Source organism: Paraglaciecola sp. MB-3u-78, assembly GCF_002835935.1.
In the GTDB taxonomy this organism is placed as follows: domain Bacteria; phylum Pseudomonadota; class Gammaproteobacteria; order Enterobacterales; family Alteromonadaceae; genus Paraglaciecola.
Window position 1 is genome coordinate 1 of the sequence record NZ_PJCF01000010.1, and the last position, 57,671, is coordinate 57,671.

General features: G+C 41.4%; 39 protein-coding genes and 2 pseudogenes (1 of these 41 running past the window's edge). 29 read left to right on the forward strand and 12 right to left on the reverse strand.

Annotation, left to right across the window (positions count from 1 at the left end):
• Positions 1 to 302: 302 nt before the first annotated feature.
• Positions 303 to 1,181, forward strand: a complete 879-nt coding sequence (gene htpX, locus CXF95_RS21670) for a protease HtpX (RefSeq protein ID WP_101200650.1) — start codon at positions 303 to 305, stop codon at positions 1,179 to 1,181.
• A 170-nt stretch (positions 1,182 to 1,351) separates the two neighbouring features.
• Here htpX and CXF95_RS21680 read toward each other — a convergent pair whose 3' ends face one another.
• Entirely contained in the window at positions 1,352 to 4,639 is a 3,288-nt protein-coding gene (locus CXF95_RS21680) for an ExeM/NucH family extracellular endonuclease (protein ID WP_101200651.1), read from the reverse strand.
• Between the two features lie 511 nt (positions 4,640 to 5,150).
• On the opposite strand from CXF95_RS21680, the gene CXF95_RS21685 reads away from it, so the two are divergent.
• The 8 genes from CXF95_RS21685 to CXF95_RS21725 all read left to right on the forward strand — a co-directional run bounded on the left by CXF95_RS21685 (position 5,151) and on the right by CXF95_RS21725 (position 18,240).
• Positions 5,151 to 5,429, forward strand: a complete 279-nt coding sequence (locus tag CXF95_RS21685; RefSeq protein WP_101200652.1) for a hypothetical protein — start codon at positions 5,151 to 5,153, stop codon at positions 5,427 to 5,429.
• The gene (locus CXF95_RS21690; RefSeq protein ID WP_101200653.1) at positions 5,430 to 7,253 is read left to right on the forward strand and encodes a class I SAM-dependent methyltransferase; all 1,824 of its coding nucleotides are present in this window, start codon (positions 5,430 to 5,432) and stop codon (positions 7,251 to 7,253) included.
• Positions 7,254 to 7,811: 558 nt separating this feature from the next.
• A complete protein-coding gene (locus CXF95_RS21700; RefSeq protein ID WP_157828202.1) occupies positions 7,812 to 8,564 on the forward strand; it encodes a hypothetical protein in 753 nt (250 codons plus the stop codon).
• Positions 8,561 to 9,961 (forward strand): hypothetical protein, encoded by a 1,401-nt coding sequence (locus CXF95_RS21705; protein ID WP_101200656.1) that lies wholly within the window; start codon positions 8,561 to 8,563, stop codon positions 9,959 to 9,961. The genes CXF95_RS21700 and CXF95_RS21705 overlap by 4 nt, the downstream gene beginning before the upstream one ends.
• Positions 9,954 to 11,669 (forward strand): nuclease-related domain-containing DEAD/DEAH box helicase, encoded by a 1,716-nt coding sequence (locus CXF95_RS21710; RefSeq protein ID WP_101200657.1) that lies wholly within the window; start codon positions 9,954 to 9,956, stop codon positions 11,667 to 11,669. Before CXF95_RS21705 ends, CXF95_RS21710 begins: the two co-directional genes overlap by 8 nt.
• An 11-nt stretch (positions 11,670 to 11,680) precedes the next feature.
• A complete protein-coding gene (locus tag CXF95_RS21715; protein ID WP_101200658.1) occupies positions 11,681 to 15,400 on the forward strand; it encodes a helicase-related protein in 3,720 nt (1,239 codons plus the stop codon).
• Positions 15,397 to 17,256: a DUF1998 domain-containing protein gene (drmB, locus tag CXF95_RS21720; RefSeq protein ID WP_101200659.1), complete on the forward strand. Its 1,860-nt coding sequence runs from the start codon at positions 15,397 to 15,399 to the stop codon at positions 17,254 to 17,256. The genes CXF95_RS21715 and drmB overlap by 4 nt, the downstream gene beginning before the upstream one ends.
• A 6-nt stretch (positions 17,257 to 17,262) precedes the next feature.
• Positions 17,263 to 18,240 carry an ATP-binding protein gene (locus tag CXF95_RS21725; protein ID WP_232787974.1) on the forward strand — a complete coding sequence of 326 codons (978 nt, stop codon included), beginning with the start codon at positions 17,263 to 17,265 and terminating at the stop codon, positions 18,238 to 18,240.
• On the opposite strand, the gene CXF95_RS21730 is transcribed toward CXF95_RS21725, so the two are convergent.
• A complete protein-coding gene (locus tag CXF95_RS21730; RefSeq protein WP_101200660.1) occupies positions 18,237 to 19,841 on the reverse strand; it encodes a DNA cytosine methyltransferase in 1,605 nt (534 codons plus the stop codon). The two genes, CXF95_RS21725 and CXF95_RS21730, sit on opposite strands and share 4 nt — an antisense overlap.
• Before the next feature lie 264 nt (positions 19,842 to 20,105).
• On the opposite strand from CXF95_RS21730, the gene CXF95_RS21735 reads away from it, so the two are divergent.
• The 3 genes from CXF95_RS21735 to CXF95_RS21745 all read left to right on the forward strand — a co-directional run bounded on the left by CXF95_RS21735 (position 20,106) and on the right by CXF95_RS21745 (position 22,213).
• A complete protein-coding gene (locus CXF95_RS21735) occupies positions 20,106 to 20,462 on the forward strand; it encodes a hypothetical protein (protein ID WP_198556666.1) in 357 nt (118 codons plus the stop codon).
• Complete coding sequence (locus CXF95_RS21740; protein ID WP_157828204.1) at positions 20,446 to 21,888, forward strand: replication endonuclease; 1,443 nt, start codon at positions 20,446 to 20,448, stop codon at positions 21,886 to 21,888. Before CXF95_RS21735 ends, CXF95_RS21740 begins: the two co-directional genes overlap by 17 nt.
• A 64-nt stretch (positions 21,889 to 21,952) precedes the next feature.
• Positions 21,953 to 22,213 (forward strand): hypothetical protein, encoded by a 261-nt coding sequence (locus CXF95_RS21745; RefSeq protein WP_101200662.1) that lies wholly within the window; start codon positions 21,953 to 21,955, stop codon positions 22,211 to 22,213.
• 14 nt (positions 22,214 to 22,227) lie between these two features.
• Here the strand turns inward: CXF95_RS21745 and CXF95_RS21750 are convergent, their stop codons facing one another.
• The 3 genes from CXF95_RS21750 to CXF95_RS21760 all read right to left on the reverse strand — a co-directional run bounded on the left by CXF95_RS21750 (position 22,228) and on the right by CXF95_RS21760 (position 25,132).
• The gene (locus CXF95_RS21750; RefSeq protein WP_101200663.1) at positions 22,228 to 22,710 is read right to left on the reverse strand and encodes a phospholipase D-like domain-containing protein; all 483 of its coding nucleotides are present in this window, start codon (positions 22,708 to 22,710) and stop codon (positions 22,228 to 22,230) included.
• A gap of 821 nt (positions 22,711 to 23,531) precedes the next feature.
• Positions 23,532 to 24,809, reverse strand: a complete 1,278-nt coding sequence (locus CXF95_RS21755) for a type II toxin-antitoxin system HipA family toxin (RefSeq protein ID WP_369809340.1) — start codon at positions 24,807 to 24,809, stop codon at positions 23,532 to 23,534.
• Positions 24,809 to 25,132 (reverse strand): helix-turn-helix transcriptional regulator, encoded by a 324-nt coding sequence (locus CXF95_RS21760; protein WP_101200665.1) that lies wholly within the window; start codon positions 25,130 to 25,132, stop codon positions 24,809 to 24,811. Before CXF95_RS21760 ends, CXF95_RS21755 begins: the two co-directional genes overlap by 1 nt.
• 550 nt (positions 25,133 to 25,682) lie before the next feature.
• Here CXF95_RS21760 and CXF95_RS21765 point away from each other — a divergent pair.
• Positions 25,683 to 25,970, forward strand: coding sequence for a hypothetical protein (locus tag CXF95_RS21765; RefSeq protein ID WP_101200666.1), 288 nt, complete (start codon positions 25,683 to 25,685; stop codon positions 25,968 to 25,970).
• A gap of 9 nt (positions 25,971 to 25,979) precedes the next feature.
• The gene (locus CXF95_RS21770) at positions 25,980 to 26,285 is read left to right on the forward strand and encodes a HigA family addiction module antitoxin (RefSeq protein ID WP_101200667.1); all 306 of its coding nucleotides are present in this window, start codon (positions 25,980 to 25,982) and stop codon (positions 26,283 to 26,285) included.
• A 428-nt stretch (positions 26,286 to 26,713) separates the two neighbouring features.
• On the opposite strand, the gene CXF95_RS21775 is transcribed toward CXF95_RS21770, so the two are convergent.
• Positions 26,714 to 26,968 carry a hypothetical protein gene (locus CXF95_RS21775; RefSeq protein WP_101200668.1) on the reverse strand — a complete coding sequence of 85 codons (255 nt, stop codon included), beginning with the start codon at positions 26,966 to 26,968 and terminating at the stop codon, positions 26,714 to 26,716.
• A 162-nt stretch (positions 26,969 to 27,130) separates the two neighbouring features.
• On the opposite strand from CXF95_RS21775, the gene CXF95_RS21780 reads away from it, so the two are divergent.
• Both CXF95_RS21780 and CXF95_RS21790 read left to right on the forward strand, forming a co-directional pair.
• Positions 27,131 to 28,432 carry a site-specific integrase gene (locus tag CXF95_RS21780; protein ID WP_101200669.1) on the forward strand — a complete coding sequence of 434 codons (1,302 nt, stop codon included), beginning with the start codon at positions 27,131 to 27,133 and terminating at the stop codon, positions 28,430 to 28,432.
• Positions 28,433 to 29,522: 1,090 nt separating this feature from the next.
• On the forward strand, positions 29,523 to 29,822 hold the full coding sequence (locus CXF95_RS21790) for a hypothetical protein (protein ID WP_157828205.1): 300 nt from the start codon (positions 29,523 to 29,525) through the stop codon (positions 29,820 to 29,822).
• Here CXF95_RS21790 and CXF95_RS21795 read toward each other — a convergent pair.
• Entirely contained in the window at positions 29,819 to 31,069 is a 1,251-nt protein-coding gene (locus CXF95_RS21795) for an ice-binding family protein (RefSeq protein WP_157828206.1), read from the reverse strand. The genes CXF95_RS21790 and CXF95_RS21795 overlap by 4 nt on opposite strands.
• Positions 31,070 to 32,520: 1,451 nt before the next feature.
• On the opposite strand from CXF95_RS21795, the pseudogene CXF95_RS21800 reads away from it, so the two are divergent.
• The 3 genes and pseudogenes from CXF95_RS21800 to pyrC all read left to right on the forward strand — a co-directional run.
• Positions 32,521 to 32,964: pseudogene (locus tag CXF95_RS21800) on the forward strand (IS21 family transposase); the annotation flags it as partial.
• Between the two features lie 651 nt (positions 32,965 to 33,615).
• A complete protein-coding gene (locus CXF95_RS21805) occupies positions 33,616 to 35,244 on the forward strand; it encodes a 3-(methylthio)propionyl-CoA ligase (protein ID WP_101200673.1) in 1,629 nt (542 codons plus the stop codon).
• A gap of 186 nt (positions 35,245 to 35,430) precedes the next feature.
• Positions 35,431 to 36,234, forward strand: a pseudogene (pyrC, locus tag CXF95_RS21810) (dihydroorotase); the annotation flags it as partial.
• A gap of 248 nt (positions 36,235 to 36,482) precedes the next feature.
• On the opposite strand, the gene CXF95_RS21815 reads toward pyrC, so the two are convergent.
• Positions 36,483 to 36,635: a DUF4113 domain-containing protein gene (locus CXF95_RS21815; RefSeq protein WP_369809339.1), complete on the reverse strand. Its 153-nt coding sequence runs from the start codon at positions 36,633 to 36,635 to the stop codon at positions 36,483 to 36,485.
• A 199-nt stretch (positions 36,636 to 36,834) separates the two neighbouring features.
• Positions 36,835 to 37,449, reverse strand: a complete 615-nt coding sequence (locus tag CXF95_RS21820; protein WP_101200675.1) for a hypothetical protein — start codon at positions 37,447 to 37,449, stop codon at positions 36,835 to 36,837.
• A gap of 362 nt (positions 37,450 to 37,811) precedes the next feature.
• Between CXF95_RS21820 and CXF95_RS21825 the strand changes: the two genes are divergently transcribed.
• A complete protein-coding gene (locus tag CXF95_RS21825) occupies positions 37,812 to 38,780 on the forward strand; it encodes a tyrosine-type recombinase/integrase (RefSeq protein WP_101200676.1) in 969 nt (322 codons plus the stop codon).
• Between the two features lie 330 nt (positions 38,781 to 39,110).
• Here CXF95_RS21825 and CXF95_RS21830 read toward each other — a convergent pair whose 3' ends face one another.
• Both CXF95_RS21830 and CXF95_RS21835 read right to left on the reverse strand, forming a co-directional pair.
• On the reverse strand, positions 39,111 to 39,338 hold the full coding sequence (locus CXF95_RS21830; RefSeq protein ID WP_101200677.1) for a hypothetical protein: 228 nt from the start codon (positions 39,336 to 39,338) through the stop codon (positions 39,111 to 39,113).
• A gap of 595 nt (positions 39,339 to 39,933) precedes the next feature.
• Positions 39,934 to 40,545 (reverse strand): hypothetical protein, encoded by a 612-nt coding sequence (locus tag CXF95_RS21835; protein ID WP_101200678.1) that lies wholly within the window; start codon positions 40,543 to 40,545, stop codon positions 39,934 to 39,936.
• A gap of 2,040 nt (positions 40,546 to 42,585) precedes the next feature.
• Between CXF95_RS21835 and CXF95_RS21845 the strand changes: the two genes are divergently transcribed.
• On the forward strand, positions 42,586 to 43,380 hold the full coding sequence (locus tag CXF95_RS21845) for an SDR family oxidoreductase (protein WP_101200680.1): 795 nt from the start codon (positions 42,586 to 42,588) through the stop codon (positions 43,378 to 43,380).
• Positions 43,381 to 43,470: 90 nt separating this feature from the next.
• Entirely contained in the window at positions 43,471 to 44,442 is a 972-nt protein-coding gene (locus CXF95_RS21850) for an NAD(P)-dependent oxidoreductase (RefSeq protein ID WP_198556667.1), read from the forward strand.
• Positions 44,443 to 44,451: 9 nt separating this feature from the next.
• Here the strand turns inward: CXF95_RS21850 and CXF95_RS21855 are convergent, their stop codons facing one another.
• Entirely contained in the window at positions 44,452 to 45,477 is a 1,026-nt protein-coding gene (locus CXF95_RS21855) for an AraC family transcriptional regulator (protein WP_198556668.1), read from the reverse strand.
• A gap of 171 nt (positions 45,478 to 45,648) precedes the next feature.
• On the opposite strand from CXF95_RS21855, the gene CXF95_RS21860 reads away from it, so the two are divergent.
• From CXF95_RS21860 to CXF95_RS21890, 7 genes are all read left to right on the forward strand, one after another.
• Complete coding sequence (locus CXF95_RS21860; protein WP_232787976.1) at positions 45,649 to 47,256, forward strand: FAD-binding oxidoreductase; 1,608 nt, start codon at positions 45,649 to 45,651, stop codon at positions 47,254 to 47,256.
• A 22-nt stretch (positions 47,257 to 47,278) separates the two neighbouring features.
• A complete protein-coding gene (locus CXF95_RS21865; protein ID WP_101200681.1) occupies positions 47,279 to 48,889 on the forward strand; it encodes a glycerol-3-phosphate dehydrogenase/oxidase in 1,611 nt (536 codons plus the stop codon).
• A complete protein-coding gene (locus CXF95_RS21870) occupies positions 48,886 to 50,454 on the forward strand; it encodes an FGGY-family carbohydrate kinase (protein ID WP_101200682.1) in 1,569 nt (522 codons plus the stop codon). The genes CXF95_RS21865 and CXF95_RS21870 overlap by 4 nt, the downstream gene beginning before the upstream one ends.
• Before the next feature lie 63 nt (positions 50,455 to 50,517).
• Positions 50,518 to 52,419, forward strand: coding sequence for a DUF3604 domain-containing protein (locus CXF95_RS21875; protein ID WP_198556669.1), 1,902 nt, complete (start codon positions 50,518 to 50,520; stop codon positions 52,417 to 52,419).
• Positions 52,420 to 52,510: 91 nt separating this feature from the next.
• Entirely contained in the window at positions 52,511 to 54,367 is a 1,857-nt protein-coding gene (locus CXF95_RS21880) for a DUF3604 domain-containing protein (RefSeq protein WP_101200683.1), read from the forward strand.
• Positions 54,368 to 54,439: 72 nt separating this feature from the next.
• Positions 54,440 to 56,800 carry a TonB-dependent receptor gene (locus CXF95_RS21885; protein WP_101200684.1) on the forward strand — a complete coding sequence of 787 codons (2,361 nt, stop codon included), beginning with the start codon at positions 54,440 to 54,442 and terminating at the stop codon, positions 56,798 to 56,800.
• Between the two features lie 312 nt (positions 56,801 to 57,112).
• Positions 57,113 to 57,671, forward strand: the 5' portion of a protein-coding gene (locus CXF95_RS21890) for a peptidyl-prolyl cis-trans isomerase (protein ID WP_198556670.1). The gene runs 272 nt beyond the window's last position; 559 of the gene's 831 nt are visible here — the first part of the coding sequence; the start codon lies at positions 57,113 to 57,115; its stop codon lies off the right edge, out of view.

The following is a 57,671-nucleotide window of genomic DNA, read 5'->3' on the forward strand; positions in this document are numbered from 1 at the left end:
TTGAATAAACAGCAGTGCATCATCATAAACAAAAGCAATGTTCAAAACTGGCTTGCACAACAGTGTGAGACGCTTGTTTTGAATTATGTGAAAACGGTTGAGTAATAGACGAAAAATAGCCGATTATCACTCCCTCAAGGATATAAAAGAGATGCCAATATGGAAACATGAGGCATCACGTATTTTCATTTTATGAAAAATGATGTTTTGTTCTACCTATACTCAAAAATCTTACATTTTTAGACTTGTTAAATCCTAAATCAACACCACAATATTGCGATATTAGCTTTTGAGTATGGATTGTGTTTAGGATAGCGATTTTTTTATTGACCAACTTGGCCATCATGTTCCTGCTTGGCCTGACCTTCAGCTTGCTTGGATTCGAAGGCTTACTGGCACAAAACGGAGTGGATTTAAATCTCAATGCACTGCTGGCCTATTCGGCCGTCATTGGCTTTTCCGGCTCAATCATTTCATTGTTACTTTCCAAATTTATGGCTAAGCGCAGCATGGGGGTGCATGTCATCAACCAGCCCAGTAATTCCAAAGAAAAATGGCTTATTAGCACTGTGCAGCGGCAAGCAAGACAAAGGGAAATAGGTATGCCTGAGGTAGGGATTTTTAATCATCCTTCGCCGAATGCTTTCGCCACGGGTTGGAACAAAAATAATGCCCTTGTGGCGGTAAGTACTGGCTTGCTTGAACAAATGACTCAGGATGAGGTTGAGGCCGTGCTGGCCCATGAAATCAGTCATGTTTCCAACGGCGACATGATCACTTTGACCCTCGTACAGGGGGTGGTCAACACCTTTGTGGTATTTATCTCTCGGGTGATTGGCCATGTGGTGGATCGCGTGGTGTTTAAGGTTGAACGAGGCCATGGCCCGGCTTTTTGGATAGTGTCACTCTTGGCGCAGTTTTTATTGGGCATATTGGCCATGAGTATCGTCATGTGGTTCTCCCGCTATCGGGAATTTCGTGCTGATGCCGGTGGCGCGCAATTGGCCGGAAAATACAAGATGATTGCCGCATTGAAGCGTCTGCAAAGTTTTCAGGGAACGGTTGATATGCCGGATGAAATGGCTGCCATGGCCATCAGTGCGGGCAAGGTCAGTGCCCTTTTTGCCAGTCACCCTCCTTTGGAGAAACGCATCCAGGCACTGAGTGATAAGGACTATTAAGGCAAAATGTCCTTAGCCGTGGATTAAAAAATGCACCCCCAATACTGGCGACGTAATCCACAGCAATGACTGGGGTCCATTTAAAATGGGTAAAGAAGGTATATTTACCTTTTGCCTGGCCCATTAGGGCCAAGCCCGCAGCCGAACTAATAGACCGCCAACTTCTAGTCTTACTTCAACTGGAAGTGGGCGGTATGGGTAGAGCCATCAATCAACTTAATGCTCAGCTGACGACAGCTGTTTTTCCAAGCTTTTTCCGTTTTCCATACATAGTCGTATTGCCCGGAACCCTCTTCATTAGACAGGCTGCTGCTGCCTGCTGTAGCAGTTTCCTCACTTTCACCCAATAATGAACCAGAGTCACAATCAATTTGCTGGGAGATAGGATAACCGTCAGCAAGGATATCTAGGCCGTAATTGCTGTTCAGACTGAATTTCACTGGAACACTGCGACCCGCCTTAATCCGATTGATTGCTGGCATATTATCAATCGGCCTAAAGAATCCAGTGAAGCCATAATTCAGTAGTTCAAGACCAACAATGACTGGATCGTGATCTGATGAGCGATAAGCATCCGGTGCATAAATGGCATCCTGAGCATCCTTTTTAAAACTCGTATCGTAGTCAATCAAGTCCGGTTCATCTGCATTGATATGCCACTCGGTAATACCCGTAACTTGTGAGAGAAGCGAAGGGTTTGCCAACGCATAATCCAGATAACCAATTTGTCCATCAAATACATAGGAATAGGCTGCTTCACCGTTAAAGCTGGCTGCTAGATCAGTGTAACCGCCATCGATTAGTACATCGATTGGCTCTTCTTTATCATAGGAGTTTAAGTCTCCAATGATGAGTACGTCGGAATCGTTGCTATCAGTAGGATCACTGGCGAGCCAGTCCACTAATGCAGCGGCAGCAGATGCCCTAGTCAGATTGCAATTGCCTGCACCATCACCGGTATTCGGATCTCCAACAGAGTCGCAATTGCTGCCCTTCGACTTCAGGTGATTGACCGCAACCGTCAAGATAGATCCTGTAGAGGTAGCGACAAAAGTTTGTGCCAGGGCGGGGCGGTTTTTTGTGTCGTCGAAACGAGGGTCGACGCTTGCGTCCAATATGGCACTACTGCCATGTGGAGCGACCTTCGTTTGATTGAAGATGAAGCCGACGGCAATCTGGTCAGTACCAATTTTTGCTATGCCAGGATCTACAAATGAATAGGTACCGGGCAAAGTGGCATCATTTAGACCAGTGACTAGGTCTTGTATGGCACTTAGGCTGCCATACCCATCGTTTTCGATTTCCATCACACCAAAAACGTCTGCATCAATGTTTACCATAGCGGCAACAATCTTATCCCGTTGACGAGTGAACTCGTCAAGGTTATCTGCCCCACGCGAAGTGGGGAAACCACTCCCAAAGCCATCACCATTGAAGTAGTTGAGCACGTTAAAAGAGGCTACCTTGAAGTTGCCGCCAGTCAATTCAGGTTCGGCCGCACGCAGGTTCACGGCAACGTGATCAGCGCCTTGGGTCGGATGAACCCGATAGAGCCTGAACGAATAGTCCAATACACCTGTGACATTCGCAACTGTATCGCCACCACGGAACAGGTTCGTCAGGTTGAAGTCACCACCATTTGGATGAATGGCTGGGTCCGAGTTCTGACTCGATCGCCCATCGTCTAGGGTTATCTTATCCAACAGGAAGTTTGCAGCAGCGGCAATGGCATCAGGGCCGGGCTCAAATTCCGCGGTCGGGGTGAGGTGTCTTTCGGAAGTGAGTACAATCTCGTTGAAACGGTCAAAATTGAAATACTCAGCAATGACCAGCGCCTGAGGGAAAGTCACCGCCATACCCTCGTAAGCCTCAAAATCTTCTACGTTCGAAACAGGCAAAGACAACACAGTGGTAGTTGGTAAAGCAACACCGGTGCCACACACTGAGAAGCCGGTGATATTATTTAACTGAGTCAATTCAAAGAATTCAGTCACTGAACCTCGAATACGCACTAAATCACCTATTGCAGGTGTATTCGCCGTATCAAAAATACGCAGCCCTTCTGAGGTGGACGGGTCAGCATCGGTATCAGCATCTTCTTCCTGCACAAAATAGCCTCCGATATAGCCGCTCCCCTGAAAAACTGCGGTAACAACAGCTTCGACTTCGCGAATACTGTCGACATATGGGCTGACTAACCCACTTCCCTGTATGTCATGGATTGGTGTAGCAACATCTGCGCATACACCGACAGGGTCGGCAATGATAGTTTGGGAAATATTGACTGCCCCTGGCGTGTTCTCAGCCTCGCCAATTACAAGTGTTCCTGAGTACCCCAGGATCCCAAATAGGTGAAAATCATTACGTACCCAATCGGTAATGGCATCCGTGTCTGTGCCGTTGGGAATTCGTGAAGCTCCGCCTGGGGCAAAACTGGAGATACCATCGTAGTTAGGGCCAAGTACTACGCTAGAGTATGACAGATCACTTAGACCGCCATCGTAGACTGCCACATCGTCAACGATCCTTGTCCAAGGCGCAGCACCATCGATTATCCCGTCGTCATTGCTATCAATATCGTAACCGACACTTCCAGTGAAGCCTTCGACCAACAGCAGAGTGATCGACCCGTTCTCTATATTTAGTGTGCCGACATTAGTTGTCCAAAATCCTCCACCGTCAGTGTTACCAACGGCAAATATTCGATCAATACTTCCCGGACTGACGCTGTCTCCTTCTATCTCAAGGATTGTGAATGCTGAGTAATCGGTGCCAGGACTCCCGAACACTTCTATAAATTCAACATCTGGCCCCGTCGTGCTTGCTGAAAACTCATTTATAATGGGGTCAATTGGCCCTCCAGCACAGTTCACAGTGTGTGAGCCCAGACCATCAAAGTCATTCTGAACAAAGATGTCCCATTCAATAGCTGCATCAAATGCATCATTAGGATCCGTATCGCCTACACAAACTGATTCAGCACGGCGCAACGTATCATTTTGTCCACCTCCAGGCCATTGGCTACCGGGGTCGACACCAATCTGACCGAACGCATCCACTACTATTCCATTTTTTCTCAGTACCACAGCATCATTACCGTTAAAGTTGATAACGCTAGTACTGATGAGATCTGCCTGCGCCAAAATAGTAGCATCGGCTGAACCATGCGCGAGAACGAATACATCGCCATCCGTTATAGTTCCGGAAAGTAATACCGACTGACTGATTGTGGGACTGCCGTTACTATAAAGTTCCAGCTGGTAACCCCCGGCAGCTAAATTTACCGGTGAACCCGTACCGTTGTATATTTCAATCGCCTTGTTGAAACTACTTCCTTCTATGTATTCAGATATAACCAGTTCAGCCAGCGACGCACTCGCAAGTGGCGTAAAAAAAGTTAGGGCGTTAAGAGCCAAGAGATTTATTGGCGAATACTTGCGGGAAAAATATTGACTCATGCTACCTTCCTCTGGTTATTTGTCTGTGTTTTTTTTGCTTTGAGTTTTTGTGCAAATAATGAGCACTGTGAGTTCAAGATTAGCATAGGAAATACGTTTCACAAGTTGAAAAATAAATTCCGTGCGGACTTAAAAAGGAAGGTAAAATGTAGATTTTTAACTACTAAAAAGTTGTAAAAAACCAAGAGGAAATACGGAAGCTAAATGGGTGCTAGTTGACCTAACAGGGATATGTAGACCTTCTACTAAGTTGCTCCGAATGTCGCAACAACTGAGTTAGCAGGACTTCGAAGGGTTAGGCATCAATCATAAGTTAGTGCCTTAATGAATGTTTTTACTTTCAACACCTATCAAGTCAGGTGCAGTTATTTGGGTTTTCTTTATAGAACCCATAGTAGACTAAAGTAGTAATTACTTATTGCATTTACATAATTTTAGAGTAGTTTAAATCCCTGATAAGTAAAAACTTACTTTTTCAAGTGGTAGTTAAGGGAATAAAAGATGTTAGTCCATGGACTATAACCAACTTAAACAGCGCCATCGCGCTGAGTCTTGTCAGAACGACCTTGATGGTAAATTTCTTTTACTGTGGTTCGCTTTTAATGCAGCTTATGCCCAAGATATTGCATGTTTGAATGTAAATGAGGCTGCCACCTTCTCCCAATTTGTGACCAAAACCTGCGATTTAGACCAAGACAAAGGCCTGACTAAGCTAGTGTGGGTGGGCTGCCCCAGCGAGATGATTAACATGGGTTTCATGTTAATGGTTTTTGATATTAGGATGCTGTAATTGGCATCGCAGTTTTATAACGACAATGCTAATGAATTAGCACAGCAATACCTATCAAAAACATTTGAAGAGGTACATCAAAGCTGGTCTCAATTTTTGCCCGAAATTATAGATAACCCCAATGCCCGAATCTTAGATTTAGGTGCTGGCGCGGGTCGCGATGCTAAATATTTAGCGCAACTAGCCGAAAAAAAGCATGGTGCAAGCAATCAAATAAAGGTCTTTGCCGCAGAGCCCGCAAACCTACTGGCGCAATTAGGCGAATTACAAACCCGTCACCTTAACGTTAAATGGCTTGAAGATTCACTACCCGCATTGAGTAAAGTGACCAAGCAAGAAATCAGTTTTGATTTAATACTACTCAGCGCCGTATGGATGCATATTCCCCCCAGTGATCGCGCCCGTTCAATACGAAAATTGGCCAACCTACTTAAACCCGGCGGCAAACTGGTTATTTCATTACGCCATGGGCAAAATCAAGAAGAATTTACCCAGCGTAAAATGCACCTTGTTTGTGCTGACGAATTAAAACGGCTAGCCACTGATGTCGGGCTATTCACCAAACTAGAGACCCCGAAAGAAGCAGACAAATTAGGTCGAAATCACGTCTCTTGGCAAACACTTGTGTTACAGCTGCCAGATGATGGCACGGGTGCTTTCCCGTTTATTCGCCATGTAGCAATCAATGATGGTAAAGCGGCAACCCACAAACTTGCCTTGTTAAGAGTGTTGCTACGCATTGCAGATGGTCACCCTGGGGCTGTATTGCGACGAGAATCATTTGCTTTGGGTGGCAAAAATGGTGATCGCGTTATTTTACCCGTGGGATTAGTGGCGCTTTATTGGTGTCATCAATATAAAGATTTAATAGATACGCATCAGTTATACCAAACACCCAATAAAAGCCCCAACATGGGCTTTATGAAGCCTAATGGCTGGCATAAGTTAACGCATCGCACAGCTTCAGATTACCGTATTGGTAATTTATTCACAGGTGATGATGCGGTAGCACTACATAAAACCATTTCGGCAGCGGTTAGCAATATTAAAACCATGCCTTGCCGTTATATTACCTTCCCTAATAGAAACGCTAATAGCAATGCAACCGTATTTGACGTTGCAAGCAGGTCAGTCAAAGCCAAAGACAGTATTTTCCTCGACTTACAAACCCTTGAACAATGGGGTGAATTCTCACTGCCTGAATCGACTTGGTTGGCGTTTAATCGTTATGCCTGTTGGATTGAACCAGTACTTATCAGTGAATGGGTAAAAACCATGTCGAGCTATTCTGGCAATGCTGAGTTTTCAACTCCTGAAAAGCAATTTCACCTATACCAAGCATTAAATTGGCTAGAGCCAAAACGAACCACAACCGAAGTACGCCATCGGTTTGAACAGTTAAAGCAGCAATCTCCAGAATTAGCACAATGTGTGTGGACGGCCAAATCATTAGAGAAAAAATACGACATTGATCACAGCATGCCATTCGCTCGTTGGCCTAATAACGATCTATGGAATTTATTACCAAGCGATAGCCAAATTAACAATCAAAAAAGTGATCGATTGCCAACAGAGCACAAACTAAAAGCTTCGAAAGAGCGAATTCAACATTGGTGGCAAATGGCATGGTTAGATCAACATTTGCCTCCAGACCAAGCGCCTTCAACCTCTCTAATACGGGGCCAAAGCCAGCGCTTTTTCGCTGAAGCAAATATTGCATTACCGGGACTAAGTTCAGATAACACATCCATAGATGACTTGTTTGAAGCATTGGTCATGCAACGTGGGCGCTTGAAAGAAATGCAGCAGTTGCGGGAATGGTGAGTGTTTAGTTTGGCTGTTACTCCATTTAAAGAGTGAAAACTTAATGGATAAAATGAGAGTGCAGGTTAGGATTTACGTTAAGTCGACCCTGACACTAAATATTCTCAAAAATAATCGGTGAACATACATGCGAGGGTAGAGCAAAAGCATCGGCTGTGCCGCCAATGCATGAGCTGCGCTCACTGGGATTAAAAACGGGGATAAAATATTTACTTTGCTTTTTATGGTAAAAATAGTAGTCTCGAATGTGGAAAAAAATCATTAAAAATAATAATTTAAGTTCGATGGATTTTAATAGGTATGACGAGTGATTTGCAGTTATTACACCTTGCGTTTAATCGGGTAAAGGAATTGTCGCTTAAATATGGTGATTCAATTCCTTATCTGATTTTATTTTTTCAACGAACCTGCCCCCATAGTCTCCTGACAATATTTATATCGGTCTCATATGATTTATGGCAAAACTTTTCAAATAAAATTTAATCGTAATGGAGAAAGGTTAAGTTGCAGTATAATCAACAAATTCGCTTAGTAAGAAATCTCGCGCAGGAAACGTTTTTGCAGTCACGGTTTGATTGTGTCTTTGTTATTTGTAAATCCCCCCAGTTACTTTCGTTGCTCGCTTGTTTTTTTGCTAAAAGGATCATTAAAAAACCGTATGAACAGGGGACGTGTTTTTACACTCCAATAAATGACGATAAATATCGGAAGATATCTATCGTTGAACAAAAAGACTATGCGGGAAATATTGGTTACTCGTTCATAGAGAAAAAAGGCCGTGGTGATTTGTGTGAGAGCTGGAAACCTAGTGCATGGTTTGAACAACAGGCGATATTGGCGCTCGAACAAGGCAATAAATCGTGGATTGAAGGTAACAATGTTGCAAGAGCTAACTTAAAACGACACCCAAAAGTCTTGTTTCCAACCGTCGTGTCGACTAAAGCAGGCTTTGAGGTCTGTTTAGATGTAGTTGTTAAGGAAGGGCGTTCGTTAGGAAAAATGCTTAATATCCATAGTTTTGAAGGGAATGCAGAGACAATAAAGTTTGTAACTAAAAGAAATGTCGAGCCAGAAGAACAAAACCTAATTTGGGTGAATGCGATACCCCGTACAATAAAATACAAAAAACAGATCGTCTTTATTTCTCAAAACTATAGTAAATTAGACCAACTAAAAGTCGATATCGATGACCTATTTCTAGAGTCTGAAACTCCTAAAGTTTTAACCTTGGCCGATTTAACCGGCGATACCAAAGATCTAGTGGCTTCAACCAATGTTAATTTGCCTGTCTCTATTTGGAGAGCTTCATGAGCGAAATATCTGAATTCAGTAATTTTTCAAGCTGTAGTATCGAGATAGTAAACTATAACTTTCCCCCTTTGGACGAATTTCTCTTATTATTAAATGAATTGAAAATTAGTAGTTTCAATGACGAATTGAAAACTTCTGTTTACACAAAGTTTAAAGAGATAACAAATCGTTTATTAAGTGGTAGAGCACTTGATGATGATGTAGCAGAAAAAACATTAGGATACTTCAAAAAATGCAATCAAGCTGGATTGCCAATCGAGTTTTTTCAATCTAGCCCTAAACGACTACTCAAAATAGTTAAAGATTATTTTGAAATAAAAGTGATTCTTCAAGCAGCTATTGAAGCCGTCATAAAGAAAAGCCCTCACGATTTCATATTCGTTTTTTGTTCAGATGATAAAGATTGGGATGAGATTTCTTCTGCTCTGTCATCTGAAAACGCCGAAAAAGTACGTCGTATTAATAGGCATACAATTCGACATAAATATATAAATCACTCGTTGTTGATTTTTGGTCCAGCATATTGGTTTTCTGAGTTTCTTTCATTCCCTTGTGCAGAACAAATATTTATTGTCCAGCCAAACGGTTTTTCGACGCATAAAGTTATTAAAAGGGATATTTTTAGTGGCCCCAATAATGCAAACAACTTATGGACAGCTAATAAAACCAATATATCAATTACCAGCATGCAAATAGATGTTCATCCTCTGAAGGGTTATGAAAAAGATAGACCCAAAGAGATAGATGCAATTACTCAAACTACACTCTATTCGGATATTATAAGTGTACGTTCTTCAATTGACTCTTGCGAAGTTATAGATAAAGACGGATTTATTAAATACGTTCAGCTAAACAAAAATTATTTAACTATCTCCTTAGATGGACGCTTGGGGAGTTCAGTCTTTAGTGGTGAAGATACCTTCGAAGATATAGGTTACATAGTGTCAGATATAGACTATGAGGACATGACACACGAAGATGTTGATAATGAACTTAAAAGCCAAATGGAAAGATGGAAAACCCCCCTTCGTGAATATGGACTAAATCAAGGTTTAGTCGACCAATTAGGAACGTTAGGCTCAATTAAAGCCAATATTCAAAACGTTCGAAATTGGAGTAAGAAGAATTCAATAGCCCCATTGTATAGTCAAGACTTTATAGCTGTTCTCTCGTTCAGTGGCATCGGGAAAGAAGAGTTTTCATATTTTTTTAAACTCGCTAAAATTATTAGAAGCAAATCAATTTCGTTAGGGCACAAAAAATCTGACATCTCGAAAGAGATTGTAAAAAAAGAGATTTCGAGCCGTTTGAGTAATAATTTCTCACTTCCTTCGCTGCTTACTATTGGCAATATCAAAGTCCATATAATTGAGCCTCAAAGGAATATAAATGGCTAATTTGATTCCAAGAGTTATGTCGCCTAATAACCCAAGCGATGGGGAAATACATCTTTTTAAACGTTTTGAACAAGATGAAAACACTTTAGATTGGCATGTACTACACTCGCTAAATATAGCTCATCATAAAACGCAGGTTATGGGAGAAATTGATTTTTTAGTAATGATTCCGGATATATGTGTATTTGCTATCGAGGTTAAGGCTCATAGGTTCGTAAAGTTCGCTCACGGTATGTGGTATTTGGGTAAAGACAGCAAAGGAGACTCTAAAAGCCCGTTTAGGCAAGTAAACGATGCAACCTTTAGCTTAATTGAGTATTTAAAAACTAAAAACAACGACCTGTCACATTTGCCTATTTTCCCACTAGTGTTATTTACTCACACTGAGCTAAATTGTGAAAGTATTGAATGGCATCCTGCAGAAGTGTGCTGCGCGAAAGAGTATAGAAAGCAACCAATATCAACTTTACTACTGAAACGAGCTAAATTCTTCAAAAACAGGTTGAACAACAATACCTCAGTAAAATGGCAGTCAAATTTTGAAAGTAGACCTTCTGATAAAGATATTCACAATTTGATAGACGTTTTAAGGCCAGAGATTGAGCTTTTCGGAAATGAGATTGACACACGAGCTAGTGTAGCCATTGAAATTGAAGCTTTTACAAAAGAGCAGTTTGTTGCGTTAGATGCAATGGCTGATAACCCTCGTGTGCTCTTTAAGGGGCCTGCTGGCGTTGGCAAAACGGTCTTAGCCGCAGAGGTTGCAATGCGGGCGAAAAGCGAGGGGAAAAACGTTTTATTCCTATGTAAAAATACCATGTTAGCGAGATTTTTACGGGACAAGTACGCTACAGAGAGCTTGACCATACTGACAATAACTGAGTTGTTGGAAAGCATTGTAAGCGCGGAATTTAAGCAATCAAAAAATCGCCAGGTGGATAGTTATTGGAATTCAGAGTTACCTGAAGAGGCCTACGGGGTATTGTTAAATGACGAACAAACAGCTAAATCTTATGACTTTTTGGTCATAGATGAGGCTCAAGATATCTTGATAAATGAAAACTGGTTAGATTGCGTAGAGCTGCTAGTAGATAAAGGATTTTCATCGGGCAACTGGTATGTTTTTGGTGACTTCGACTTTCAAAATTTGTATTCATTATACTCGTCTACAAATATATTGGAGTCATTTCAACAAAGAACACATGGTTTCCCAACATTTAAACTTTCGATAAATTGTAGAAATATAAAAAAAGTATCTGATTTAAGCTTTTCTTTATGTTCACTAGAGTTACCGTACTCCAAGCATTTGCGGAATAATCAACCAATAGCGGAGTCGAAATACTACTTTTATAAGTCAGAATCAGAGTTAAAAAAGAAACTCTTAGAGCAAATCAAATACTTAGTAAACCAAGGTTTTTCGCCTAGCGATATTGTTATTCTTTCTAAAGTAGCGGAAAGCAAGTCAACATGTTTTAAGTATGCATCTGAATTTGGAGCAACTAGATTTGATTTTTGTGAAAATTCTTTGCAGTACACTTCAATTCACAAATTTAAAGGTTTAGAAGCACCAATAATAATTCTAGTGGACTTTGATGAGATTGAGTCTGAACAATCAAAAAAATTACTCTATGCCGGCGCAAGCCGCGCAACTGAGAGTGTAATTTATTTGTTTGGATCTTTAGTTAGAGAGTATTTAATAAAAAACTAATAGGGAATTTTATGAAGGGTTGGGATGTGCGTGACAATATAATTTTGAAAACTATAAGAGAGGAGCTAATAGGCCCCTGTGCATATGGAGACAAATTTAATTGGAAAAGCGGAACTATTAAAAAAAGCGAAGTTAACAGCCCCCTGACTTGCGACGACGACGGTGAGGAGATTCTTAAGGTCTATCCTCTCAAAAGATACGGTATGGGCGTTTTGTATCCTCTAGAGAGTATAACTGAAATACCCGACGAATCTGACACTTCCGTGGATAGCAAGCTTCTTGAGCAGGAGCAAGAAGGTATTGAGGCTCCACAGTTATCTAAACAAGTAAAAACTAGTAACACTGATGATAGTAATGATTTCGATATCTCACTCACGAACGCCAGGCTTCCTTCAAGCATGGGCGTTTCCTTTATTTTTGATGATTCTATTTGCTCTAATTTTGAAATCAAAATTACAGGGGCTTTCTATTTACCATTTAATACTCAAGATGACGAAGGCCATCGATATAACTGGTGGAAAAGAGAACCTATTTCACTTGAGATTTTCCTAGGTATTAAAAGTAGTATTCAAAGGATTAGTGAACCCCTAAAAAGTCATACAAATGATACTAGACTATCTAATTTTTACATTGAAGGAGTTATCAGAAAGTATGGACGAAAAGCTGTAGCAACAATTGTGCTTGTTAACAGAACAGACCTTAGTCTTGCTGGTGGGAACACATATCAAGGAAAAAATCTCTACAGTTTGTTTCAAACTCAGCTCTTTGTGAGAACCATTAATAACGAAAAAGAGGTTATAGAAGCTGTATTGCCATACCCTTCGCAACCTATCGACTCATTTACGGACTTAAGTAATGATGATCGTAGTAATGAGCTGGTTTATCAAAATGCTCAGTCATTTGGCAGAGGTCACGGTGTTGCGGTCGATTGGAATGCTAAACCTTACGTCAATCTTAATTCAGTTTCCCAAATTTTTACTGAAGTAATGCCAACCTTTGAGACTCCTAGCATTTCGGCAGAAGTAGAAAATAAAAAAGAAAAATTAGAAATCTCAATGGAGGCGCTGTCAAAAATTGAGCCAGGTAGCGAAGGTGAAATTCAACTATTGAAGCTTATAAAATGGTACAACGGCTGGATAGATGAGCTAATTGTACAGAAAGAAAACATTAAGCACTCTGAAGAAAAAATTCAAAAAGAGTTGATGATTCAAGCTAATAAACATATAGAACGATGCAAAAAAGCTAGCGACAGAATAACGGAAGGATTCAAACGAATCCAAAATGACCAGCGAGTTAAATTAGCCTTTCAGCTCACCAATCTTGCTATGTTAAATCAGCAGAAAAGAGCGCCCAAAACAATTCGTAAAGCCCATATAATTGATGACAAGATAATATTTAAAACACCTTTTAAGCCCAATATTTCGGCAAAAGGAGTGTGGAGACCTTTTCAAATAGGCTTTCTTCTTATGTGTTTAAGTGAAGCAGCCGAATCAGAACATATCGAAAGGGAGTTGGTCGATCTTATCTGGTTTCCGACTGGGGGTGGGAAGACGGAGGCATATTTAGGGCTAGCTGCTTTTACATTACTTTTCAATCGTATGGAATATAAAGACTACTCTTCTGGTGTGCAGGTGCTGATGAGGTACACACTTCGATTATTAACCGCTCAGCAACTTCAACGGGCTGCGACGCTAATTTGTTGCCTAGAGGTTATAAGACGAACTCATAATATCCAAGGAGGTACTTTCAGCATAGGTCTTTGGGTTGGGAGTAAAAACACACCAAACAAAAGAAAAGACGCTTTAAGTAAATTTAGTAGAATGAAAAAAGCAATAAGGGAAGGTGGAAAGATAGAAAACCCATTTTTGCTTGATAGGTGTCCGTATTGTGGGTCACAAATGGGGGTTGCTGGTAAAGATGGTAAATTCTTGTCTGGCTACAAAAAAGAAAGGACTAGCGAGACTATAGCTTTCAAATGTGAAGATGTTAGTTGCGATTTTTCGAGTGGCATACCGGTTGTATTAATTGATGAAGATATATATGAACAAAAGCCCTCAATCGTAATCGGCACAGTTGATAAGTTTGCTATGCTAGCGTGGGAGCCAAAGATCCGAAATCTATTTGGTATAGACTCAAATGGAAAGAGGGACCTACTGCCACCGCAATTAATCATTCAAGATGAACTTCACTTAATAACAGGTCCTTTAGGGACAATGGTTGGACACTATGAACCATTGATTGAAGAGCTTTGTTCTTATAAGTCCAATAATGGAAATACTGTAAAACCTAAGATTGTGTGCGCTACAGCGACAACTAATGGTTATGAAGATCAGGTCAGGGCTATTTATGGTCGTGAGCATACTGAAATTTTTCCACCGCCTGGTTTATCTGCTGATGATTCTTTTTTCTCGAAATATGAAAAGGATGAAAATGATAATCTCGCTCCTGGTCGAAAATATGTAGGAATATGCGCTCCAGGTTTAGGTTCTGTTCTAACAACACAAGTCCGCGCACATTCCGCGATGTTGTTTTCATCCAATAGAGTTGAATTTGACAAAAGAGACCCATGGGTCACCCTTTTGAGTTTTTACAACAGTATAAGGGAGTTAGGTGGCGCACTGACATTGTTTCAAGCAGATATCACATCGTACTTACTTGAGTTAAAAAGGCGCTATCCTAGGTTTTTACTTCCGAGGTATATCAATGGAGGAATGGAGCTAACAAGTCGCTTACAGGATGACGAAATACCAGCTGCAATTACACTTCTAGAGCGTGGCTTAAAGCATGAGATCTTTAATGCTAATTTTTATCAGTCGCTTTTAATAGAACTCGAAGAATTTCTCCTAATTGAACCTAATTCAAAAATTGTTTCTCAACCATTAATTGATGAGTTAACGACTAACAAAACACTAATGTTGGAAGCATATGTGCTGGTTGATAACTTTAACCGACTGTGCAAAAAAGAGAAATGGGATATACCGAAAACGATATCCTCATTAACTAAAATATTGCAAGGTCGAGATGTTACTCCTTTTTGCTTAGCTTCAAGTATTATTGAAGTGGGGGTTGATATAGATAGGTTATCTTTGATGTCTATTGTCGGTCAACCAAAGACTACCGCTCAGTACATTCAAGTATCCGGTAGAGTTGGGCGACGGCCTTCAGAGCGTCCAGGATTGGTTGCTACTATTTACAATAATGGTAAACCACGTGACAAATCTCACTATGAAGACTTTAGGTCTTATCATCAACGCCTTTATGCGCAAGTTGAGCCTTCTTCAGTAACACCCTATTCAAGACCAGCTATTGAAAGAGGTTTTGCTGCATTAATGGTTGCTCATGCTAGACAGTTTTTACCACTAACCACGAAGCCAAAAGATGTTCCTAAAAAGCACTTTGAGGACTGGCTAGATAGATTGATAGATATTCGTTTTTGTTCGATGCAGAAAGACGAACTTCAGGATATTAAATCTTATTTCCATAATCGTTTTATAAAAAGTTGGACTTTGCGAGGGCAGACATCAGAAACGTGGGGGCATTTGAAACCTGAAACAGAGCCACATGAAACAGACTATATATGCCCTTTGGGTTCTTCAGGGCGAAAAACGCACCAAGTTGAATGCCCTACCAGTATGAGGAACGTTGATGGTGAATCGGTCGTATGGATAAGTCCCAGAGCATATGAAATACCTGAGGACGATGATGTTTGGGAGGAGTTTTTAGGCTTATGAGAAATGACAGTAAAGTAAAAACTAGAAAGGGACAATTAATACATACTTTTGGTGTAGGTGCCATGCAGACTAATAAAGATGGAGTTGCGATGATTACTTGCGGCTTAGATCATTGGTTTGAGGCGGAAAGTATTCCACCGATGCTGGACAAAAGTAGTATTCAAAAATTTGAACGTGTTGATGAAAGGTTACAGAAGAAGCTCGGTGTAAAGTCGTTTCGCCTCCCTCCTGACTTCAAAATCGTAGAAGATGGTATAGTAAAGAGAGTACCGATACCGGCAAAAAAATTTCCTTTATGGCATGTTTGTAGTAATTTAAGTTGTCAAATGCTGCTGCGTGGCCTGAAAGAGGAAAACGATGACAAGCCTAAAAAGTGCGAATGTGGTGCACCTGCATATCAATCTAGGTTTGTGACGACATGTCCAGACGGGCATCTCGATGATTTTCCATGGTTTGCTTGGCTTAATAGCCAAACAGGGGGGGAGTGTATAGAAGGAAAATGCAAACTCAAATTGGCTGGGACGGGCAGTTCCTCTGTTGCAGATATCAAGGTCAAATGCACAGTTTGTAATACGCGTGGGGTTTCCCTAAGAGGAATATTTCAGAGCGAAAATGACCCAGAAACAGGTCATCTGGTCTCTACACTATCAAACGCTGGCATATCATGTAAGAGTAATTCACCATGGATTGCAGAAAAGAAAGAGAACAGCTGTAATAAGGCCATGGTAGCTGCTTTAAGGCAATCTACTAATGTCTATTTTTCAAAAACTGACTCTTCGATCTACTTGCCTCTTGATTCTCAGGCCTCCCTAGAAGATATTGCAGATTCCTTTGCAGAGTTAACCGATTTACAAAAAGCAAAAGTCAATGGCAACGATGATTTGAATTATAAAGTTGACTTATTGAGCATGATATTCAACGGTCAGTATACTGAAAACAAGATTAGACAATATCTGAAAAGTCTAGAGCAGAACGATGATGATAACGCGCAAAGTGAAGACGAATATCGATTTCAGGAAAGAAAGTTCTTTTTGAAAAATGTGTCTGAAAGAACATTGTCTGTAAAGCCTCAAGATTTAAATATCTACAATGATTGGATCAGCGATTACTTTAAGTATATTGCTCTGGTAGATAAATTAACGGTCACCCAAGCAATGTATGGGTTTGACCGCTTAACGCCAAGCACCAGCAAATCAGTTGATGATTATAAAAAGATGCTTTGGAAGGACGAAAGAAATATATCTGAATGGTTACCAGCTGCACAGAGTCATGGTGAAGGTATTTACATCGAGTTTGATGATAAAAAGATTGAAGAGTGGTCTAAAGAATATGGAGCCTCATCTTCGTTTGCTAATTTAGTTAGGAACAAAGAGCAAAATACATATCTAGACAACATTGAAACTCTGACGCCAGCCTTAATGCTAGTACATAGCTTTTCACATCTTCTTATGAACCGTTTGGTTTATGAGAGTGGTTATAGTTCTGCCGCTTTACGTGAACGTTTATACGTATCTGATAAAGACGATAAAAAAATGTATGGCGTGTTGATTTATACTGCATCTGGCGACACCGAAGGTTCTTTAGGAGGCCTGGTTAGAATAGGAAAATCAGGAAAGCTCGAACAAATCATTAAAAAAGCTGTTTTGGATGCACAATGGTGTAGCTCTGATCCAATCTGCTTCGAAAGTGGGGACAGTGGTGGGCAAGGTCCAAATGGGTTGAATTTAGCCGCATGCCATAACTGTTTGTTGCTGCCAGAGACATCATGTGAGCTATTCAATACCTTTTTAGATAGAGTTGCAGTTAATGGCGATATTTCTCCGTTGAGGGGTTTCTTTGACGGATTGAACAAGTAACGAATCATGCACAAAGTTGTAGCCCCGAAAAAAGTTGATCTGAACACAACGCAGATATTTATTGATGCGCTAGATCAATGCATCAAAAACCCTGTTGTGGCAGTTGATCTGAGGGGAATCGAATTTATTACTCCTACATCTATGCTTTTAATAGGCTCTAAGATTCGACGATGGCAGAAGTTCCGTCGCGAGCACGCCTTAAAAACTATGCTAGGCAGAGATGACAAAAACGATTCCCTAAAATATATGTCACACATGGGCTTTTTTGATTACATTAATGCGTCAAATTCTGAAGGAAAAAAAATGGGGGAGGCTCATGGGAGCAGCACATATATTCCTATTATCGAGATCAAAAAGCCTCTATTTGTAAATCTACAAGACTGGTATGAAGAAATAATTTCCTCAGTGCGAGGGCTAGCAAACGTTCTAGCTGGAACATTCCACGATACTGAAGAACATCGCTTTTTTATATATACCCTCAGAGAAATCGTAAGGAATGTTTTTGAGCATTCTAATGCTGAAAATTGCTTCATTTGCGGACAACGATGGGGAAATGGTCGGGTTGAAATCGGAATTTTGGATGAAGGGATTGGAATTCAAGAGAGTCTCAGCAAATCATTTCGCGTAAAAGACGATAACCAAGCTATCCAAATGGCTATTAAACCCGGAGTATCCTCCACTAGTCATATTTCTACAGACTTAAATCAATACGATAACTCAGGGTATGGGTTATATGTTCTCACTGAAGTTGTAGCATCTTTTGGTAAGTTTTCTATTGGCAGTAACACTCGAAGGATGACAATAACTAAAAACAACCAGAAAATAGACACATCTAGTTTTGCAGGAACATATATTGGGATTGAAATGGATGCTGCACCCAAACAGTTCTCAACCCTGTTAAAGGATATAATTGACGCTGGTGAATCAGAGGCGGGGGCTACTAAAGTCGCAAGTTCAGCTTCAAAAATGTCAAAACTTGGCTAACGAATCAAGATTTCAGCAACTATTTTAGCAATTTGTCGAGCAAGTAACGGCGGCACTGCATTCCCAACTTGGACATATTGTTGAGTCCTGTTTCCAACAAAGAAGTAATTGTCGGGGAAGGTTTGAATGCGGGCCGCTTCTCTTACTGTAAAGCTTCTGCACTGGCTTGGGTCGTAATGGATGTAGTAATGACCATCTTTGGATATATGGCTTGTTACTGTGGTCGCTGGGGTGTGAGCTAGCTGTACTCTGAAACGATCTGCAAATTTCCCGCTGTTAAAGTTTTCATGGTTAGGTTTTAGTAAGTCAGGATAATCTTTAGATTTTGGAAATGGATTATCCCATTTATTTTTTTTGGCTACTATTGCCCAAGTACTGCAATACATATATCTGTAGAGATCTTTTTCGATATGTCCGCGTGTTTCGTGATTGATCACATAGTTATCCAGCTTCGTATCTTTGTACCAATTCTCCAAAGTGGTATTATTTTCAATTGATAAGTTTTTAGTTTTCTTAATTCCAAAATTACTTCCTTGTTTTTGCTTAGGCACATTTATTTTATCAATGACTTTTTCTATGTTCTGGGCTATTGATTCAAAACCTGACTTCTTCAGTGTTTTTGAAAGCATGGCTTTTGAACCTTTTAGTGTATCTACCCAGCGTTCATCACTGTTTACTCCTTTGGATAATCCACTTCTTAGCTTTGGTAAATCATTAAGAACGTCTTGTGTTGACGTTTGAGTAGCAGACGGGGATAGAATCAAACTGTTGTCCCACTTATCGGCAATATCTTCACGTAAACCGAGCAAAATAACTCTGTGTCTTCGCTGAGGAATACAAAAATCCTCAGTTTTGATTATATAGTTTTTTGCGGCCGTAATTTCATCATGACCTGCTTTTACACCGTTTTCTGGAGATGGGCACACGAGGGATACAATTCGATAGTTGTGGCGAGTTCTTCCTTTTTGAACCTCAGTATTTGTAGCTTTACAGGGATTATGAAGATCTTTTCGCATGTTATCAAAAATAGACTCCCCATTAATTTTTGCAGATAGAAGGCCTTTGACGTTTTCCATTACAAATACCAGAGGTTGATACTTGGCAATTACCTTCAAGTACTCTAAATACAAAAAATTTCTTGAGTCATCTTCTGCTTTGTAATCTTTTATTCCAAGGTTTCTGGCACGGCCAACTAGTGAATATGCCTGACAGGGCGGTCCACCAATAAGCATGCACTCATCAGCGCCGATGGAGTCTGCGATAGCAATATCAATTTTATCGTTGTCTTCACCGAGGGTTAAACATCTGGCTTCATTTTGCGCGGCGCTAACTTGTTTTGCAAAACGTTTTATTTTGTAGAGTTGCTCTTCAGGGGTTTTACCTAACTCGCCTCGAAGAAATTGATAATACTCTTCGGGTGTATCTTCACCAAACTGTCGATAAAAAGCGCGAAGAGTTAAAGTTCGATGCGCACTTGCTTCTTTTTCAATAGAAATAGCTATTTTGAAAGGGTTAGAAGCATTTTCTTTATAAGCAGAAAATCCTTCCCCAAGACCACCGGGCCCAGCAAAGAGGTCAATTATTTTTATTGGTTTTGTCATTCATAATAGCAACAGTAATTTAGTGCCGTATCATACCAGGATAATAACCCTAATCCAGTATTTATAATCTTAAAACTGGGGGCAGGGTCAACTTAATTTTAAAACTGGGATAAGGGTCTGACGTATCTTCACGAATAACACATAAAAAACAATGTGTTAAAGAAATGAAAGTTAAAAACATTGTAAATGATTTTCTCATCAATTCCAGTCCCATGCACAAAATGAGACGGCTGGCTCTGGTCGAATGCATCAACAGCATTGTTAATGGCAATTCCCTTACGGTTACGAGTATGGGGCATGCTATTGAGAGCAAGACCTTTGAAAAGCATTCGATCAAACGAAGTGAAAGACTGTGTTCCAACGACCACCCCGACTATTACATGGTTTTCAAAGGGGCATCATATCGATGTTTGCATTGATATATGTAATCAATTTGGTGAGTTTTTTCCATCTGAGTCATGTGGACAAACTATTAAACAAGGTCAGATACGTGATTTATTCGCCAGAGGGCTATTAGCCAAAGAGCTAATCCAATCCTTTGGTATTAACTATTGGCGTTTCAGTGCGAGTGAGTCCGGTAAAAATCATCTAGAGGAGGCTAAAGATGACGGCTCAAAGTAATGCAGAAAAGATAGAGTATAAGCTGAATAAGTTTTCTCATGTTTATCAAAAGTTTCCATTTTTGAATCACGAGCGGTATGAATGTGCTGTTGATAGAGCAGATGTGAAATTTATCTTTGAGCAACTCAGTAAAGTCCCTGACGAGATGAAACAGTTAATCCTCGATAATGCATTTAAGTTAAAGGAAAGAAGAGAGCGTAATTTATATATTCTTCACCACACTGAAAAACTGGTTAGCTTCTTGCCCGAAAAACTTCGTCGTTCAATGGCGACAGATGATGAGGGGGTCCGAGTCATTGTACAAGACTGTGCTGATAGATGTCGTCGAATGGCTTTACACCATAACGTCAATGGACGGGTAAAACCGTCAACTGCAGTGCCTATTAATGAAGATTTCAGTTACGCAACAAAGCGCCTTGAACCCTTAACGGAAATTTGTGGGTCGAATTCAGGTGAAACCTTTCGAATACTCACAGAGTATGCCGCCTCATTTCGCATTGAAGCGATAAAGGTTACGGAAAAAGGCGCAACGGAATTAGGCGCAATAAAGCGCATGTGTGATAAAAATTGGTGGATGCGCCGATTACGAAAAATCTTCAATCAAGCTTATCAGCAAACCGCTATTGAATTAAACCTCGTGCATAAGTACAAACAAATTTATGCCAGCGATTTAACCGTAAAAAAGAGACAACAGCAACGCGCCTATAATGAACAAATGCTCAGTTCAATGAGTGTCATTAATGATGCAGGTCAGCGTTTTTCATTAAAGGAATTATCCGATTTAAATGTCTCTAATCCAGCTGTTAGAAAAGCTGAACTCATGGTGCGCATGCGTGGCTTTGAGGAACTATCTAAAGAGCATGGTCATCAAGGGATATTTATTACCATTACTTGCCCATCAAAATATCACGCAGTCTATTCAAAATCTGGCCAACCTAATCCAAAATATCAACATTTAACACCTTATCAGGCTAATCAGTATTTATGCGGTTTATGGTCACGTATACGCGCACAATGGAATAGAAAAGATATCAAACCTTATGGCTTTCGAGTATCAGAGCCGCAGCATGATGGAACACCTCACTGGCATATCCTGTTGTTTGTAGAGCCTCAGCATATTGATGAGCTTAAACAGGTGGTTAGTCATTATGCATTAGAGGAGGACGGAGACGAAAAATGTGCAGCTCAAAACCGTTGTGACTTTAAATTAATCGATCCAGAAAAAGGCAGTGCAACAGGTTACATAGCCAAGTACGTATCAAAAAACATTGATGGACTAGGTCTTGATGTGGGGGTTTATGGCGAAAATCCCATTACAGCAGCACAACGAGTAGACGCATGGGCATCCTGTTGGTGTATTCGTCAATTTCAACAAATTGGTGGTGCTTCTGTTTCTGTGTGGCGTGAATTAAGACGATTAAATTGACGATTCATTTGAAAAGGCACGTATAGCAGCAGATTCAAGTAAATGGCATGACTATATTAATGCCATGGGTGGTGTATTTGCTAAACGTAAAGACCAACTGTTAAAGCTTGCTTATGATGCTAGCTTTAATAGTGACACCGGTGAATGTAAGCTCGGTTTTTATGATGGCAATATAATACAAACCGTAAAAGGGTTGATGTTCAAAGGGAAAATGATCATCACCCGCTTTTACAGTTGGAGAATGGAAAAGGCAGGAACTGACGTTTTTAACTTGGAGTATTTCTTTACGTCCGCTTTGGGCATGCTGCTGCCCTCTCGCCATTGACGCGTTTGTTAGATCTATGCTTGCAGCGATTTTTGAAGCGCATTTAGATAACCTTTTATCTGCTTGTGGTTAATATCGCCAATTACTCCATTAGTCACCATACTAAGCTCGTCGCTTTTCATAAGGCCTCCTTTGGTTATATTGGCTGACCCCACAACCGCTGTATAAGCACCTTTGGCTTCTAAGTAATAAATTTTAGCGTGAACTACTCGGTGAGCATTTTTTGCCATGTAGTGAGTAACGTTCTTCCAGCCCGCTATTCGTTTTGATGCTCTTTTGTGAGTATGAGCCTGATTTGAAATTATTGTGATTTTCGTCTTGTTTTCTAAAGCTTGTTTAATCACTGGAGTTAACACCTCGATACCTTCATTTTTCAGCCACCCAGAGCAAAGAATACATACCTCTGAATCTAGTATTAGTTCTGATAATATTTGAAGGTGATTTTTACCATGCGAAGAATTTGGAAGTTCGGGATTTTGGACCAGGGTAATATTCATGCGAGGCTCTCACAGTGTATTAGTGCGACTTTACAAGGTCGTTTAGCTTACTAGCTACATTACCTTGTGTGCTTGAAAAGTCCATAGTCTGCTTTATGCGTGAAGCGGTTGGGCTTCTACGTTCGCTTTATGGCCGAGGCTGGTTTGATCGCTTAACGCAGTTTAAGGCACCATAATAGTTGAGTGAATTTTAATAACACAGTTTGTGTGGACAAGTGTTCACTGAACTGCTGTTTATACATTTTTCTTTAAGGGTTTCAGTACATCTCAGTTAAGTAAAAGCAGCTAAAAATTGAGAGCACTTAGATAGTTTTGTTACTTTGAATGAATAGAGTGATAATTTCCTCAATTGGAAGAGATGCTAATCTAGTTAAATATTCTTTTAATGGATAGTTTTTAAGAGCGCTCCTCTTGTTGTAATAATTCCCTGTTATGGATGGTAACAGTGATGGTCATTTCACTTGTTGCGGTCGCAGTGGCCTGGAAAACAGGTTTAGCGCCACCACCCTAAGGAACCCAATTATAGTTAACATAAATTCACATTTACGGGTTTTCTTAAACATAAGGTCGATTTGGCTGTAGAATATTGATATTAAATGGGAAATAAAAAGCGTTAAAAACGGTACCCCACTTTACACCCCTTTAAATCATGCAAGCTAGTGATAATGCAGATTAACTGCTAGTTTGCCAATAAAATCTATGGGTGAAACGCTTGCATAAGTTTACTCCGGTTACATTGTATTATGGTGTTTTTAATTTATATTTTACGCGCGCTATCTTAATTATTCGTTGACCGCAAAGATTTTATTTTATGTTATTTTTTAAATTTTAAAGTCTTCATGAAGTTTGCTCCAATGCGCTTTCAACACTACTTTGTGCCCAGCATCCATGGGAAGAGTCTTAAGTGCCTCTGGCCAAAACTCTCTTGCCTTACTTAGTGTATCGTCCAAATGTGGCTTTATTGCCCGCCATGGGATACCTGATTTATTTGCCCACCACTGAAAATGTTCCAAAGAGACTACGTACCAATCCTTCGTTTTACCAAGATTGAGTGCGTATTGGCTTTCGTTGTCAATATAAACGCTGGTTGTCACAATATCGTAGGCTGGTGAAAAACGTGGTGTGAACTTATCAGGGTATATAAGGCTCCAGTTCTTTAAGTGAGCGTCTCCGTTCGCCAAAAGGATATTAACCAGTAATCGCCTTGCGAACTGTTGGGCGTCGGCTAGCGCGTCACCAGAAAAGTCATAAATGACTTTTCCGATATTCTCATAATTAGCACTAGCGTATTTTTCGTGCGGGTATTTAACCAGAATCTGCGCGAAATCTTCCATGTGGATACGCTGATCACCCGCGCGATCAAATCGTTTGATAGCAAAGGCTTGCTTCTCATCGGGTAAATTGATTTGCGGAAGATTATCGAGCTTATCCAGCTCCACAAGTTTGATTTCAGGAATATCTACGCCAACAAGCTCAGCAAGCGACATGGCAGTATATTCATTTAATGGCACAAATTTATGTTTAGTTGATGGTGTCTTGATAATCCAGTCACCCAGAACATCACCCTTGGATAAATTATAACGACCATCCTTTTCCTTCATGGAAAATTTCATCTGTACGCCAGCCAAAGAAAATTTATTGTCTCTTCCCTTTTTATCAAGAGCATCTTTCTCAAATTTAATCGCCTTAGCCTTTCCGTGCGTGTTGAGCACATAATCGGGAACATCTTCTGGCTCCATTGGCATGGCTTCGATAGCCCCCGGCAAATCCGCGCCGAGATACGAGAATATGTGAAATTCATTGTCGATATGCACCTTTAGGCCCTGTGCAATAAGTTCTCGTAATGAACCTTCTGGCAGCAAATTTGAAAGTACAGGATGCAGCCGTTGATTTCTTGCCCATGGCTCAGCCATAAGCTTGTCTGCATTTGGAAATTTGGGGTGTGTAATCAAGCTGAATGTCGGGCGCTTGGGGTTGTGTGTAAACTCATCTGCCATACTCAACACATTACGACCATTCTTATAGCCTGCGAGGTAGCCGATAAGTGCACCGTGGATAGTGAGCTTTAAAACATTCACTTCATCATGTGTATCTGTGATCACTCATTCTCTCCCAATAGACCTTGCCATGGGTCGTCAACTAGCGACTTTCTTTTTTCGGTAGCCGATTGACTTGTATTGCTAGGGATTGCGGATTCGTCAGCCAACAAGGCCAATACGACATCTAACTTTTCTTGTGGAATGAGCAGCAATTCACTTTTAAGCCCCTTGGCAATCAGCTCAAGAGTATCGAGCCTTGGATTTCCTTTGGATTCTAGCCGCTGATATTGCTGACGCGATATCCCCACGCGTAGCATCATATCGTGCTGTTTGAGTGACAGTGCTATGCGACGTTTTTTGATCTGTTCGAGTAGTACATTCATTATGAAACACATATGTTGCTATTTTCACATAAGAAACATACTAGTTGCTTTTTTGTATTTTAGCAATATATGTGTTTCTTTTGTGTATTTAGAATCAGTTCCACGATAAAAGCAATTAATATGTTGCTATTTTTTCATAGGTGAAGTCATCATGTTATCGTGAAAGATAAAGCCCAATCAGGGTTCCCTAGAACAAAGTGGCATTTCGGCGTGTAGCGAATAGTTCTCATTTAGGGGGCTGTGGACATATCGACCAATTGTATCACGTTGGCTTGCAGACTATATAAAACAACGCCTGTGGCGTTTCGTCGTTTCTTCCCAACATAAGCCGCAGGATAACTAAACGTATCATTTCCTTTGACAATATATGAATAGTTAAACAAATCGACAGGTGGCGTGAGTTCCTTCCACCCTAATGAGCCCTGTTTTTTTAATCAGAGTAGTATTACATGAGAATCAACATAAGCTTCTGAATTCATAGTTGATAGTTTTTTTAATTAAGTGTGTATTGTGTTACCATACACTATACTGGATGTTTAAGGAGTACCTTTTGATTGTTAGCTTTAAATCAAAAGTATTAAAAGAGCTCTGGCTTACGGGCGATACAGGATTGCTGCCATCAACGTATGTTTATGACGTTATTGAAATATTAGACCTATTAGACGCATCAGAATCCATTACTGATTTAGAGTTGTTAGGTGGGTTTAAAATAGATGAATATCAGCCATCTAATTGGGCTGTAACAGTCACGGTAAATAGTGTAGAGCCCATTGGAAGCGTAACTTGTTATTACAAGCAAAGTAAGGCTTATGATGTGGACTTAAATGAGTACGATTAGGAGTACATTATGACATTGGTAAGAAGTAATAAACTGCCAGCAACGCACCCAGGTTTAATATTTAAAAAACGTATATTAGAAGCGCATGATTTGACCGTCAGCGAGGCGGCTAAAAAAATGCATATAAACAGACCTCACCTTAATAACTTTTCAACAGGTAAAGTTAGTGTAACTGTTCCATTGGCGATGAAGCTTGAAAAATCCACAGGCATAAGTGCAGGATTTTGGCTGAATTTACAGAAGACTTATGATCTGTTCATTAATCGCAACTTAATTATTGATTGTGAGCCATTGTTCAACTTAAAAACAGCGTAGGAAGCAATGAATGGCAATCTGACAACCTAGAGTTCTACATCTAGTACTGTCAATGTAACTAATTGTTTTATTTAAGAATACCGTGTTGTTTTTGGAGTTGATTCATATCTAGCGAGCAGGTTTGCTGTTCTGTTGCCGACTGAGTTTGTGCAAAAATGTTTGCACAAACTCAGCGTGTAGTCATAAATCGGGTTTCTTTAAACATAGTGCCGATTTCGCTTGTAGCAAATGAGAATCATTTACAATAGACCAATTCCCCCCTCAAAACTCACTTGAGCATTCCCAATGCTGAGGCAATAGTTTGATCAATTCTAGGATGATGAGTACCGGTGAAAAGCCCACAGATAAGTTGAGGTTGTCGAAGCCATAATTTTATCTAAGACTGAAGCTGCAAGCACTAACTTGGAAATACATAAAATAACAAATAGCTAGTTGTGCTTCACTATTCTGTCGAGGAATGTTTCCAGTTCGAAAGCGTTAAACACTTCTGCATCTCTTCTGGCGAGTGACTTGGCAGTCGATAAAGTTACGCCTAACCTGTTAGCGATATGTTTTAACGGAATGCTATCGAAATCTACATGTTTATGAATTTCGATTATTAGATCGGAGCACTTTTTATCTAACATAGTGTTCTCGGATAATTCTGAAATGGCTTTATAGGTATTGTCGTATGCTAAGTTCATTGAGATATTTTTTTGATGTATCTGCCAATAGTTATCGATGCAGTTTATATTAAGGTGCTTTGTTTGGCTATTTTGACTACTGTTTCCAATATAAGGTCAATTCGTAATAATTGACATTATTACGAATTGACAGGGTTTATTTACGTCTGTACCCTGCTTCTTATGAAATACCATCCCATCACCGACACCATCAACTTATTGCCTCAGCAACGAGAGTTGTTGAACTCTTCCGAGTTTGCACAGGTTTACCCCTCTTTGGATGAATACCTAAACAAAATGGAAGACAACGGCATTGCTGCACGCAAGGATTTGGGGTTGTTGCTGCATTTTCTGGTCAGCGTAGTGGGCAACTCAAAAGGCACACAGACACGCTTTCGAAATGAGGCGGAACGTTTTACCCTGTTTTGCTGGAACGAAAAGAACAAGTCAATATTAGCATTAGGTACAGAAGACATCCGAGATTACATCGATTGGATTTGGTCACCGCCTAAAGCACTGATTTCTGATACCACCATTGCCAGTCGCTTTAAAGCTAAGGCTGGTACTGATATACGCACTGTGAATAAAACCTGGCGACCATTTGTCCTTCGGCAGTCCAAAGCCAACCGCAAAACCAATGAGCTCATTTCACCAGAACGTTCAGCTTTAGATAAGCCTAAAAACCGCTACAGTCTTAATCAAACATCATTGCAAAATTCTTACGCCTCCTTGAATGTGTTTTTAAAAGAGCTATGGGAATCTGAACACATTGCACGCAATCCCATTAGTCTGATAAAGAAAAGCTGTAAGTACATGGTAAAAGGCAAAATCTATAAACCTCCACATACCTTAGACGATGAAACCTGGCAGCTATTTGTGGATACGCTTACGCAGGCGGCAGATGAAAATCCTGCATACGAAATGCATAGATTTCTGGTTCTTACGTTAAAAGTGTTGTTTTTAAGGATTTCAGAGCTTTCACATCGTGATTATTATACACCGATATTTGGACATTTCAGACAGGACCCCAGCGGTGAAGGCTGGGTGTTGAACATCATTGGTAAAGGCAAAAAAGAACGCCTAGTAACGGTACCCGACGAATTTATCGACAATGTGCTAATTCGCTATCGAGAGTCATTAGGGTTAACCCCCCTACCCCATATCGACGAAAACACGCCCATTATGCCGTCACAAAAAACCGGTCAACCGCTTCATCAAGATAGCTTGAATAATATGGTAGAAGAAGCTTTTGATTTGGTGATCAAGTCGTTAGTTAAAAAGGAAAAAAAGCCACAGGCTCATGCCATTGCTGGCGCCTCTTCCCATTGGTTAAGACATACTGGCGCCACGCAGGCTTTAGGTGAAATCAGCGAAACGATGTTAGCCGAAGAGCTTGGCCATGCGAGTGTTAAGACTACTGTAGAGGTTTATGTGGCACCGGCACATAGGGATCGCATTAAAAAAGGTGTGTCACGAAAGCTTTAACGAAACAACAAAATTCGATTTAGTCCCTCAAGCAACTTCATTTATTCAAGAAGGATAGTTTGAAATACAGGTAGGTACAGTAAACACCAATTTGGTGTCGCAATAGTCTCTGTTGACTTTGAATCGGTTCCCGAAGATACAGAAATTGTCACACAGCTCCAAATTGCGACAATTTGATAGCTTCATAAAAAGACCAGTAATTATCTCTAGCAAGACATATATAGATATCTTTATCCCTTTTTTCTCCATGCCCGATGTGTCTGTTTGCGGCACATTTGTCTCAGCACTAAGCTCTTGTGTGGCTTTGATATTATTGGGGCTAAAGTAGCCTTTGTGTGCGAGCATATTAGTGTTTGAAACTGAAACTCCTTTAACCCCGCGATTTTGTGCACTTAGATTTTGCCCAAATTACGTAATGTTTGTAACTAGGAAAAACCAAAGCTTAAACTCTATAAAAATTCGACAAATTAATGTTTGAAACTCAGACTGGCCTAATAAGCTGACAGACTATATTGAGCGATTTAGTCATTGGTGCTAGCTTAGCCGAACGACTGCTTTGCCCAAGAAAGCGGACGTAGCGATTTATTGTGGTTTAGTCCGGTTTGAGCGATCAGCGGTCATAGGATTGAATAAAACGTGACTTGTAAGCGATTGATCATAGGAGCCGTTGAGTAATCGCGGTAAAAGTCAAAAATTGCCTGATAGCTGACGTAAGATATTGTTGATTTTCAGTGTTGTTGTTTGACAAGAATGTGTCATTCCCGCGAATGCGGGAACCACCAAATAGCCCCAGTAAGCTCAATCGATTCTCACCCAACCAAGTCAAAATATAAGTCTTTTCAGCTAGGATTTAACTCATTGATGAGCCGGCTTTTCCATTCTAGGTTTCATTTCTTGAGCTAAAGCCCTCAACTTGTTTGTTTTTATGTCTTGGATTCAAATAATAAGTGCATAACTTGAACGGGTAAAAAAGACGGGAAGATGTCATCATCTGCTTCCTCAGTATAGGCGATCGTCACCGCTACTTAATCGTCTGACTGCAATTCGCTCATTTTTGCCATTCAGCCCTGCTTAATTTGACGATGAAAATATGATGATTTTTGTAAAAAATGACACTCTGTTGTCAATCTACAGCTTTGATCTTTTTGGGTTACCATTTGGTGACAAACGATTAACCGTCGCAGCAAAGACGGTAGAAAAACACGTTGTGCACTACAGACAGCTTTATGAGCAACTGAGCATAAAAAAAACCACCTCAAATGAGATGGCTTTAACTTTAGGTTTGTATGTAAAACGTTGGCAGCAATGGGGCAAGGCTGCCATTGGAGCATGGGTCACGGTACCTAGTGCTAAGCCCTATGTTGCGTTCTCGCGAGACATTCGCTGCTAAAATGTTAAATCTGCGGTGCATAGTTTTAAGTAAGTTGAATATGGTGAAGGTAAAATAGTCCATCCCCCGGGGTTTAAGATAGAAGGTGCGTTCCATGCATTGTCACCACGTCCTGACCCGATCCTCTTCATCAACGACCACCCATAATCCGAAGATATTTCCATCCTCCTACTACTGACTTGTATTTCTGTTCCGTCGGTAAACGTGTGATGTGTTATATCTTTACTGTCTGTGACTGGAAGCAAAACGCGTGTATTCGCTAACCGTTCTAGACTGTAATGAGTGTCATCCCACAACGGACACACGACCGGTTTTGGGTAATTACATTCACTATCGAAATAATCTACTGCTACTGCGCCAATCGCATAAACGCTCCCGCACACACTGCTCGTAGCGCCATTCACCGCGCCATTCACATACGCCACGCCTTGAAATTTTGACCCCGCGCCAAGATTGAGCGCGCCACCCAAAATCCACGTGATATTTGAAAATTTCGCACCATTTATCAATATGAAAGTCGACCCAGCGCTTAAAGTCATAGCCTCGCTAGATATCATCGTGAACTGCGCATCCGGGTCACCGTTGGCATCAAAGGTCACCGGGGCATTGGAACCCCACATTAAGTTAATCGCACCGAACTTATAAACACCCGGACCAAACGTAATTCCTGAGATGTCTCCATTGGAAATAACTCCATCCACCCCCTTACTATCTGTGATTTTCTTTGTTATAGCAGTCATCGCAGCAGTCATCGTATCGGTACTATCGATAAAGCCTGCGACATAGTCAGAATATTCCCTACTATTTCGACCTGCCTCGGCCCCGAAAGTCGTCGCTCCTAAAGCCTCTGCAGCGTAATACGTCGCACCGACTTCTAGTGTGATGGCTGCACCAGACTTGATAGAGCCGACCTCACCGTAAGCGCCTACGACCACGGCGGCCCCTGCGTTGATATCCTGAGCGGTGCCATAAGTCCCGACTCCCACGGCAGCGCCAGCGGAGATTTGTTTAGCGTTTGACCCGACACCCGTAGTAACGGCAGCGCCAGCATAGATATCTTTTACGCCAGTGTGGGCACCAATAGAAACGGCCGCTTGTGCAGCCAGATGTCCGTTAACATGGTAGTCGGAGTTATCATCTTCGGGGTGTGCGGCTATGCTTAGCGCCGCCCCCGAAATTGCAGAATACTTAGATAAATCCATCTCTTTCGATTGAACATTTGCTAAACCCGCGACACACAAAGTCAAACTGGTTAAGCAGGTTTTTAATAATATATTTTTCATGTGATTTTCCTTTTAATCCCTTCACAAGAATTTTGGAAGGTAATGGCTAAAAGTGATACGTCATCACTACTGCTATGAGGTACAGCATATGGTATGCAAAAAAAATATCTCGACATAACAATGATTTAAAAAAATACCGCTTAGCATGTTTTCTAATACGACAAGGTTTGATATCTGAGCATCTACCACAAACATTGAGACCTTAATCTGAACTGATTATAAAATTAATGTTGGGGGACCGAAATTGAACTTTGGTATATTAGACTTTTGTCTCATAAAAGTCTGTTGAACTAAGCCGCTGCGCGGAGCCTGTCATTTTTTATCTTTGAGTCACACTTATCTGTGGGAAGAAACTAAAGAAGACACCCAGTGCGCCGAGATAAATCGGTAGAAGATCGGAGGTGCAAGTCCTCTACTTGGTAAGGTAAGCACACCGCCAAGTCCCCGAGTCATGGGCTTTGCACCGTAAGGTGTCGAGTTAAGCGTTGACAGGGGAAACCATAGGCCGAGTATTGAGCTGCGAAATCCTCACTTAAGCGTGCTGACCTTGTTGGGTGAAGGGGAAGGCAATACGACCAATAGATGAAATGCCATATACGGCGGTGCTAGTTATTGGTTGACGCTTCGCAGTCATAGACCTTGTGCATGTGGTGATGTCTTTTATGCGGAACTCGGGAGATCCAGCGGTTTGGTGAGACACGTTTTGTCTTACACATTAAGGGAAAGTCATGAGACAAAGCCTTTGATGATAAGCCACTGGAAGTCAGACAGTCTCATAGTAATGAGGAAGCATGCGAACAAATTGGGTTAATCACCAAGGCGGAGTGTGTGGAGCGAAGGGGACTGACAGAGAGGAAACGTTTTCAGCAGAAGATTAGCCGTGACTCAGAGCATGGGATATTTAGCTTCAGGTTTGGAAATGTTGGGGAAAGTAGCGAAGCAGTATAAGTTTATTCAACGCTTTCACCTTTGACTCTATGTAGGAGCCGTATGCGTTAGTAGCGCCCGTACGGATCTGTGCCGGAGGCCTGTTTTATGTTGAATAAATCAATGTAAATCAGGGCTTTACGGCAATTTTTAAAAATAGCGAAAAACCCGTTATGTTCTAAACTTTACTTTGCTCCCAAAACCGCCACTTACCTCCTATGTGTCTATGTAAATACTCATAAGTGCAACTCATTATTATGATAAAAGTACACAAACCTAAAACCAGTTTTCTCTTTCTGCATATTTACATCCAACCAGATCACTCAATAACATCGAAGCCGATCACTTTTGGGGTAAATGTTATTCAGTGACCGGCTTAATGTTGTTGCCCAACTTTTACTCTTTTTTGTCTGTCCAATAGGTGTTTTTAACCGTTATTCTTTTCATTTTTGATGGTGAGAATAACTATGCCAATGGCACCTATTTAAATGTGTAAGTCAAAAGAGATTTTAAGACTCAAATACGGCTGTTTGCTCAGCCATCGAAAAATAGCCAAAAGCTTATCTGTTTCAGCGTCAATTGTGTCTATTTATGCCATTCGTGCCACCTCTCTTGGGATCACTAGCTGGCCGCTTGATTAAAAATGGAGTGATGAGACGCTTCAACGAGCACTCCTCAAAACCAAAACCAAACCTAAGAGTAAGGGTTACATCATCCCCAATTGGTCTGTCGTCCAGCAAGAGTTGAGGCCGAAAACGATGACATTGCAGTTATTGTGGGAAGAATATGGTGAGCGGTATCCAGAAGGTTTTTACAGCTAAAACCACTTCTTTTGTCTATATAAAACATGGCTAAAATGTCAAAAACCATCCATGCGTCAAAACCATAAAGCAGGTGAAAAACTGTTTGTTGATTATTGTGGACCCACCATGAAAAAAACAAAAGGGGTCAAAAAGAAAAGGGGTCAAGTTGCTTGCTTCACAATACTCTTGATCAATTCCTCGAATAGGCTAAAAGACCTGCGGGGTCGTTGAAAATCGATAGGGTCAGTGAAATTGATTGACCAGAAGTTCAACGGCGGCTTATGGCACAAAGTTCTCCTTCAAGTTTAACGCTCGACTGTCTGCTATTAGGCTCATTGGAGCCATTCGCTGAGCGTCGCAAATGTGCCATAAGCAATCGAGTAGCTTGGCTTATGGCTTGCGAACTACAAGACTCAAAATCGATGGGTTCTAGTAGCTAGGAAAAAGATTAAATTTACACAAATAAATTTAATTGTGAGTAGGCTTTGCTTCGGATTTTGAGTACTTTCATTTCGAACATAGAAGCCCTTAATTAATTTTGGTACAAAATCTCAAAACAACCTAAAGCAGAATTTATCATAATTGTTAAATAGGTTTATTTTCAATATATGTTAATTAGAAAGCCTCTGCCTAGAGGTTGTTATTGAATCAAAATAAAAAATACAATAATATTTCTTCAACTCATACACTTAGGATTTTCAGGATCATTCTACTATTCATAAAGAATGGCTGGAAGTATAACCATATCCTACAAATCAAAAATTTTAATGGAGCTATACCATGTTAGGTTTAATGCAAGATCGCCCCTTACTTATTTCTCAAATGATTGAGCATGCAGCTCTGAACCATGCTGATGCAGAAATCGTTTCCAGATCGGTTGAAGGTCCGATTCATCGTTATACCTATAAGGACTGTGCAGTTCGATGTCGTAGATTAGCGAATGCGCTGACTAAACTGGGCACAGAACAGGGTGATACTATTGGAACGCTGGCCTGGAATGGCTACCGTCACCTTGAACTCTATTTCGGTGTGGCTTCGATGGGTTCTATCTGCCATACGCTTAATCCCAGACTTTCTCAAGAACAACTCGTTTATATTATTAACCATGCCGAAGATAAATTCTTTTTTACGGATCTGACATTTGTACCATTGCTGGAAGCTGTGGCAGATAAACTGCCAACCGTTAAGCAGTTCATTATCATGACCGACCGAGCTCACATGCCTAAGACTAAACTAGCCAACGTGCTCTGTTATGAAGAGCTGTTGGATGCTGAGAATGACGATTATAAATGGCCGCTTTTCGATGAAAACACAGCCTGTTCGCTTTGCTACACATCCGGCACAACGGGTAATCCCAAAGGGGTGCTTTTCAGCCATCGTTCAACTACTTTGCACAGTTACGCTTCCTGTATGCCGGATGCACTGGGACTTTCTTCTATGGACGTCATGTTACCTGTGGTACCAATGTTTCATGCCAATGCCTGGGGGATTCCCTATGCAGCTGCCATGTGCGGTACCAAGCTAGTGATGCCAGGCTGTGCCATGGATGGTGAATCGATTTATGAACTGATGGAAAGCGAAAAGGTGAACCTCTCTGCTGGGGTTCCAACTGTCTGGATGATGTTGCTTGGCTATCTCAAACAGAATAATAAGACATTTTCCACTATGAAGGCGACCATTATTGGTGGTTCCGCTGTGTCCCGTTCCATGATTGAAACCTTCCGTAACGACTATGGTGTTGATGTGCTCCATGCCTGGGGTATGACAGAAACCAGCCCCTTGGGAACCGCCTGTCGTATGAAATTCAAACACAAGAACCTTTCCAATGATGAGTTGAACAGCCTTAATCTAAAGCAGGGCCGTGCTGTCTACGGTGTTGAAATGAAGATTGTGGATGACAAAGGCGAACAACTGCCATGGGATGGTGTTAAGTCCGGCAACCTGCTGGTTCGGGGACCCTGGATTTGTTCAGGTTACTTCAAGGATGAAGGAGGACAAGTGGTTGATGCAGATGGTTGGATGGATACAGGTGACGTGGCAAATATCGATCCTGACGGTTTTATGCAGATTACGGATCGTTCCAAAGATGTGATTAAATCAGGTGGTGAGTGGATATCTTCAATTGATGTGGAGAACGAAGCGGTCGGTTGTAAAGGCATTGCAGAAGCAGCTGTTATTGCGATCCCTGATCCAAAATGGGACGAGCGTCCTTTGGTGATTGCGGTGAAGGAAGCAGGCTCCGATGTCACCATGGAACAGGTGATTGCGCACCTGGCGAAAACCCTGGCGAAATGGCAGCTACCCGATGATGTAATATTTGTTGAGGAACTTCCCCATGGCGCTACAGGGAAACTACAAAAGAACATACTTCGAGAGACATACAAGGATTACAAGCCGTCTGTCCCATAGGCACTTCTCACAAAGGAAGAGTAATGAATCTTTTTGTTGTTGATCTAGACTCGCAGTGAAGCGTGCTCAAAAGCATATTCTTATCAAATAGTAATTACAGGTTCCCATAACCTTGTTATCAGTGGGTAATAGCGAGGGCAATCACTAGTTTAATACAACTGTCTATGAGCCTAACAAGATGAAAAAATTACAATAACACACCCTGATGATTGGCATCCTCATGTTCGAGACAATGAATATTTAGTCGATGTTGTTCCACATACAACCGCTACCTTTTCTCGCGTTATTATTATGCCAAATCTAAAGCCGCCGGTAACCTCCGTAGCGCAAGCGCTTTGTTACCGAGATCGTATTTTAGCAGCGAGTCCTAATAAGAGTTTTGATCCACTGATGACTTTGTATTTAACCAATAATACCTCTGCTGATGATATTATTGCTGCTCACAATAACGAACATGTCTATGCAGTTAAATATTATCCCGCTGGTGCAACAACTAATTCTGATGCTGGCGTAACTGATATTAAAAATACTTATCCTGCTTTAGAAAAAATGCAACAATTGGGTATACCCTTATTAGTTCATGGTGAAGTAACCGATCAAAGCATTGATCTATTTGATCGTGAAGAAGTTTTTATTGAAACTGTTTTAAGGCCTTTAATAGAAGACTTCCCAAAACTAAAAGTTGTTTTAGAACATATCACAACAAAACAAGCTGCTGAGTTTGTTGCTAAAACAGGTGATAATATTGCAGCCACTATTACTGCACACCATTTATTATTTAATCGTAATCAGATGTTTAAAGGCGGTTTGAATCCACATTATTATTGTTTACCCATATTAAAACGTGAAACACATCGTGAAGCATTAATCGCAGCGGCAATCAGCGGTAATAAAAAATTCTTTTTAGGCACAGACAGTACACCACACACTCAAGATAATAAAGAATCCACATGTGGATGTGCTGGAATATATTCTGCTCATGCCGCAATTTAACTTTAGAGTATAGGTAAAATAAAACGTTATTTTTCATAAAATCAAAATACATGATGCCTCATATTTTCCATATTTACCTCTCTTTTATATCCTTGAGGGAGTGAAAGTCGGCAATTTCTCCTCTATTACTCAACTGTTTTAACAAAATTTAAAATAAGAAATAAGCGCCTCCCACCGTCCGGTTTTAGGCTCATTACAGACAGTCATCATTGACGCGATTTACACTTAAAATGTAAGCTTAAGAGCTAACAAATTATCTTTGGGATATCCCTCAACTTTGTTGTGTATTGCGAGGACAAAAAAGCTCGTCGCATAGCAAACTTTTGCTCAAACCCTTTCGCTGCGATATGCACTGTTGAACGACCATACCGGGCGTTTATTGAATCCATACAGGTCATCAGTATAGTGTTGTCATTCGAGTCAAAACTTGGTTGTATATTCTAACTTCAGCAGAAGAAGATGATACAAGGCGTCACGCCAAAGAAATGCTGAATGATGCATTTGGAAAGTATTATGGCGAGACTCATCACAATAAATAGGCTAAAAGAAAGGCATAGATGAAAAGGGGGGTAATCGTATTCAGGTCACGGAAATGGATTACAACCCTTTTAATCTATCCAAATGTTCATTAGCCGCCTCTTGAATAGCAGCACTGGTTCTCTTTTTGGCATGCATGGCTTTACACGCTAAAAAACCCATTTTAAAAGCATCTTCGATTAATGAAAGCATATATTGAAACGTCGAAGCTCTGAACCTGAGCTTCGCTCTTAATAGTTGCCCTTTATCATGTACATCAATGCCTGTAGGCATTTTTAGTTCTGCAACATGCTCTTTTGCTGTTTGTATTTCCCACTCAGGATCCATTAAATATTCCAGGATCAGATCATAGTTTTCATTACCTAGTCTCGCTTTATCCGCTATAGCCTTTAGACGCTGTAGCGTCTCATCCTTAATGGTTAATGTCGTAGTATTATGTTTGGCGCTATATTTATATTTACGAAATCGACCGCTTAATCTTCTGTGAGCATCGGGAGTGAGGGCAGACTTTAACGTCTTCATCGCTTGTTTCGGAAATTGACCACTGTATGGAGGTATTGCGCCACCATCTGACAAGATATCGTCTATTTTAATGTATTTTTCGACTAAGCCGTCAGTGACAAAACGCACCCAATATTGGTCTGGTTGTGCTTCTTTACTCGTGCTTTTTGCCATCTCTGTGATGCCTGTAATGTTGAGGTAATAATAGTCGATATAAAAATATTACTACATTGTCTATTAAAATACAGTTATTTGTTACCTGTAACATTTATTCACATCACAAAGCGCATCCGTTCCCTTTATTATTTATGTTACAGATAACAATATGAAAGATCCAAATTCGGGACAAAATACCTAAGTTTATGTAGGCTCACGCATTTATTGTTACCGGTAACAATTTAATATAATAAAAATAGCATCACCTTACCCCACATAGAATATTTGTTACAGGTAACGTTTTTTGTTGACCGGCGCACTCCCCTGCTCTATTATTCCAGATAAGTGTAATTATCTAGAATAATAGAAATGGCGATAAAATGACTGACTTGATGAACGTGAGCAACATTTCTGATGAAACTGTACGATCACAAGTGTTAGCTAATCTCGAAGAATTCAAACACGACCTATTGGACGACATGGCCAGTAATACCAAACGGGCCTACTTAAGTGATTTTGAACATTACTTATCTTTTTGTTTAAAACACGGGTTAGTGAGTATGAGTGATGATTGGCGAGTGACGAAAGACACCATCAAAACATACTTTGTTTCACTCATGGTATCAGAGCTTAAAAACGCATCAATTAAACGCAAACTCAGTTCAATTAAATTTTTTATCGGTATTGCAGAACTACCGGATCCGTTTAAACACTCCAAGCTATTACGTGATTTTATAACAAACAAACTCAAAAAAAAGCCAGCAGCGCAAACACAGGCAAATCCTATTACTGCAGAGGTTTTAGTGGCGCTCAATGAGACATTTAACCCCCACTCACTGTTGGATACACGCAATAAACTGCTGGTTAATCTTGCTTTTGACAGCTTGTTTCGGGCATCGAATTTGGCGGAGATTGAAGTGGCACACATCGATAGAGAGCATGGATCTGTGTTTGCTTCATATTCAAAGACAGACCAGGAAGGACAAGGGAGTTATGGCTACATATCGCCTAGAACCATTATATTGCTTGACGAGTGGTTAAACGCATCGGGGATCACAGAAGGGTTTATTTTTAGAACGCTATCACCGAAACAAACCGTACAACAAAAAACTATGGGTTATCAAGCTATCTACAAGACGTTTAAAAACTTTGGTGGTGCTAGGTATTTAGATAACAAAATAAGTTACAGCTGCCATTCAACAAGGGTTGGTGCAACCGTCAGTATGACAGAACAAAATAGACCGTTAATAAAAATCATCCAAGCGGGTAATTGGAAGTCCGAAAGAATGGCTATTCGGTATGGGCAGCGCACCAATGTTGCCAAAGGAGGAATGGTTGACATTATTTGATAGAGCGCAGCTATTTTCCTTTTAGAATGACAAAGGCTTCTATCGACTGGACCGAACCATAATAAATTCGACGATAACATTTGAAGAAATCCATAAAAAAAATTATCAAGTGGCGAGAAATTCACGGTAGTTATGAAAATAATTGAGTATTTAATTGCTCTTATATGGATTGGACAAACTAAGGACAAAAATTATAATTTGATTGGAGGTCATTCTCTGCATTTGTATAATATTCAAAGAAGTAGCGAGGGGATCTGAACTATGCCAGAAAGAAAGCTTGTTAATTCAATTGTTTATTGAATTAAGTAATTGGAAATTACTGCAAATCACTTAGCGATTGCTCAAAGTAATCAAAGAAACTAAGCGCTGTTTAAGGGTTGGTTTATGCTTTTCATCTATTTCAGTTGATGCCCTAGTGAAACAAAAGCTGCTTGTAATCTCTATGGGGAGTTTAATTTTCTTATCAGGGTCAGGAACTAACTCTCCATCTATCAGACGGGTTGGAACTAAATATCTTTGACCATCAATTTCAATAATGTCGTCGCCTGATTGGTTCATACTTTTGCCTTGTTGAAATTAGGTTTTATGGGGTCTGCATGGGCTTTAAAGCTGACACTAAGTGATGTCGATTTTCTGCTTCACTTATACGGTCTCAAATTCCTCTGTAGCAGACCTCGGTAATAGTGATTTGGCACTATAAGTTGCTGGCCATTAATAGTTGGCCACTACAGTCTATAAAAATCAATCGTTCGAAAATACGCAATACGAAATAGCCAGGCTTTAAAGCTATTAATTGGGGGCTGTTCGTTTTGCTTGACCGTTACTTCTGTGCCGCCTCGATACGATGGCAGGCTCTTAAAAACCGACACAAAAAAACTCTTGCATGAGGTCTTTGCTATCGTCAGGGTTGCCCGTTATGCGAAGCGAATAGTTAAAAAGCGGTTTTATACCCTTTTTCGCTTTTTGAACAAGCTGTTCATCAGTACGAGTAAACAAAGTTAATTTCCCTAATATTGGTCCTGCTTATACAGTCGGTACTAGGCGAAAAATAGTTGTAAACTACGTAGACAAAAGTACAACGCAAGGCAATGGCACTATCGGAGAATAAACGTTCTTCAAGATCACAAATAGATTTAGCGGAGTGGCGCACTTTCTACTTGTTGTGCAGCCGGTAAACTAAGTATGCCGATTCAGCGGTTTTAATGGCGACACCGGCTATTGCAGCAGCCGGCTGAATTTGCCTGATATCAGGGAAAAACGGCGCGAACACGTCGATGGCTTGAACAATGGCTTTGCCAGTAGAGAGCGAGGCCTGTACGTTGTTTATCCTGTTTTTATCTGTCCACGCGTCTATGGCACCATAGGTTGATACAATGAACTCCAAGGACTGAATAGGTTGATTCATTTCTTCAGGAAAATACTGCTTAATTAGGGACGCACTGTTTGACGCTAGCGACAGGTAGGCATTGCGAATTTCTTTATCGGACGCTTTGTTAACTGCAGCGCCGTAGCTTAAAGAACTGGATGTAAAAGGGTTGTTTTTACTTTGATTTGCTAAATACTGTGTATAGTTTTGCGGCAAACCGGTAATTGGTGAGGTTCTAAATATAACGTTGCTTACGCTTTGCTGATTACCCGTTAACAATACCTCAGCATCAAGTTCCTCGGTCCACGCTATGTCGTGGCTGCCTGACGTCAGGCTTTCAATGTCGGCTTCAGACTCTGGTTTAACTTTCACAACTCTGAGCGTGGATTTATTATTCATTTTGGCACCTACTGTTGAACCAAATACCAGCCAGCGTTGAGGTGACTAGGCATTTACTTTACATGAGTAAGCGAACTGCAGGGCGCTTTTTTTCAGATTATCAGGATATTCTGTGCTTGGAAAACGCTTTCAGCAAACAGAGGGGCGAATTACAAAAGAACTTGGAATGTGGTGGCATTCTTCTTTGCTTCATCAGCTTTAATAGTTACTGAGTCGCCTACGTCTCGCATAATCATCTTGGAAAGACAAATATACCGGTACTCATAATCAAGGTCACGTCATCAAAATAGGAAGAAACTTGATTGCTACCATCTACTTCTATTCTTTTGGCTTGAACACTAAGCAGCAAGTTTTTAGGCATGGTGATTGAAACATTTCCTTTATAAGTAAAGAAGGACTCACATTGCCTGATAGCTGACGTAAGCAATTTGTAGATTTTTGCGATATTGATCGACAAGAAAGTGCCAATACCCACCATTCGGAGTCACTTCAGTTAAACTGATTTTCGCGATAAATTGTCAGTCTAGTTCGCAGCCCAAATAGACAGCTAACGACCTATAGCGGACTTAAGAGAATTCAAGCTATCAGACTATATTGAGCGAAGAATCATCATACGATTAATCAAACTTGACTGACGGCAATGAGCAAATTCCGGTCATACGACTGAAATGAATCGCGACTGGCAAGTGAAGGTTCATCACAACCGTTGAATAGTATTGGTTAGCGCCAAAAATTGCCTGATAGCTGATATAAGCGATATCAATTTTTAACTTATCTGAAAATTTCGTAAATTGGCGACAAATCTATTCTTTAAATCCCCCGACTGCGGCATTTAGAATAACGCCATTATGTAGACAACTAACGGCAAGCAGCCTGCATATCGGAAAGCCCAACCCTGCCTTTTGGGCGCCTTGTTGAAGGAAGGCTGTTTGACTACTTTTTGTGTCGGGTATCGTCAATGAGGCTAACGCTACGCCCTAACCAACGCCACTTCTAGGGTACTGAATTAACTTCACCTTTCTTGTTAACCACTTGGGTTAATAGAGGCAGCGATAACCTTTTTCGGGCTTTGCAGTAGGCGGCTGTGTTTGCACTGGTATTGTTCACGAATTGTGCCTGAATGAGCATGTCGTTTACGGCTTTACTGCACGATCTATCTTCATTTAAGGTTTGTGCGAGAAAAATAGACAGTGTTTTAGTTGGCGTATAAATCCGCTCACGATGGTTATTGGGTAGGTTGTTTTCAATCGTTAAGGCTGGCTCATCTTGAGAGAGTAAGGCTAAAAAGTCGACTGCATGAGTATTATTGGCTAAATAATGGATCTTCTTCTGTTGGGAAAGGTGAATATGGGAGATAATGGACGTGAAGGCAGAGTACTTTGTGGCTGTTTTTGTGGTGAAAATATTCTACAACGGTTTCTGCCATTTTTTAGTATTGTCTTTTAATTTAACTGACTGTTATTAAATAATTATTTTATTAAATTAGTGCCATTCTGTTCTGCTTCCCCTTATTCATAACCCCCTTTATTCAAAAATCACTGAGTTTATACAAACACCCATTTAAATATCGAGTCAATTAGAGTGATGAGATGGACGTTCCCTCCCTAATACGGCGTCAATGCGCCAAAATAGAATTTCCAACAAGACTATTTAGATAGGGAACGTCCATATGTGTCTATGTAAATTAAAAATATAGTTGCTTAAGTGTATCGGTCAAGGGTGAGTCTTAAGCAATATGAAATTAGCCAGTAACAGATGATTATAGAAAGAACATGGCAAAAATAATGAAAATTCTACTTTAGTTACTAGCCTTGAAAACATGATCCCACGTTGCTAAGTCATCGAATTACACCTCTGAATATTTAGTATTCAACCATAGGTCTTCAGGAGGGTCTTTGTTGTTGACGCACATGGTGAGTATTTTGTCGTATCAGGACACTGTGACTGAGACCGCTTTGTATTATAAAGCGTTTGTTGTCGACTACTTTACAGTTGGAAATACTTTCAACAATTGGGATCGTTAAAAAATGGCGGAATATAATGAATAAAAAAATGGCATTGGTAACAGGGGCATCAGACGGAATTGGTCTTGAGTTTTGCAAAATTCTGGCGGAACGGGGACACAATCTTATTCTGGTTGCCCGCCGTGAGCAAAAGTTGCAGGATGTTGCCCGTGACCTCAGTGAACACTACAAAGTAGACTGCATTGTGATGACTGCTGATTTATCAGAGCCACAAGCTGCTCAGAAGCTTTTTCAGAGGGTAAAGAGTAACCAACTGAACGTCAATTTTCTGGTGAATAATGCGGGTCTATTGGCCAATGGTTCATTTACTGATCTGGATCTGAGCACTCAAGAAAATATGTTAATGGTGAACGTATTAGCCCTCACTTCATTAACCCATTTATTCGCTACTGATATGGCTTCTAGAGGTGGCGGACATATTCTCAATCTCGCTTCTTTGGCTGCATGGACAGCTATTCCTAATCAGAACGTCTATGCAGCCAGCAAAGCTTATGTCCTGTCTTTCAGTCATGCTTTTGCCGATGAAATGATGGTGGCAGGCACAGGAGTTGTCGTTACAGCTTTGTGTCCAGGCTATACCGCCACGAAAATGTTGTCCAATCCTGACCAGGGAGGCCTACTCAAAATTCCCAAGGCTGTCATATCATCACCACAATCAGTAGCGGAAAAAGGGATAAATGGATGCTTGGCTGGTAAAACAACAATTATCCCCGGCTTGTCTAATCAGATGACGGCCTATGTTTCCCAACTATTTTCAAAAATGATGGTTACCCGATTGATGGGGAAAATGTATAGAAAAAATATGACCTAAAAGGAGTTGTCCAGAACAAACTCAAATTATTCAAACGTAATCAATGTCGGGTATGTAACAGGCTATAGTCAGTATGATAGGAGGTATATTATGAAACAATCGAAAATAAGCATTTTGATAACCGGAGCTAATGGTTTTATTGGCAAAGCGTTGATGGATTATTACAAAAAAAATGGAGTTTCAGTCGTCGGAGTGGATTTGCAGGGTAACGGTGACGATGTTCATCAGGCGGATATTGCCAACCCTGAAACATTTGCTGAATTATTAGAAAACTGCAGTGTCGTTATCCATACGGCAGCCTTGGTCTCTAACGCCATGAGCGATGTGGATATGTGGAGGGTTAATGTACTGGCCACATCTAAACTGATAAATGCTGCACAGATGCATCAGGTAAAGCGATTTGTGCAAATATCATCAATCGTTGCTTTTGGAAACAAAGCCAAAGGAGAGTTAAATGAGGATTATCCAGTTCATGCCGATGGGGGGAGCTATGTTTTAACAAAACTGGCTTCTGAGCATACCGTACTGGCAGCACAAACTCAGGGCAATATTGAGGTGGTCATTATTCGCCCTGGGGATGTTTATGGTCCTGGCAGTCGGCCTTGGATTATATTACCTTTGGAGATGCTCAAGAAAAATCAGTTTATGCTACCCGCGATGGGAAAAGGTTACTTTCGACCGCTCTATATCGATGATCTTATAAGGGGTATTGCTCTGGCGGCATCTAGTGATAAAGTCGCCGGTCAAATATTGATCTTATCTTGCAAAGGTTATGTCACGACAAAAGAGTTTTTTAAACATCACTGTAGTTGGCTGGGTAATAAAGGACCGATGACGGTTCCAACATCTGTTGCTTTAGTTCTTTCTTATATCGTTACTGGGATCAGTAAACTATTTGGTAAGGCAAATGAGGCTTCGCCAGCGAGTATTTATCAGCTAAATACTCAGAGTTGGTTTTCTATAGATAAAGCGGAACGACTACTGGGCTGGAAGCCTGAAGTTACCTTAACCGAGGGCATGAAACGTAGCCGTGAATGGGCTGAAAAACACGGCTATTTATAACACCTCAGGTTAGCGATATGAACCGGGAGTTCGCCCGGTCCATAACTTGAAGCCTCGGTGAAAAGAGCGTATTTCCATATAGCCCAGTTCATCTGCAATCGTTTCCACAGTTAACTCTGTATGCTCAAGATAATGCAGAGCCAATTCCAGTCGTAACTCATTTAAGACTTCTTTATAACTTAATCCTTCCTCTTTTAGTTTCCTTTGCAAGGTACGGTTGCTCATACCCAGTTGACGAGCAATGGTTTCACTACTAGGCGTTCGTTGTCTCAAAATCAGAATTAATATGTTTTTAACCTGAACAGATACTGGCTGATACTTGTCAATAATTGCCATTGCCTGGGTAGCGTGCTCAAGTAAAGTCTGTAGCAATTGTTCATTGGCCTGAGGTAATATTTCATCCAGAACCTCCTCTTTAAATACAATACAACTCAAGGGTTTATTGAAACAGACTTCACAACCAAAAATTTCTTTATACTCATTTAACAAGCACTCGTCTTGTGGGGGGCTGTGTGCAAACCAGATACTGTGACTACAGTTTATTCCCAGATAATGGCGACCATAGGTATGCCACGAACCCAAAACATGTTCCACCTCGTGTCGTTTTGCCTGAGGGTCAGAAAAAGTACAGAGCCAACTTTGATAAATATAACCATTATCATCAGTGATTGAGGTCTGTCCCATATCCCCTACAATTTTTTCAAAAATAGGGATTTTTGCCTGGATTTTGCGCAGCGTCGAGCAGTTCATTGCAATATAACCCAAAACGCTATACGAAGAAGGTTCAACATATTTTGCTGCATGCAGCCCAAAACAGGGGTCGCCACTTTCAATGATCAGCAATCTGATTAACTTTTCCATCGCAGAATTGGAAAAATGTTTGTTATTGTCTTGGAGTATTTCTGCATCAATGCCAGCAAGTTTTAACAAACTATAACAATCAATGCCGCAGTCTTCTGCGGCTTTCAAGTAAGGTTTGAGTGCGGGGACAGAAGCGAGTCCGAACCTGTCATTTTTTGAACTCTCTATATTCAAGCTAATCAAGCTCCCAGAGTTGTTGGCGTAAACGGTGAATATATTGTCGTGTCACGACACTGATTTTGATGCACGTTATGTTTTAAAATTAAACATCGGCGAAACAAGTGGTTCACACAAAATTAACACCCAAGAATATATATAACTTTATCAATCTTGGCAATAAGGTACATGAAAATGCGAAATTGGAATAATTGGGGTGCCCAAAACAGTCAATACACGACTCAGTTAAACGATTCTATGAAGGAAATGCTTGAATCAATGCTAGGTTCTTCGATTGGGTTACCTCCAGCCACCATTGACCAAGTAATGGCCAACGTACCTAAATCACGTTTACCCGCCAACCCTTTGGTAACGATGGACGCCGAGATTCGTTTGCGCCACGCCCGCGGACATAGTTTTCCCGATTGGCTAGCTATGCGCTGCAACAAAGTTGACTCATTTCCTGATGGCGTGGCGTTTCCTGAAACGTCTGAAGAAGTGCAGCAGCTATTGCAATATGCCCGAGACAATAATGCTGCGGTGATACCTTACGGCGGTGGCACTTCGGTTGCAGGACACATTAATCCTCAGCAGAGTGAAAAACCAGTGCTCACCATTGACATGGGTCAAATGAAGCAATTACTAAATCTTGATATAGAAAGCCGGCTCGCTGTATTTGGTGCAGGCGTTTGTGGACCGGAACTTGAACAACAACTACAAGAAAAAGGATATACGCTCGGTCACTATCCTCAATCATGGGAGCTTTCTACATTGGGAGGCTGGATTGCCTCTCGTTCCAGTGGTCAACAATCTCTGCATTATGGTCGTATAGAACAACTTTTTGCTGGGGGAAAAATCGAAACACTCAAGGGATGCATGGACATTCCTACTTTCCCTGCCTCGTCTGCAGGACCTGATATTCGTGAAATAATTATGGGTTCTGAAGGTCGGATGGGGATTATTACCGAGGCTACTGTCAGGGTGAGACCTTTACCGGAACATGACTCATTTCATGTCATATTTTTCCCTTCCTGGGAAAAGGGTCTGGCGGCAGTCCGCAATATTGCCCAAGCGGATGTACAATTATCAATGGTGCGACTAAGTAATGCATTAGAAACAGGCAGCCTGATAAAAATGGGCGGTCTCCCTGTTGAAGCATTGGAACAGGCATTAGTTGAAAACGGCATCGGGGAAGGCAAAACAATGCTGACTTACGGATTAACTGGTTCCAATGAACAATGTCAGTTTGCGTCTCAATTAACTGCCAAATACTGTGACCAGCAAGGTGGTTTTGCCGGTGATGACGCACTTGGAAAACAATGGGCTCATGGCAGATTCAGAGCGCCGTATTTGCGCGAACCACTGGGAGATGCAGGATATGCTGTAGACACAATGGAAACCGCGCTGGACTGGGTTCGAGTTCCACAAGCCGTAGAAAACATTGAAACAGCGATCCGTAATGCCTTGCAGGATGAGAATGAAAAAGTGTTTGCATATACCCACCTATCCCATGTTTACGGACAGGGTTCTAGTGCGTACACGACTTATTTGTTTCGCTGTGGTAGCAGTCATGCAGCAACTTTCAAGCGCTGGCAAAAACTCAAAGCAGCCGGTGCTCAAGCTATTGTCGATAGCGGTGGAACGATTAGCCATCAGCACGGCGTTGGGGTCGACCATAAAGCCTATCTGATGGCTGAAAAAGGTCCACTGGGTATCGCTGCAATTCGTAATTTATTAGAAATGTTTGATCCCCCTGGTCTAATGAACCCAGGAAAACTATTGCCGGATGCAGAATAGTGAACATGGTTTGGGGGTATAAATGAGCTCGATAAATAGTATTTTTTCTGATCGTAAAACGTTGGTTAATGAAATCAGTCAAGCTGATGCACCTGAGTGGGATCTCATCATTATTGGCGGAGGCATTACTGGCGCAGCTGTTCTTAGGGAAGCGGTTCGCTGTGGTTATCGTAGCCTACTTATTGAGCAGAAAGACTTTGCTTGGGGTACTTCAAGTCGTTCTTCGAAGATGGTTCATGGTGGTCTGCGTTATCTGGCCTCTGGACACTTTGCGCTAACAAAGGACTCACTGACTGAGCGCGAACGTCTGTTATCTGAAGCGCCAGATTTGGTTAAGCGCGCCGGGTTTTATTTTATCATTCGTAAAGGCCGTTTTCCAGGAAGGTGGTCAATGTCTATTATTCTTAAAATATATGATTACATGGCTGGTGTTAGAGATGCCTGCTATTACGCCAGTGACAAAATACAAGAGCGATTTAGAGGGATCAGGACAAAAGGACTCAAGGGTGGCTGGTATTACACTGATGCCAGCACAGATGATGCCCGTCTGGTATTGCGCCTGCTGCAGGAGGCAAGCAGCCACGGTGGACAGATGTTGAATTACGTAAAAGCTAAAAATCTGATTATCCACCAAGATAAGGTCAGTGGCGTTACTGTGGAAAATAGCGTGAATGGCGAGGTCTTTGATTTGCGAGCAAAGGTTGTAGTTAACAGTACCGGGGTTTGGGCAGATAAACTGCGTAATAAGGTAAATGGGGAACAACGTATCCGACCATTGCGCGGCAGTCATTTAGTGATTGCGACTTCTCGACTACCTATATTCGACACACTTGTCATTTTTCACCCCGTGGATAATCGCGGTGTATTTATTTATCCTTGGGAAGGTGTTGTGCTGGTGGGAACTACCGACCTGGATCACTCTGGTGACTTAGATATTGAGCCATCAATTACAAATCAAGAACTTAATTATTTACTGCAATCTGCCAACTTTGAGTTTCCAGATTTAGCTTTATCGCGAGATGACATTATTTCCACTTGGGCAGGAGTCAGGCCGGTTATTGGAAGTGATAAATCTAAAGATCCCTCTAAGGAACGACGCGACCATGCGGTCTGGATAGATAAAGGACTTGTTACTGTTAGCGGAGGTAAACTAACAACCTTTCGCACCATTGCTCTGGACGCACTTAAGGCTGCTAGCGAACAATTGAGACCAGCATCTACGAGTAATGATGATGATAGAATTTTTGCAAAAGTATCTGTTCAAGCTGAGGAATTGCTTCCAGAAAACCCCGAGAGGGCTAGGAGATTAATAGGTCGCTATGGTGAAAAAGCCAGCGAACTACTAGTGACGGCAATAACGGATGAACTGGCTTTGATTGATGGGACACAATATAGTTTTGCTGAGTGTCGATGGGCCTTGAAACACGAAATGGTATACCACTTAGATGATCTATTATTGCGACGCACGCGTCTAGGATTGGTATTACCGAAGGGAGGAGAGGCCGTGTTTTCTCGCTTGCAGGATATGTTTAAACAAGAGTTAGGTTACAGCGATGAAAAATGGCGTAATGAGTTGCAGCGCTATCAGGAAATCTGGCGTTCTCACTATAGTTTGCCGGATGAAAAGAAATGAACCAATGTGAATCGAAATATTTTTTGACCATTGATAACGGAACTCAAAGTGTCAGAGCTTTGGTGTTTGACCGTCAAGGTCAGTTGCTGGCAAAAAGCAAGATAAATATTGAGCCTTACGTGGAGCCTCAAGTGGGTTGGGCTGAACAAGATCCGCAGTATTATTGGGACTCGCTTTGTAAGGCTTGCCAGCAAGTATTGCAGCAACTAAATGCTCCCAAAGAATCCATCGCTGCTGTGTCAGTGACGACCCAACGCACCACCGCTATAGCCCTAGATGTGAATGGAGACGCTCTATACCCGGCAATCACTTGGCTTGATCGGAGAAAAGTAGATACCAAACCCGCATTAGGTTTTGTTGAAAATATGATGATGCGTTTACTGAAAGTGAAACCTTCCGTAGACGATTTCCATGCACAGTCTGAGGTCAATTGGCTTGCTCAGAACAAACCAGAAGTATGGCAACAGGTACACAAATATTTAATGCTCTCGGGTTACCATAATTTTCGCTTAACAGGTCAATACAAAGACGCAGTGGCAAGCCAGGTAGGTTACCTGCCTTTTGATTTCAAAAAGCTAGGCTGGGCAAAGACGAACGATTGGAAATGGCGCGCTATTCCAACACTGAGACCTGACATGCTACCTGAGTTAGTTAAAGCTGGAGAAGTTTTAGGTTATATCACAACTGAAGCATCAAGAGATACCGGCATACCGGCGGGCGTACCTGTCATCGCTTCTGGTTCAGACAAAGCTTGTGAAGTCCTCGGTTCAGGTTGTATAGAAACCGGTATCGGAAGTTTAAGTTATGGCACTACCGCGACATTGAATATCGCTGGTGACAAATATTTGGAGCCTGTACCACATCATCCAGCGTATCCAGGCATCATTCCCCAAACCTACAATACTGAAGTGATGATCAATCGAGGATATTGGATGGTGACCTGGTACAAGGAAGAATTTGGCCTACAGGAACGGTTGCTGGCTAAAGAAAAAAACACCACGCCTGAAACTCTGCTGGATGAATTACTACGCTCTACTCCCCCCGGTTCTTTAGGACTAGTATTACAACCCTATTGGGGAGCAGGTACATCTGCAAAAGATCCTTCAGCCAGGGGGGCAATGATTGGTTTTGGCGAAATGCATACAAGAGCCCATATTTATCGTTCAATTATTGAGGGGCTCACCTTTGCGTTAAAGGAAGGTAAAGAATTGCTGGAAAAACGTTCCGGAAATCTTATTGATGTTTTAAACATATCCGGTGGCGGCTCACAGAGTAATGAAGTAATGCAAATCAGTGCCAATATCTTTGGGATGAATGTACATCGCCCCCATACTTTTGAAACATCGGGGCTTGGCGCCGCTATAGCCTGTGCAGTGGCCACCAATGTTTACCCTGACTTTAAAATAGCGGTTAGCCAAATGGTGCACTCTGGTGATGTATTCAAACCAAACCCTGAACACCAACAAGTATATGACCGTCTTTACAAAGAAGTATACAGCGGTATGTACGGGAGTTTACAAACGGGCTATCAGAAGATACAGAAAATCACCGGATATCCGTCATGAATCGATGTTTCTCAGCTGCATGTACGACGATAATTTCACAATGAAATCTTCAGGAGAGTAGATATGAAAATGAATATATTTGGAAGGTTGGGCATTTGCACTGTGTTTTACGCATGCCTTGGTCACAATAGTCTTGTTTGGGCTGAAAAGCGTGTCGAGCATAATACTTCAAAAATTAAGGCTGTGGTCTACTCACCAACAATAGAGCTTGATTATCCTCAGCAGGTGTTTTGGGGGGATACTCATCTTCACACAACGTTATCACAGGATGCTAATAACTTAGGCGTGCGGCTCGGTCCAGAGGATGCATTCCGTTTCGCTAGAGGTGGCACTGTAATGGCTACTCACGGGCAGAAAGCTCGTCTGAGAAGACCACTGGATTTTCTGGTTATTGCTGATCATGCCGAGGGGCTGGGCTCAATGCAAATGCTTGCAAAGGAAGTTCCCCTTTTGATGAAGAACGAACAACTGAAAAAGTGGCGCGCCTTACAGAAAAAAGGCGATATTCGCTCCCAACTGGCGATATCAGCTGATGGCTTGGTGAATGGATGGCCAGATGAACTCGATTTGACCGAAATCCGGCAACCCGCATGGCATCGTCTTATCAAGGCTGCTGAAGAAAACAATAAACCTGGTATATTTACTGCCTTGCATGGCTTTGAATGGTCTTCTTGGCCAGGTGGTAGCAATTTACACCGTGTGGTTATATTCAGAGATGCGGCTGACAAAGTTTCTAAAGTAATGCCATTTTCCAGCAATATCAACGATGATCCAGAAGCTTTATGGGACTATATGGATGATTATCAACAACAACAACAGGGTCAGGTTCTGGCCATTCCTCACAACGGTAACCTTTCCAATGGTCTAATGTTTAATGGAAAATCCTTTGATGGTAAACCACTCGATGAACGATCAGCGGCTAGACGCGCTCGTATGGAACCCCTTTATGAGGTCACGCAAATCAAAGGAGATGGAGAGGCTCATCCACTGCTCTCTCCCAATGACGAATTTGCCGATTATGAAACGTGGGACAGAGGCAACTTTGCCGGCATAGAAAAAACACCGGAAATGTTACCCGCTGAGTATGCCCGATCGGCACTCAAAATAGGTATTTCTCTTGGTTCCACGCTGGGTACTAACCCCTACAAGTTCGGTATGATTGGCTCGACCGACTCCCACACGGCCCTTTCAACAACCGCTGAAGATAATTTCTACGGCAAACACAGTGCTGGCATGGAACCAGGACCAAACCGGGTAAAGGGTGTTGTTGGTAAAGCTGGAGACAAGGTGGTGTATTCGTGGGAGCAGGCTGCTTCTGGCTATACAGCTGTTTGGTCAACAGAAAACACCCGCGCTGGCATTTGGGATGCCATGAATCGTAAAGAAGTATATGCCACCACAGGCAGTCGTATCAGTCTACGATTTTTCGGCGGTTGGGCGTTTACAAGTGCCGATGCAGTAAAAACTAATCTAGCCCATGTCGGATATAAGAAAGGTGTGCCAATGGGCGGGGATTTGGCAAGAGCGCCTGAAAATACCACGATTAGTTTTCTGATCGCCGCCACTAGGGACCCTATGGGCGCGAATCTTGATCGGATACAGGTCGTAAAAGGTTGGGTGGACAAGGCTGGCTCTACCCATGAAAAAGTCTATGACGTTGCCTGGAGCAACAGTGAGCAACGCAGTATCGCTAAAAACGGCAAGCTAATGCCGGTTGGTAATACAGTTGACCTTGATAATGCGTCATACACCAATAAAATTGGCTCTGTCCAGCTAAGCACTGTCTGGATCGATCCAGACTTTAACGCAACGCTGCAAGCTTTTTATTATGTGAGAGTGTTGGAAATACCTACCCCAAGGTGGGTCACCTACGACTCGGTACGTTTTGGCGTCGAAGTGCCGGCTGAATCACCAAAAACACATCAAGAAAGGGCTTATAGCTCCCCTATCTGGTACACGCCATAATGTTCTTTTTAAGTCCAATATTACAAAGGAAAAAACGATCTAATCGTCTGAATACGAAACAATTTCGAGGTTTATCTATGGAGATGTCAAAATGATGAAATGGCCACTTTTAATCTTGCTGGCTGTCGTCATATCGACAGCAAAAGCAGATGAGTCAGTTCAAGCCAAACAGATGGCAAAAGTTAATAATGACCGCAACGCATTTTTTGGTGATTTGCATGTTCATACCAGCTGGTCATTGGACAGTTATATTTTTTCAAATACCAATGGCCCCCGAGAAGCATTACTTTATGCAATGGGTAAGCCTGTAGCTATTGCTGGTGACACAAATAATATGCACCAGTTAAAAATACCACTGGACTTTGTTGCTATTACTGATCACGCCGAGTCTTTTGCTTATACAGAGCGCTGTTTACTTGATGCCGATAATTCAAGGTTTGACAGTGCAACCTGCAACAGTGTCAGAGAGCGTGAACTGAAAATGTTCTATAGGGCATTTAAGACTCTGGCACTGGATCCACCACAACATCTCGCAGATGTCTGTGAAAACAAACAGAGTTGTCGCGAAAGTGCTAAAAATCCCTGGAAAGAAATGCAGAGGCTGACTGAAAAATACAACCAGCCAGGAAAATTTACTACTTTGCACGGTTTTGAGTTCACTCCCAACTATAAGGGCGGCGGAGGCTCAGTACACCGCAATATTATATTTGCCAATAGTTCCGTCACAGAAGAAGCGATGAGCGTTTTTGATTTACCTTCTGCACGAGAACTCTGGGCATGGCTAGAAGAAAATTGCATAGGTGATTGTGACGCTATCACTATTCCGCATAACTCTAATATTTCCTGGGGAAAACATTTTGCCTTGAGTAATACGGATGGCAGTCAATGGTCAAATCTCGATTATTCTCGCCGTGCAAAGTTTGATCGGCTGGCCGAAATACATCAAGGTAAAGGTAATTCAGAATGTTATTTGGGTATTGGTACTCAGGATGAATTCTGTAACTTTGAACTGATTTATGATCCCTGTAAAGAAGGACAGGAAGTCGGGTGCGTACAACAAAGTTCAATGCTAAGAAACGGTTTGAAAACAGGTCTCAAGTTAGAAAAAAAGCTCGGTTTCAATCCCTTTGCCTATGGCATTATTGCCAGCACGGATACTCATAATGGTAATCCGGGAGGAACCATGGAAAAAGGCTATCCGGGTCATCAGGGAAAACCAGAATCAACCCCAGTCAAACGACTAACTGGCGGTCTTCAAGTCAAAAAAGGCCGTGGTTCAGTAACCTATAACCCTGGAGGTCTGGCCGGGGTCTGGGCTAATAATAATACTCGGAATGATATCTATTCTGCATTGAAGCGCCGTGAGACCTTTGGTACCTCAGGCAACCGCATACGCATTAGAATGTTTGCTGGCTGGGATCTGGATAAATCATTGGCCTCTGACAATGACTGGAGTTCACTTTATACCCTTGGCGTTCCAATGGGAGGGACATTACTGAAGACCGAGAAAAAACGGTCCTTGTCTTTATTGGTATGGGCTGCCCGTGATCCTCAAACCGCTCCGTTGCAGAGATTACAAGTTATCAAAGGCTGGTTGGATGATAAGGGCACCGTTCACGAGCAGACCTTTGATGTTGCATGCTCCGACGGATTGAGCCCTGATCCTGATACTCACCGCTGCCCGGACAACGGTGCCAAGGTTGACAGCAATAATTGCGAAATCTCCCAGGATAAAGGTGCGACTCAGCTTTCCGTTGTTTGGCAAGATCCCAATTTTAACCCTGAACAATCTGCTTTTTATTATAGCAGAGCACTTGAAAATCCAAGCTGTCGTTGGAGCACCTACGATTTACTTGCGACAAAACGTAAGGTTAACCCAGCGATCCCAGTAGCAGAATTTATTCAGGAAAGAGCTTGGGGCTCTCCTGTCTGGTATAAGCCCTATTGACCCTAATTAAATGTAAATGAAAGTATCTATTCACAATAATAAAAACTTAATAAACCCTTAATAGAGATTTATATGAATTTTAAACTAAAAATAATGCCTTATGTTGTAGCCTTGGCTATGACAAGCATAACCGTCATTGCTGCAGAAGATTCTGATGAACCATCAGCTGATCCAGAGTTCGAAAAAATAGTCATCGTTAGCGCAACTCGCCGAGCGGAGAATGTACAGTCGGTACCAATATCCTTAACAGTCGTCGATGGTGATTATATGGCGCGCTCGGGTATTAATAATTTAAAAGACCTATCGACTCATGTCCCTAACTTTAATATGAGTAACAGTAGTCAGGTGACTAACACACGTTTAATCATTCGCGGTGTTGGTTCGGTCGGTAATACTGCCGTTGAAGGAAGTGTTGGGGTCTTTATTGATGGTGTTTATTACCCAAGACCCGGTTCTGTCATTAGTAATTTACTCGATATCAGTGCTGTAGAGGTTTTACGAGGACCACAAGGAACGTTGTTCGGACGTAACACCCCAATGGGGGCCTTAAACATAACAACCAATGATCCTACTGACGACTTTAGAGCGAATACACATGTTAGTTATGGAAATTATAATGATTTAAACATTGGCACGACAATATCCGGTGGGTTGTCAGATTCTATTTATGGCTTGGCAAGTGTTAACTATACCGACCGAGATGGGTATGGTTATAATGAATTGACTAACAAAGAGATCGGCGACGCAGAAGATCTTACTTTCCGTGGTAAATTATTGTTTGATATTTCAGACACAGTCGAAGCAAAATTGACAGTGGACCTTGCAGAAGTAAATCACACTGGTGCGATAGTCGAATTATTACCAGAAACTAATAGCCCCCTTTTTATAGGTACTACGCAGGCTCTATATAGCGTGCCAGCAGGTAGTGGTGATGATCCTTATGATAATGTTGTCAATCAGGTTAACGATGACAAAGCGACAGATAGCCAATGGGGTGTAACGGCTCAATTTAAGATCGATATATCAGATTTTGAACTCAAATCAATCACCGCAATCAGAAATTGGGAAAATGATTACCAAGATGAAAGCAGTCTTCGCATAGCGGCTGATTTAGTTCCAAGAAATAGCTTCTATTCCAACGGCACCTTCTCCCAAGAATTTCAAATTTTATCTCCCGAAGGAGACACATTTGATTACGTAGCAGGTCTGTTCTACTACAAAGAAGATTTTGACGTTGACACTTTCTTTGATGCAGGTTCTGATTACTGTTCACCGACAATCTTTGGCATTGTAAGGGGACAATTGATAGCAGCGGGTATGGATCCTACAACGGCTATGGCGACGGCTTTAGGTCAAGCGAACGCGTGTGGTGGATTTGCACAGGATAAATTTGTTACTTCTCAATTTAGGCAGGAATTAGAAAGTCTAGCTATCTTTGCCCAAGGTACTTTTCATATAAATGACAGCTTAGATACGACATTTGGTGTACGTTGGACCAACGATGAAAAAACGGGGTCTTTTGAACAACAACTGAACAACCCTTTTGCCGCCATATTTCGCTCACCAGAATCGACGCCTGACCTCAACGTTGATGAGAGCAAAGTTACTTGGTTGGCTAACGTGCGTTATCAATTCAATGATGATGTGATGGGATTTTTTACAGCATCTACCGGTTTTAAGTCAGGTGGATTCAACTCTCAAGGTACATTAGTTGCTTTAGGTGACCGCAGAACGTTTGCCAATGAGACGACTGAAAATCTAGAAATAGGTATCAAATCGTCATTCTTTGATAAGGCGTTAACCGCAAATGTGACCCTTTATCAAACTGATATTAAAGACTTCCAATCACGCTCCTTCGATGGCCTCAGCTTCGTGACGACTAATGCGGGTGAATTACGTCAAAAAGGCGTTGAAATCGATTTTAAATATAGCGCTACGGATAATTTAAACTTTAGCGGTGGATTAGGTACCTTAGATTCTGAGTTCCTCAGTTATCCGAATGGTTCAGGCTTACCTGGTGGAGCGGTTCAAAATTTAACCGGAACAGCTAATCACTGGTCACCGAAACTACAGGCTAACTTGACAGCTGACTGGAACATTCCTTTAAGTACAAACCTCTCTTTGTTTGTGCGACCGGCTATTAGTTATGTTGATAATCAGAATATTGGCGGGACAACTAATCAAAATCCACAAACTATTCAACCTAGCTATTCGCTAGCAAGTTTACGCGTAGGTGTTGAAGATTTTGGTGCAGGCTGGAGATTAACTGCTTTTGTCGATAATTTGACCGATAAGGGCTACTGTAGCACTATGTTTGACCAACCTTTAGGGGGTAGCTTGGGCGCTGTAAATGCGACAAACAATACAACTGCAATCCGTTGTGTAGTAGGTGCGCCAAGAACCTATGGATTAACATTTTCATATCAGTATTAACCTATTTGCCCGTATAGTGATCTTTATACTATTCGGGCATAAGTATTATTGAAGATATCTTTTCCTAAGTCGGAAAAATGCTTGGTTTGCATACTGAAAAACAGGGTTCAACCCCACTATTAACTATTACCGCACTAAGTGAATATATGATGCAAATGACACACTTAGTTAACGAAAATAAAGTTGATATAATTGGGAAAACTGATCCACTATGAGTTTCAATGAATTAAGGTTATTAAGCTAATGCGGTCAGGAAAAATCATCAGAGATCCCCTTGTACATTTTTTAGCCATAGGTTTGGGGTTTTTTCTTTTGTTCAACTTAGTCTCCGACGATAAATGGCAGATCGATGACCAAATAGTAGTGGTGGACGAACGGGCTCTGCTGGAATTTATGCAATTTCAAGCAAAAATGTTTGATACCGAGCATTTTACTAAGCAACTGGCTTCACTTACAGCTAAGGAAAGACAGCAACTCATTGACGGCTATATTCGGGAAGAAGTGCTCTATCGAGAAGCAAAAAACCTGGGAATGGAGTTAAATGACAATCTAATCCGGCGCAGGATGGTCGGTAAAATAGAATACCTTACCCGTAGCATGACCTCCCAGTTGGTTAATGCAAGCCAAGCGCAATTGAAAGCTCTCTATCAAGAGCGAAAAGATGAATATTATATTGAACCCTCAATAACTTTCACCCATGTGTTTTTTGACATGGAAAAGCACGGCCTAACTCAAGCACAAGAACTCGCCGGATCTCAGTTGGATGAATTCATCAGCAAATCAATGCCCACTTTTACCGAAGCAGCAAAGTACAGTGAACGCTTTCCCTACCATCTGAACTATGTGAAGCGCTCCCGCAGTTTTATTCAGA

Bases quoted from the DNA above. Each gene is read 5' to 3' on its own strand.
- CXF95_RS21680 (WP_101200651.1), bottom strand. From the start codon at position 4,639: ATGAGTCAATATTTTTCCCGCAAGTATTCGCCAATAAATCTCTTGGCT.
- CXF95_RS21685 (WP_101200652.1), top strand. From the start codon at position 5,151: ATGGACTATAACCAACTTAAACAGCGCCATCGCGCTGAGTCTTGTCAG.
- CXF95_RS21705 (WP_101200656.1), top strand. From the start codon at position 8,561: ATGAGCGAAATATCTGAATTCAGTAATTTTTCAAGCTGTAGTATCGAG.
- CXF95_RS21710 (WP_101200657.1), top strand. From the start codon at position 9,954: ATGGCTAATTTGATTCCAAGAGTTATGTCGCCTAATAACCCAAGCGAT.
- CXF95_RS21715 (WP_101200658.1), top strand. From the start codon at position 11,681: ATGAAGGGTTGGGATGTGCGTGACAATATAATTTTGAAAACTATAAGA.
- drmB (WP_101200659.1), top strand. From the start codon at position 15,397: ATGAGAAATGACAGTAAAGTAAAAACTAGAAAGGGACAATTAATACAT.
- CXF95_RS21725 (WP_232787974.1), top strand. From the start codon at position 17,263: ATGCACAAAGTTGTAGCCCCGAAAAAAGTTGATCTGAACACAACGCAG.
- CXF95_RS21730 (WP_101200660.1), bottom strand. From the start codon at position 19,841: ATGACAAAACCAATAAAAATAATTGACCTCTTTGCTGGGCCCGGTGGT.
- CXF95_RS21735 (WP_198556666.1), top strand. From the start codon at position 20,106: ATGGCAATTCCCTTACGGTTACGAGTATGGGGCATGCTATTGAGAGCA.
- CXF95_RS21740 (WP_157828204.1), top strand. From the start codon at position 20,446: ATGACGGCTCAAAGTAATGCAGAAAAGATAGAGTATAAGCTGAATAAG.
- CXF95_RS21745 (WP_101200662.1), top strand. From the start codon at position 21,953: ATGGGTGGTGTATTTGCTAAACGTAAAGACCAACTGTTAAAGCTTGCT.
- CXF95_RS21750 (WP_101200663.1), bottom strand. From the start codon at position 22,710: ATGAATATTACCCTGGTCCAAAATCCCGAACTTCCAAATTCTTCGCAT.
- CXF95_RS21760 (WP_101200665.1), bottom strand. From the start codon at position 25,132: ATGAATGTACTACTCGAACAGATCAAAAAACGTCGCATAGCACTGTCA.
- CXF95_RS21770 (WP_101200667.1), top strand. From the start codon at position 25,980: ATGACATTGGTAAGAAGTAATAAACTGCCAGCAACGCACCCAGGTTTA.
- CXF95_RS21775 (WP_101200668.1), bottom strand. From the start codon at position 26,968: ATGAACTTAGCATACGACAATACCTATAAAGCCATTTCAGAATTATCC.
- CXF95_RS21780 (WP_101200669.1), top strand. From the start codon at position 27,131: ATGAAATACCATCCCATCACCGACACCATCAACTTATTGCCTCAGCAA.
- CXF95_RS21790 (WP_157828205.1), top strand. From the start codon at position 29,523: ATGATGATTTTTGTAAAAAATGACACTCTGTTGTCAATCTACAGCTTT.
- CXF95_RS21805 (WP_101200673.1), top strand. From the start codon at position 33,616: ATGTTAGGTTTAATGCAAGATCGCCCCTTACTTATTTCTCAAATGATT.
- CXF95_RS21815 (WP_369809339.1), bottom strand. From the start codon at position 36,635: ATGACCTGTATGGATTCAATAAACGCCCGGTATGGTCGTTCAACAGTG.
- CXF95_RS21820 (WP_101200675.1), bottom strand. From the start codon at position 37,449: ATGGCAAAAAGCACGAGTAAAGAAGCACAACCAGACCAATATTGGGTG.
- CXF95_RS21825 (WP_101200676.1), top strand. From the start codon at position 37,812: ATGACTGACTTGATGAACGTGAGCAACATTTCTGATGAAACTGTACGA.
- CXF95_RS21830 (WP_101200677.1), bottom strand. From the start codon at position 39,338: ATGAACCAATCAGGCGACGACATTATTGAAATTGATGGTCAAAGATAT.
- CXF95_RS21835 (WP_101200678.1), bottom strand. From the start codon at position 40,545: ATGAATAATAAATCCACGCTCAGAGTTGTGAAAGTTAAACCAGAGTCT.
- CXF95_RS21845 (WP_101200680.1), top strand. From the start codon at position 42,586: ATGAATAAAAAAATGGCATTGGTAACAGGGGCATCAGACGGAATTGGT.
- CXF95_RS21850 (WP_198556667.1), top strand. From the start codon at position 43,471: ATGAAACAATCGAAAATAAGCATTTTGATAACCGGAGCTAATGGTTTT.
- CXF95_RS21860 (WP_232787976.1), top strand. From the start codon at position 45,649: ATGAAAATGCGAAATTGGAATAATTGGGGTGCCCAAAACAGTCAATAC.
- CXF95_RS21865 (WP_101200681.1), top strand. From the start codon at position 47,279: ATGAGCTCGATAAATAGTATTTTTTCTGATCGTAAAACGTTGGTTAAT.
- CXF95_RS21870 (WP_101200682.1), top strand. From the start codon at position 48,886: ATGAACCAATGTGAATCGAAATATTTTTTGACCATTGATAACGGAACT.
- CXF95_RS21875 (WP_198556669.1), top strand. From the start codon at position 50,518: ATGAAAATGAATATATTTGGAAGGTTGGGCATTTGCACTGTGTTTTAC.
- CXF95_RS21880 (WP_101200683.1), top strand. From the start codon at position 52,511: ATGATGAAATGGCCACTTTTAATCTTGCTGGCTGTCGTCATATCGACA.
- CXF95_RS21885 (WP_101200684.1), top strand. From the start codon at position 54,440: ATGAATTTTAAACTAAAAATAATGCCTTATGTTGTAGCCTTGGCTATG.